The organism is Chitinimonas arctica (genome assembly GCF_007431345.1).
Taxonomy (GTDB): Bacteria; Pseudomonadota; Gammaproteobacteria; order Burkholderiales; family Chitinimonadaceae; genus Chitinimonas; species Chitinimonas arctica.
On the sequence record NZ_CP041730.1, the window covers coordinates 916,911 to 973,588 of the forward strand.

Genomic DNA, 56,678 nt, shown 5'->3' on the forward strand with positions numbered 1-56,678 from the left:
TTCGGCAAAACTTGGCCTCTTCGGCCGCGCCCTCCCCAGCGCCCGTGCCACTGGCCGCGACAGCGGCGGGAGCCGCCGCGCCATAACCGCCGCCTACCGGCACCGAGTTCAGTTCGCCACCCTTGCCGGTGGATTTCTCCGCGGCGGTCGCTGCGAGGGTGCGCAGGTAGTAGGTCGTCTTCAGGCCGCGTATCCAGGCCAGCTTGTAGAGGTCGTCCATCTTCTTGCCGCTGGCGCCGGCCATGTAGATGTTCAGGCTTTGGGCCTGGTCGATCCACTTCTGCCGGCGCGAGGCGCATTCGACCAGCCAGTCCGCTTCCACTTCGAAGGCGGTGGCATAGATGGCTTTCAGGTCGGCCGGAATACGGTCGATGCGCGACAGCGAGCCATCGAAATACTTGATGTCGCCGATCATCACTTCGTCCCACAGGCCGCGTTCCTTCAGGTCGCGCACCAGGTACTCGTTGATCACGGTGAACTCGCCGGACAGGTTCGACTTGACGAAGATGTTCTGGTAATTCGGCTCGATGGACGCAGCCACGCCAACGATATTGGCGATGGTGGCGGTCGGCGCGATGGCCAGACAGTTGGAATTGCGCATGCCGTACTGGGCGATGCGGCTGCGCAGCTCGCTCCAGTCCAGTTGCGCGCTTCTATCCATTTCCACATAGCCGCCGCGCGCTTCGATCAATAGATCGATACTGTCCTGCGGCAGGATGCCGCGGCTCCACAGGCTGCCTGCGTAGCTCGGATAGCGGCCGCGCTCCTGCGCCAGTTCGGTGGAGGCGTAGTAGGCGTGGTAGGCCACCACTTCCATCGAACGGTCGGCGAACTCCACCGCTTCCTGCGAAGCGTAAGGGGTGCGCAAGAGGTGCAGGCAGTCCTGGAAGCCCATGATGCCCATGCCTACCGGACGGTGCTTGAGGTTGGAGTTGCGCGCCTTCTTGACCGGGTAGAAATTGATGTCGATCACGTTGTCCAGCATGCGCATGGCGGTACGCACGGTGCGCTGCACCTTGTCGCCGTCCAGGCTGTAGGCGCCGTCCTCGGACTTGTGCATATGGTTCACCAGGTTCACCGAACCCAGATTGCACACGGCGATCTCGCTTTCGTTGGTGTTCAGCGTGATCTCGGTACACAGGTTGGACGAGTGCACCACGCCCACGTGCTGCTGCGGGCTGCGGATATTGCACGGATCCTTGAAGGTGAACCAGGGATGGCCGGTTTCGAACAGCATGGTCAGCATCTTGCGCCACAGCTGCAGGGCCGGGATCTTCTTGGCGACGCGCATCTCGCCGCGCTCGGCACGGGCTTCGTAGCGCACATAGGCGGTTTCGAAGTCCTTGCCGAACAACTCGTGCAGGTCCGGCACTTCGCTGGGGCTGAACAGGGTCCAGTCGGCGCCTTCCATGACCCGCTTCATGAACAGGTCGGGAATCCAGTTGGCGGTGTTCATATCGTGGGTACGGCGGCGGTCGTCGCCGGTGTTCTTGCGCAGTTCCAGGAACTCTTCGATATCGGCGTGCCAGGTTTCCAGATAGGCGCAGACCGCGCCCTTGCGCTTGCCGCCCTGGTTGACCGCGACGGCGGTATCGTTGACCACCTTCAGGAAGGGAACGATACCCTGCGACTTGCCGTTGGTGCCCTTGATATGCGAGCCCAAGGACCGCACGGGCGTCCAGTCGTTACCCAGGCCGCCGGCGAACTTCGACAGCAGCGCGTTTTCCTTCAGGCCTTCGTAGATGCCGTCCAGGTCATCGGCGATGGTGGTCAGATAGCAACTGGACAGCTGCGAACGCAGGGTACCGGCATTGAACAGCGTCGGCGTGGACGACATGAAGTCGAAGCTCGACAGCACGTTGTAGAACTCGATGGCGCGAGCTTCGCGGTCGATCTCGCGCAGGGCCAGGCCCATGGCCACCCGCATGAAGAAGGCTTGCGGCAGCTCGATGCGCACACCGTCGCTGTGCAGGAAGTAGCGATCGAACAGGGTCTGCAGGCCGAGGTAATCGAACTGGTAGTCGCGTTCGGACTTCAGTGCGGCACCCATGCGGGCCAGGTCGTACTGGGCCAGTTCCGGATCGAGCAGCTCGACCTGGATCCCCTTCTTGATGAACTGCGGGAAATACTCGGCGTAGCGGCCGGCCATATCCTCGTGGGTGACTTCCTCGCCCAGCACTTCGCGACGCAGCGAATGCAGCAGCAGGCGCGCGGTCACCTTGCTGTATGCCGGCTCCTTCTCGATCAGCTGGCGGGCGCTCAGTACCGCCGACTTGCGCACTTCCTCGGCCGGCACGCCGTCGTACAGGTTCTTCAAGGTCTCGCCCAGGATATGGGCGGGATCGGTCACGTCTTCCAGGCCCAGGCAGGCGGATTTGATCAGCGCATCGAGACGGCCGATGTCCAGCTGCTTGATGACGCCTGCGTCATTGATATTGATGCCTTCCGCCGAGACATGGTCGGTCTCGCCCTTGGCCAGCCGTTCCTGATGGCGGCGTTCGCGGTACAGCACATAGGACCGCGCCACGTCGTGCTCGCCTGAGCGCATCAGGGCCAATTCCACCTGGTCCTGGATGTCTTCGATATGGATGGCGCCGCCTTCCGGCTTGCGGCGCATCAGCGCGCCCACCACGCTGTCGGTGATCTTTTGCACATTCGCGCGCACCGAAGCCGACTGGGCCGCCGCGCCGCCATGCACCGCCAGGAATGCCTTGGTCACCGCCACCGAGATCTTCATCGGTTCGAACGGCACCACGGCGCCATTGCGGCGTATGGTCTTGTACTCGGCAACGGGTTGATTGGCGGTCGAGCCTACGCTGTCGTTCCCTTGCGGATGGGACGAGCGCTGGCCGATGACGGTATCGGTGGTGGCATACATGTGAGGAGATCCCCTTTTTTGCTGTTGGTTTGACTGCGCGCTACGCCGGCGAAGGTACGCTGCGCGGGCCACGATTGCAGGTTGAAATGCAGCGGAACGGGCGCCGGAAAAGGACCGGCGCAAGCGAGCCGCCGCACGCACATGGGAAAAAATCTGGCGCCGGCAGGCCCGGCGCATCATGTGCATAAAATTGTGTAGAAAATGTGGAAAACACAATATCTAGTGTTTTTGTACGGCTCTGACCACTAATTCTAGTGTTCCGCCTGCCAGCCCGCAAGCTTTCCGTCGCCCCCTTACGTGGCTGCGGGCTTTGGCAGGCGTGACCGGCGCAGGCCGGGGGAGGCCAGGGTGAAATCCGTCCGCCGCGCATCGCCAGGACACCCCGACCGCCTTGTGGATAAGTCGGTTCGGCTGTCGCGCTTGCCGTGCCGACCGCCCTACGCGATGATGGCCGCATCCTCCAATCTGCCAAGGATCACCATGCGACGCGCCCTCTTTCGGCTGGGACTGATGCTGGCCCTGCCCCTTGCCCACGCCACACCGCCCCAGCCCGATCCGGGCCAGGCTGCCTTGATCGAATTGCGCAACACCATCGGCGACGGCACCTGCCAGAAGGATGCCCAATGCCATACGGTCGCCCTGGGCGCCAAGGCCTGCGGCGGACCGGCCTTCTATCTGCCATGGTCCGACCGCGAGGGCTTGGGCGAACGGGTCAAGGAGCTGGCCGCGACCTACACCCGGCTCAGCAAGGCACAGGCAGAGGCCACCGGCGAAATGTCGGACTGCAGCGTGATCAGCGACCCTGGCGCGGTGTGCCGGCTGAACCGTTGCGTGCTGGAACCGGCCGGTCGCAAGGCAGTATAAAAAAAGCCACGGACAACCCTGTCCGTGGCTTTTCAATCGTCATGGTCCGGCCCCTGCGGGCCGGATAAGACGCTTTAGATACCGGCGTTGGCCGGGGAATTGCGCGATACCGAATTGCCTGGCGGCAGCGGATCGTTGGTTTCCACCAGCACCACGCTGCTACCTTGCGGCACGCCTTCGGCTGCATAGCGGACGGCGCCCAGATAGCGCTTGCCGACGGCAAGGCCCTTCCAGTTCACGCCCACCGAGGCGGTGCCGCCCATATAGGCCTTGGCCGGCAACATGACGCGGAAATCGCCGCCGGTGTCGCCGCTGCCAACTACCCAGCTGGACAGCTTGTAGCTGGTGCTGCCGCCCTTGGGGCGTAGCCGATCACGCAGACGTTGTAGGTGCCGGCCGCCAGGTTCAGCGTCTGTACCAATTCGTCCGAGGTGGAGCTACCGCTGCTGCCGACCGCTACGCCGTTGCTGTTGAGCACCAGCAGGTCGAGGTCGTCCTGGTCGCCGTGACCGGTTTCCGAGTTGTACATGGCAACACGGGTAACCAGGTTGCCGGCCGGCACCACCAGTTGGTGCACCTTCACACCACCGGTCGGATCCGAACCGGCGGCGCATTCAGCCACGCCGTCGCCGGTCACCTTGTTGACGGTGCCGTCGAACACGGTTGCTTCCTTCATGCCACCCTTGACGGCGGTCAGCGCGCCGGCAAAGCCGGTACCCACGGTGAACACCTTGTTGCCGGTCGCCGATTCGCTGGTCAGCAAGGCCGGTGCGGCCAACATGGCGGCGCGGGCCGTCAGCGGGCTGCGCACGGTATGGGTACCGTCGCTCCAGACCAGCGAGCCATACTGCCAGGCTTCCTGCGGTGCCGTGGTACGGGTCAGCTTGACGGTGAAGCTCTTGCTTTCGCCAGGGTTCAGGGTCAGCGAGGCCGGTGTCACGGTGGCGTTGAAGCCGGTGATGGTGGCGCTGCCGTTGTAGGTGGACACCGTGCTGCCGACGTTCTTGACGGTACGGGTGAAGGTGAGCTGGCCCAGCACGCTGCCTGCGGTCAAGGAAGCCAGGTTCAGGTTGTACGGCGCAATGGAGCCATAGGTGCTGCAGATCGATGCCGGCAGGCCGACATTGTTGCCGCACATGTAGCGCACGTAGTCCAGCGTGTTGGCGTCGTACACCAGGCCGGGATCGGCCGCCGAGTTGGGGTTGACGTGCCCGGCGCCTTGCGCCCATGGCAGACGGCCGTTGGACATGCCAGGCTGGCCATCGTCCAGGGTGTTGTAGCCGGTGGTCATCAGGGCCGACTTGATCGCGGCAGGCGACCAGCTTGGGTGCTGCTGGTGCAGCAGGGCCGCCAGGCCAGCCACGTGCGGGCTGGACATGGAGGTGCCTTGCAGGAAGTCCCAAGCGGCCGGCGGTACCACGCTGCCGTCATTGATGGCATTGCGCTCGGCTTCGGTTTGCGGCGGCACGTAGCCGGCCAGGATGTCCACGCCCGGTGCGGTCACATCGGGCTTGAGGGTGTTCAGGTCACCCTTGTTCGGACCGCGCGAGGAGAAGCCGGCCATCGCCGGAGCGGGCACACCGCCGGAGGTGGTGGTGAACACGCCGATGCTGGCCTGGCCCGTGCCGGTAGCGGCATAGGTCTTGATCAGCGCGCCGTCGGCGGCGTTGACGTGGACGGTCGGCACGCTATGGGCAACGGCCAGCTGCGTGGTGGCGCCGCCGGACACATTGACCAGCAACATGCCGGCGCCGCCGGCGGCGTGTACGGCCGCGCTCTTGTCCACCAGCGGATTGGTACCGCGGTCACAGACGACGATCTTGCCGGCCACCTTGGCCGGGTCGAGCACGGCGGTGTTGAAGCACAGGCGGACATCGTTCAGGCTGGCGCCGGGCAGGCCCACGCTGCTGGACAGCACGACGGCGGTCTGCGGCAGTTCGGTGGGGTTCATGGACGCGCCCTTGTAGGTCGCGCCATTGCCCAGCGTGGTCGAACCTTCCAGGTAGCGGTCATGGGTGGAAGCCGCCACCGTGGTCAGCCATGGGCTGATGTGGGCGACCTGGTTGGCCGGGCCGCTGTTGCCGGCCGATGCCGCGACGAACACGCCGGCATTGGCGGCGCCGAAGAAGGCCTGTTCAACCGGGTCCATCACGCTGGTCTGGCTGCCGCTGATCGAGTAGTTGATCACGTTCACGCCGTCTTCGACCGCTTTGTCGATGGCCTTGACGCTGTCGGCGTTGAAGCAGGAGTTCTTCGGGGTACCTGGCAGGGCCGGGTTGTCGTAGCTCCAGCACACCTTGTAGACGGCCACGCGAGCGCGCGGCGCCATGCCGGAGGTCTTGCCCATGGGCACGCCGGCTACCGAGGCGAGTACGCCGTGGTTACCCGCGGCGGTGCTGGCGGTGTGGGTACCGTGGCCACCGTTGTCGCGCGGCGAGCGGTAGTCGCTCCAATGCGGGGTGTAGGTGCCGGCGGCAATCAGGGCGTCATATTGATCGCGGAAGATCTGGGCGCCGATCAGCTTGTTGTTACAGGCACGGAAGCTCGGATCGATTTCGCAGGTACCGCGCCAATTGGACGGTGGCGCACCGTAGACCAGGGTGCCGCTCGGGTCGTTGGTGGGGTTGCCGCTGGCGTCGATGCGATCGGCGAAGGCGGCGTTTTCCGGCCAGACACCGCTGTCGACGATACCGACAACCACGTCTTCGCCGGCGGCGCCGATGCCACCCAGTTGCGACCACAGGCCGACACCAGGCTTGTCCAGACCCAGGAACTTGGGCGTGTAGTTGCTCAGCAACTCACGCGGCTGGTCGGCGGTAATCGCCAGAACGTCGCCGCTCTTCTTCAGCGCGCGCACTTCCGCGTCGGTCAACATGGCGGAGAAGCCGTTGAACACCAGCTTGTATTCATACACCACCGGCGCATTGCCGATGATGGCGGTGACATTGCTCTGCTTCTGGCCCAGATAGTTGATGTAAGCCTGCACATCGGCGGCCTGCACGTCGAGGCGCTTGCCGGGAGCCGGCTGGGTGGCTTTCAGGCCGGCGACACCGCCGGTGTAGGAAGCGACGGGCTTGTCGGCCAGTTGGACGATGTATGGATGGCGGGCGTCATCGGCGAATGCTGTGCTGGCAAGGCCAGACAGCACGGCGAGTACGGCCCATTGAACCGGCGTACGGGTCATATTGGTTAATCCCTAGTGTCTATTTGTTTAATTCGTAGGATTTGCTGCGCGTTCAAGCCGCGCCGCGATCAGACCGAGCGCTTGCGACGGGCGATTGCGGCAACGCCGGCCATGCCCAGCAGCATCATCAGCCACTGTTCCGGTTCAGGCACGGCGGCGACGTTGATGTTGTCGAGCGCGAACTGGGCCTGGTTGCCGCCGAAGGCCACGCAGGAACCGTTGTCGTCGGTCAGGCAGCTCAGGAAGGAGACATCCTTGAAGACCACGCTGGAGGCGCCGAAGTTGAAGTTGGTGAAGGTCCAGCGACCATCGTTGTTCTGGCCAGGCAAGGTGAAGCTGGCGGAGTAGTCATTGTTGTTCAGGTCATGGCCCATCACCAGGATGCGGGCAACCGAGAACGGAATGTCTTGCGCGACGGGCGCGACGAAGCTGGCGGCGAAACTGTTCAGCCGGAAGCCCAGGCTGCTGGAGTGCGTCACTTGCACGCCGCCGTCATTGAGGCCCAGGTAGAAATTGGATGCGTTGCCGATTGGGCAGTCCAGCAGGGAGCAGGTGGATGGCGAGGAAATATCCCCGACATAGCCGTCGCCCAATGCCGTCAAAGTGAATTGACCATCGGTAAAGGTATCGCCGCCGTTATAACCAATCGCCGCGACCGAGTCGAAAGTAATCACGCTGGCTTGTGCTACGGATGCGGTTGCACTGACAGCGACTGCAAGCAGCGCTGTCTTAAACAGTTTTTTCATACCACTCCTTCATATCGATAAAAGGCGCAACAGTGGATTGCACACATTGCGCGGGACACGCCTTTACAAGTAAGGGGGATACCCCGGCCGTGACGCCCGACTGCCTGAAGCCATGGGTAACCCCCGCCAAGTCCACCTGCGACAAGGACTTAACAGGGTTGCCCGGCAACTGTCTGGGCATGGACAGTGCGCCAGAATCGTACTCCAGCTGGAGAAGGAGGCCATGTCCTTCACGAAAATGGACTCAACTTGCTGGTAATAAAACAACAAAGTTGGATTTATGCCTCGTGGCTATTGGATGATCGCCGCCAGTTGGCGCAAGCTCGCGGCTTCGCAAAATGCTGCGGGGCCGGATGATTGAAAGAATACCCGGCAGGGGCTGTCCAATTGGCCCGCTCATTAATTAGTAGATGTTTATATTGGCCCGGTTTATTCCGTCGCCATTCTCAGCCCATAAACATCATGGTTTAATAAATTAGGCTTTCCCGATTTATGCGCACCCGCAATATTGGCTTCACCCTGCTCGAACTCCTGGTTGTCGTCGCCATCATCGGCCTATTGGCAGCCTATGTCGGACCGCGTTACTTCTCCCAGATCGGCAAGTCGGAACAAACCGTGGCGCGCGCCCAGGTCGAGGCGTTCGCCAAGGCGTTGGACGCCTATCGGGTGGACGTGGGCAGCTATCCGGCGACCGAGGCAGGGCTGGCTGCCCTGGTGACGCGGCCGGCCGACGCGGCCAGGTGGAGCGGCCCCTATATGCCCAAGGTGCTGCCGGCCGACCCCTGGGGTCGCCAATATCTGTACCGTGCGCTGTCGGCCACCGAGTACGACCTGGTTTCGTATGGCAAGGACGGCGTGCCTGGCGGCTCCGGTGATGACGCCGACATCGCCAATCGCTAGGCCTCGGGCGGCCGCATGCAGTTCCAGGTAGAGGCCTTATCGGCCGCCAATTTGATCGAGTCGCTGGCCATCGAAGCCAGCGACGAGGCCGACGCGCGCCGCCAGGTGGAAGCACGCCGCGCCAGCGTGCTGACGATCCGCCCACTGGCGGCGCAGCGCACGCTGGGCCGCCGCAGCGCTTTTTCGCTGACCTTGTTCAGCCAGGAACTGCTGGCACTGCTGGAGGCCGGCCTTAGCCTGGTTGAATGCATGGAAGCCTTGCTGGACAAGGAGTCCAACCCTGCCGCCGGCAGCGTATTGGCCGGCATTCTCAACCGGCTGCGGGAGGGCGAGCGTTTTTCCGGCGCGCTGACGCACCAGCCGCAGGTCTTCCCGCCCCTCTATGTCGGCATCGTGCAAGCCGCCGAAGGCACCAGCGAGCTGCCGCAGGCGCTCAGCCGCTATCTCGATTACCAGCTGCGCCTGGAAGAAGTCCGCAACCGGCTGGTCAGCGCCGCCATCTATCCCACCATCCTGATCACGGTGGGCGGCGGCGTGGCGCTGTTCCTGCTGGGCTTTGTCGTCCCCCGCTTCGCCGCCGTCTACCAAGGTACCGGCCGGCCCATGCCCATGCTGTCGCAATTGCTGCTGGACTGGGGCCAGTTCGTGGGCAACAACGCGCTTCTGGTCGCCACCGTGGTGCTGGGCGGGCTGGCTGCGGCCGGCTGGTGGCTGCGCCAACTGGTTCGCAGCGGCGCCTGGATGGGCCTGGTGGCCCGCCTGCCGGGCATCGGCGAGCGCATGCGCATCCTGGAACTGTCGCGCCTTTATCTGACGCTTGGCATGCTGCTGGAAGGCGGCATCCCCATCAGCGGCGCCATCGCCATGGTCAGCGGCGTCGTCTCGCCGGCCAGCCGCGCCGGACTGGCCGCGGCGGCGACAGCGATCCGCGAGGGCGAGATGCTGTCCGACACCTTTGCCCGCAATCAACTGACCACCCCCATTTCGCTGCGCATGCTGCGGGTGGGCGAACGCTCCGGCCAGATGGGCGCCATGCTGACCCGCTCCGCCGATTTCTACGAGAGCGAAACCGCCCGCTGGATCGAGCGCTTCACCAAGACCTTCGAACCCCTGCTGATGACGGCCATCGGCTTGGTGATCGGCGGCATCGTCATCCTGCTGTATATGCCCATCTTCGATTTGGCAGGCACCCTGTGAGCATCCCCGAACTGAACGCGGCCCAGCTGAAACTGGCGTATGGCAAGGCCCAGCGCGAGGGTACGCTGCCCTTGGACGAACTGGGTGCGCTGCTGGGCAGCGAGCCGCGCGATACCCTGCAGGCGCTGGCCCATTGGTTCCACCTGCCCAGCATGGAGACAGCCGATATGCTGGCCTTGCAATCGGCCTTCGATCTGCTGCCGCTGGCGCGTGCGCAAAAGCGCGGCTGTGTATTGCTGCGCCAGGCAGGGCCGGACGGCGGCCGCCTGCATGCCGTGCTGGGCGATCCCTTCGACACCGACCTGCCGATCTGGCTGGAAAGCCTCTGCCGCCAGCCCCCGACCTACCACCTGGCCCTACCCGCCGATATCCACGCCTACCTGGCTCGCCAGGAGGAATCGGTACGCGCGGTGGATCATCTGCTGCTGGACAGCGCGGATTCGCGCGGCAGTGACCGCGCCGCCGAGAAACTGACCTTCCTGACTACCAGCGACGGCAGCAGCCAGGCGGTCAAGCTGGTCAATTCCACCCTGTACGATGCGCTCAAGACAGCTGCCAGCGATATCCACCTGGAATCGCTGCCGGGTGGACTGGCGGTCAAATACCGTATCGACGGCGTGCTGGACGCCATCACCCAGGTACCCGGCCGCACCTTGGCCGAGCAGGTGATCTCGCGCCTCAAGGTGCTGGCGGAACTGGATATCGCGGAGCGGCGGGTGCCGCAGGACGGCAGTTTCCGGGTGGAAGCCGGCAGCCGCGAGATCGACCTGCGCGTCTCCATCATGCCCAGCATCCACGGCGAGGATGCGGTGATCCGTATTCTGGACAAGCAAGCCATGGTGGCCGCCCATGGTTCGCTGACCCTGGAGGCATTGGGCTTTGACGCCGGCTCGCTGGCGGCGCTGCGCAAGCTGGTGAGCGAACCCTATGGCATGGTGCTGGTGACCGGCCCTACCGGTTCCGGCAAGACCACCACCCTGTATGGCGCCATCGCCGAAATCAACCATGGCCGCGACAAGATCATCACGATCGAGGACCCGGTCGAGTACCAGTTACCCGGCATCCTGCAGATACCCGTGAACGAAAAGAAAGGCCTGACTTTCGCCCGCGGCCTCCGCTCCATCCTGCGCCATGACCCCGACAAGATCATGGTGGGCGAGATCCGCGATACGGACACCGCCGAAATCGCCGTGCAATCCGCCTTGACCGGCCACCTGGTGTTGACCACGGTGCACGCCAACAATGTGTTCGACGTTTTCGGCCGCTTTACCCATATGGGCATTGATCCCTATGCCTTTGTCTCGGCGCTGAACGGCATCTGGGCACAGCGCCTGATCCGGCTCAATTGCCCGCATTGCAGCGTGGACGTGGCGGCCGACCCGGCCATGCTGGCATCGATGGGCTTGGGCCTGGCCGATGTCGCCGGCTTTCGCTTGCGCCAGGGCGCGGGCTGCGGCGATTGTCGCGGCACCGGCTACAAGGGTCGCCGCGCCATTGCCGAATTTCTCAGCCTGACCGATGAGCTGCGTGAGCTGATCATCGACAAAAGCCCCATCCGCCAGATCAAGGAACTGGCTCGCCGCAACGGTACCGAGACCTTGTTTGAAGCCGCCATGAAGCAAGCAGCCTGCGGCGATACCACCCTGGAGGAGATACGCCGTGTCACGCTTATGGGCTGAACCCCTCTCGCTGGGCCTGGACCAGGACGGTGTGGCGCTGCTACGCGGTTCCGCCGAGCTGCTGTTCGATGGACCACCCGCCGTTGCCGGCCTGGCCGACACCCTGGCGGCGACCGGCACCACGGTGCGCAACCGATTGCTGGCGCCTACCCTCGGCGTGACCGTGGCCGACCGGCTGGTGCGTTACTGGCTGGTCCAGCCCCCGGCCAATATCGCCAGCCTGGCCGCCTTGCGCGCCGTCACCGCTGCCCGCTTCGAACAGTTATTCGGTGAAACCGCCCAGAACTGGCGAATGGACGCCGACTGGTCCGCCAAGCAAGCCTTCCTGGCCTGCGCGCTCCCGGCCACCCTGTGTGCCGACGTCGAACGTCTGGCCGCAGTGCATGGCTGGCGCCTTGCCACCATGCTGCCCGCCTTTGTGCGGGCTTTGAACCTGGCCGGACGACAGGCTAGTGGCTGGTTCTGCATGGGTGAGGGCCTGGGGCTGAGCTATGCCGCCATCCAGCAAGGCCGCTGGCTGTGCATGCGCAGCATCCGCTTCGCCCAGCCACCCAGCCAGGCCGAGCTACTCGCCAAACTGGAAGGCGAGGCCCGCCTGTTGGCGCTTAGCCATGAGCAGTTGCCGGAGGATATCCGCTGGCAGGGTAGCGCCGCCTGGCTCCCGCGCGACAGCCGCTTCGGTCCGTGGCGTTCCAGCTTCCTTGCCACGCAGGCATCGGGGAGCGCTGCCCACCGCCTGGCGCTATTGGGTAGCAAGACATGAAAAGACTGCAACTCGACTTTTTCGGCCGGCGCCAGCCGCTAACGGCCCAACTGCGGCAGCATCATCCGCTGCTGCTGTTGCTTTGGGCACTGTCCACCGTGGCACTGCTGCTGGGCAGCGCCCGGCTCTGGCAGGTACGGCAGCAACAGGCCGAGCTGGACCAATCGGTGCAAGCGCGGCTACGCCAGGCATTCTTTGCCGCGGCCAAACCGGCCCAGCCGGTCGAAACCGGCCTGACGCCAGCCCAGATCCGCAGCACCAACGAGGCCATCCGCCAGCTCAATCTGCCATGGGCCGCCTGGTTCGCGGCCTTTGAACAAGCAGCCCGCCCCGATGTCGCGCTCCTGTCCATCACGCCCAATGAGCAGAGCCATGCCGTCCATGTCTCGGCCGAAAGCGAAGATATCGCCGGCATGCTGGCCTACGTCGCGGCATTGCAGCAATCCGGCTTCTTTACCGAAGTGTCTCTGCGCAAGCATCGCAGCAATGAAAAGGCGGTCGGCGCACCGGTACTATTCGAATTTACCGCCCAGGCCCGCCTGGGTGGCGAGACGGCGCCATGACCACACTGGAGAGTGAATATGGCTGCTGATCGCTCCCTTGATATCCATGCCTTGCCGGGCCGGCTGCGTATCGCCATCGAAATCAGGCTGCATCGCCAGGGCTGGATAGCCCCCTGCGGCTGGCTGCTGGTGCTGGCGGCCGCCTTGGTCTGGCTACAATTGCCCTTTGCCGAACGGCGTTTGGCCGACCAACATACCGGCGTGCCCCATGGCGGCCAGCCGACCGTAGCAAGCGCTGCCGGGACCATGGCGCCAGACTCCAACGCCGCCCGGCTGGCCCGGCTGTATACCTTGCTGGACCAGGCCGGTGACCGCCAGGCCAACCTGCGCCAGGTATTCGACATCGCCGAGGCGGAAGGTTGGGATATCGCCGAAGCGGATTACACGGTCAGCGCCAAGGACGGCCTGGTGCGCCTGCGCATCCTGCTGCCCTTGCAAGGCAGCTATCCCGAGATCCGCGCCTTGGCCGAAGCGCTGCTGCGCGGCAGACCCAATCTGTCGTTGGACGATATCGGCTTCAAGCGCGACAGCAGCCAGGCCGACTCGCTGCATGCCACGCTCAAACTCAGCCTGTGGTCGCGAGCCGGCCAGGGGCTAGGCCGGGGGCAAAAGCCATGACCAAGCGCCAGCTGATCTTGCTTGGACTGTTCTGCGGGGCGGCCTATCTGGCCATCTGGGGCAATGGCAACCCCGCCGCCGACGCACCGGCCGGACGCCGGGCACCCGATTTCTCGCGTCCGCCGGCCGCCAAACGCACGATGGCCGAACCCGGCCGTATCGCCGCGCTGATCCCGCGCGCGCAGTTGATGCAACCGCCCCAGCCCGGTACGAACCTTTTCCCGGTCCGCCCGGGCGCCACACCGCCGCCGCCGGCCCAGCCCGTGGTTCTTGCGCTGGTGCAGGCCCCGGTGGCACCGCCCTTGCCTTTCCAGTTCATCGGCAAAAAATTCGAGGACGGTGTCTGGGAGCTGTACCTGGACCATGCCGGCCAGACGCTGATCGTGCACCGTGGCGACACCTTGGCCGGCATTTACCGGGTCGATGAGATCCAGCCGGCCAATCTCCTGCTGACCTATCTGCCGCTGAATACCAAGCAAACCCTAGCAATCGGACAAGGCGAAGAATGATGTTCCCCCCGTTTCCCCTCTCCTCGCGCCATTGCGCCCGACTTGCGCTGTTGACCGCGCTGGGCCTGTTATCCGGTTGTGCCGCCCAGCAGGCCCATCGCGACGGCCAAGCCTTGCTGGAACAAGGCCAGCTCAACGCCGGCCTGGATAAGCTCAAGCAAGCCAGTGCGCTGGCGCCAGACGATGTCAATTACCGCATGAGCTATCTGACCAGCCGCGACCGGACCATAGCCAGGCTGCTGGCGCAAGCCGACGCCGCACTGGCGGCGCAGGATCTGCTTGGCGCCGAACAAGGCTATATCCAGATCCTGACCCTGGATGCCTCGCACGCACGAGCCCGGATGGGCATGCAGCATCTCGCCGCCGAGCGGCGCCGGACAACCCTGCTGGAGGAAGCCAACAAGGCCTGGAGCCGGCAGGATGGCGACAGCGCGCAAGAGCGGCTGCGCAGCATCCTGGCCGAACAGCCGCAAAACGCGGCGGCCCAGGCATTGCAGCGGCAGATCGAAGAGAAAAAACGGCGCGGTAGCGACAGCGGCCTAGCCGACGCCTTCAAGAAACCCATCACCCTGCAGTTCAAGGATGCGTCGCTGCGGACGGTGTTCGATATCATCGCCCGCACCTCGGGCCTGAATTTTCTGTTCGACAAGGATGTGCGTACCGAACAGAAGACCTCGATCTTTCTGAAGAACAGTTCGATCGAAGCCGCCATCAATCTGACCCTGCTGACCAATCAGCTGGAGCAAAGGGTGCTGGACGGCAATACCATCCTGATCTACCCGGATACCCAGGCCAAGCGCAAGGACTATCAGCCCATGCTGGTACGCACCTTCTACCTGGCCAATGCCGAAGCCAAGACGGTGGCCAATACGCTCAAGACCATCGTCAAGAGCAAGGATGTGGTGGTCGATGACAAGCTCAATATGATCATCCTGCGCGATAGCCCGGAAGTGGTGCGCCAGGCCGAAAAGCTGGTCGCCCTGCACGATCTGCCCGAACCGGAAGTGATGCTGGAGGTCGAGGTGCTGGAAGTGAAGCGCGGCCGTCTGCTGGAGCTGGGCGTGAACTGGCCCAACCAGCTGGGCCTGGCCCCCTTGCAGGCCGCCGGCAGCAGCCTGACCCTGAGCGATCTGCGCGGCCTCAACAGCCGCCGCATCAGCGCCACCGTCGGCTCGGTCGGCGTCAATGCCAAGAACGAAGACAGCGACGCCAACCTGCTGGCCAACCCGCGCATCCGTACCCACAACCGCGAAAAAGCCAAGATCCTGATCGGCAGCCGCGTGCCGGTGATCACCTCGACCTTGACCACCGGCTTCTCGTCCGAGTCGGTCGCCTATGTCGATGTCGGGCTCAAGCTGGATGTCGAACCGACCATCTACCCCGACGACGAGATCTCCATCAAGACTTCGCTGGAAGTCAGCAGCATTCTCAAGACCGTCGAGACCAAGACGACCCGCGCCTATGAGATCGGCACCCGTACCGCCTCCACCGTGCTGCGCCTGCGCGACGGCGAAAACCAGGTGCTGGCCGGCCTGATCAGCAACGAAGACCGCCGCACCACCGACCAGGTACCGCTGCTGGGCGATATCCCCCTGCTGGGCAGACTGTTCGGCAGCCAGCTGAATGACCACACCAAGACCGAAATCGTCCTGTCCATCACCCCGCGGCTGATACGCAATATCCGCCGCCCCGATGCCGATATCCTGGAGTTCGATTCCGGCACCGACAGCAATTTCCGCCGTTCGCGCCTCGATACGGGCGCGAAAGCCGGCAGTGGTGGCGCCCTGTTGAAGCAAACCAGCGGCAGCCCGCCGGCCGTGGCGACGCCTACCCCGACGCCAGCCGCGGTAGCAGCACCGATACTCCCGGCCACCGTCCCGGCCGAAGCGGCCAAGGCCACCACGCCCGCACCCGCCACGCCGAACGGCAAGATGCAGTGGGACGGACCGGATCGCGCCAGCGTGGGCCAAACGATCGAGCTGCAGGTGGTCTACCAGGGTGAAACCGCCCTCAACGGCATGCCGGTAAGCTTGAGCTACGACCCGCGCGTACTGGAGATCATCAAGGTCAGTGAAGGCGACTTCTTCAAGCACAGCGGCAGCACTGCCTTCAGCAGCGATATCGAGGCAGGCCGGATTAGCATCAACAACCTGCTGTCCAGCGCCACCGGCGCCAAGGGAGGCGGGGTGGTCGCCACCTTGACCGCCAGGATACTCAGCGCCGAGGGAGGGCAGACCCTTTTAAAGGTGAACAGCGCGGCCCCGCAGGCGATCGACGGTCGCAGCCTGGACCCCGCCCTGTCCGACCACACGCTCAAGCTGGAGCCCTGAGATGCGCGCGCCGTGGACCAAGGGGCGCGGCTTCACCCTGATCGAGCTGCTGGTTACCCTGGCCATCCTGGCGGTGCTGGCCGTACTGGTGCTGCCCACCGCGCAAATGGGCGTGCAGCGGGTCAAGGAACAGGAACTGAAGCTGGCACTGCGCGAGATCCGCGCCGGCATCGATGCCTATCGCAAGGCTTTCGACAGCGGCCACGTCCAGCACGACCTGGGCGCCAGCCCCTATCCTCCCTCGCTGGCAATCCTGGTGCAGGGCGTGCCGGACCAGCTGGACCCGGAAGGACGCAAGCTGTTCTTCCTGCGCCGCATTCCGCCCGATCCGTGGTGCCAAGGCGGCGACCCGGCCCGGGCGGAAAGCTGCTGGGGCAAGCGGTCCTATGCCAGCGAAGCGGACGACCCGCAGGAAGGCAATGATGTCTACGATGTGTATTCGCGCAGCGAAGGGACAGGATTGAATGGCGTACCCTACAAGCAGTGGTAAACGCGCGGCGGGCTTTACCCTGATCGAACTATTGGTGGTGCTCGCCATCGTGTCGGTCTTGCTGACCCTGGCGGTACCGCGCTATTTCAGCAGCATCGAAGGCTCCAAGACGGCGGTCTTGAGCGAGAATCTGCAACGGGTGCGCGACGCCATCGACAAGTTCTACGGCGACACCGGCCGCTATCCCGCCAATTTGGACGAAATGGTGGAAAAGCACTATCTGCGCAGCCTGCCGGTCGATCCCGTCACCGATCGCAACGACAGCTGGACCCTGCTGCCGCCCGACCCCGAGCGGGGTAGCGGCATCTACGATATCAAGAGCGGTGCCGAAGGCGCCACGGCCGACGGCCGGGCTTATTCCAGCCTATGAAGTGCAGGCCTGCCCAGCAGGGTTTCAGCTACCTCGCCCTGCTTATCCTGATCGCCGTGCTGGGCGTCACCGGCACGGCCACCGTGCTGCTGGGCGAAATCAGCGAACGACGCCAGGCCGAACAAGCCCTGCTGCTGACCGGCAGCGCCTACCGCAACGCCATCGCCAGCTATTACAACGCCGTCCCGGCGGAAAAGCGCCACTATCCGCGCGCCCTGGCAGACCTGCTGCGCGATCCACGCTTTCCGCTGCGCCGCCACCTTCGCCGCCTCTATCCCGACCCCATCTCCGGCCAGGCGGACTGGCTACTGCTGCGCGGTCCCGATGGCGGCATCATGGGCATTGCCAGCCGCTCCACTGCCCAGCCGATCAAGCTGGACCTGTTCGATGAGGAAGATAGCGCGTTCAAGCAGAAGCGGCATTATTCGGAATGGTTGTTCGTGGCCGATATCGCGCCCAAGACACCGCGCATATTGACCTATTAACCGATCATTGCGGAAAGGTGGGAAACGCTGATTGGTCTTCAGGCTGCTTGAACATCTCACCGATAGAACTGGCCGACAACACTTGGTCGCCCCATTCTTCCCATTGTTCGGATGTTGCATCGCTCAATTGCTTCTCCACCCAGTCTGGCAAAGGACCGAATTTGCGTAGGAGCTGACGGTGTACCGTGTTGGCCTGACCCTGCTCTAGTCCTTTTTCCAGGCCCTCCTGTACATATTGTTGGCCCCAGAGATCCAAGTTCATCTTCAACATCGCTTCCACTCCTTGCAAGTCGCCAGCCTCTTCCAGCTGCGCTGACGGCCACTTGAACTGCGGGAACTTGGCAGGGATCAGTATATTGATGATCCACGCCTTTATCGCGTTCCGCAGCCCGTCATGCTCAGGCCCTGCCAAATAGCGCAGCAGCTTGCGTAAAACACTACGCCAGACTTCCGGGTTCTCGGCATTCTCCAGCCGAAAGATGTCCGCCACCACGTTCTCCAGCCCCATCAAATCTTGCTCCTGATAGGTGCCTTGGTCCAATAGCATATAACGCATGTGTGGCCGGAAATCCGGCAGCCTACCGGGACCCACGTCAATCATCTCATCCACTTCCAGCGGCGCGCTCCAACGCGGCGCGCCGTTGTACATCACGATAGGCAGGACGGGCGGCAGTTTGCTGCTGTCGGTCAATTTATATTGCTTCGGGTTCTTGTAGAGATCCAGGTATAGGTTCAGTACATAGCAGCCCACCCGTAGCGCCATGGTGGGATCGGTCTTGGATTGGAACTCCAGTATCAGGCAGATGTAAAGATCCTGGTCGGCCAGCCGCACCTTCCATATCACATCGGTTATTCTGCGGCGCCTTTTGTCGTCGATAAAACTGCCGTTGATGCGCTCCAGGGAGGAGAAATCCACTTTTTCCACCCATTCATCGCCGACGAAGTCGCGCAACAGATCCTCGACGGCACGGGGATAGGAAAACATGCACTTGTAGGCGGCGTCGTGATCGTCCTTGTCCATAGCGCGAGACTGCCAGGGTATTACCGCGCCGGGTATACGGCCTTCGCCTGAATTCAATAGGAGAGACTAACGCGCGTGCGCAAGTCCACTCCAGACAACTACCCCGCCCCAAACACCCGCTGCCGCAACTTGTGCAACTGGTCGCGCAATTCGGCCGCCTTTTCGAATTCCAGGTTCTTGGCGGCTTCCATCATGGCCTTCTCGATGGTCTTCAGCTGCTTGGACAAGGCTTTCTCGTCCATATCTTCCAGCAATAGCTGCTGCTTGCGCTCGTCCCGCTCGGCGCGGGCGCTGTCCATATCGTAGACACCGTCGATGATGTCCTTGATCCGTTTCACCACCCCGCGCGGGGTAATGCCGTTGGCTTCGTTGAAAGCCAGTTGCTTGGCGCGGCGGCGTTCGGTTTCGTCGATCGCCTTGCGCATCGAATCGGTGATGCGGTCGCCGTAGAGGATGGCGGTGCCGTTCAGATTGCGCGCGGCCCGGCCTATGGTCTGGATCAGCGAACGCTCGCTGCGCAGGAAACCCTCCTTGTCGGCGTCCAGGATGGCGACCAGGGATACCTCCGGAATATCCAGCCCCTCGCGTAGCAGGTTGATGCCGATCAGCACGTCGAACACGCCCAGGCGTAGATCGCGCAGGATCTCCACCCGCTCGACGGTATCGATTTCCGAGTGCAGATAACGCACCTTCACGCCATGTTCGGTCAGGTAATCGGTCAACTGCTCCGACATCCGCTTGGTCAAGGTAGTGACCAGGACCCGTTCGCCGATAAGCGTACGCTTGTGGATCTCGCTCATCAGGTCATCGACCTGGGTGCCTACCGGCCTCACGCTGATGAGGGGATCGACCAGCCCGGTAGGTCGCACCAACTGCTCCACCACCTTGCCCTGATGCTCGGCTTCGTAGGTGGACGGGGTGGCCGAGACAAATACCGTCTGCGGCATCATCTGCTCGAACTCGGCGAACTTGAGTGGGCGGTTATCCATGGCGCTGGGCATGCGAAAACCGTAGTCGACCAGGTTCTCCTTGCGCGCCCGATCGCCCTTGTACATGGCGCCGATCTGGCCGATCAGCACATGGCTTTCGTCCAGGAACATCAAGGAGCCTTCCGGCAGGTAGTTGATCAGGGTAGGCGGCGGCGAACCGGCCGGCTTGCCGGAAAAATGCCGCGAGTAGTTCTCGATCCCCTTGCAAAAACCCATTTCCTGCAACATTTCGAGATCGAACTTGGTGCGCTGGTCCAGCCTTTGCGCCTCGACCAGCTTATGGTCCTGATGAAAGAAGGACAGCCGGCTACGCAACTCGTCCTTGATGGTATCCATGGCCCGCAGCACGGTGGCGCGGGGCGTCACGTAATGGCTGGCGGGGAACACGGTGAAACGGCCCACGCGCTGCTGAATGCGGCCGGTCAAGGGGTCGAACAGATTGATGCTCTCGACCTCGTCGTCGAACATGCCGATGCGCACCGCCAGATCGGCGTTTTCGGCCGGGAACACATCGATCACGTCGCCGCGCACCCGGAATTTACCGCGAGTAAAATCGATCTCGTTACGATCGTATTGCATCTGCACCAGCCGGGTCACCAACTCGGCTTGCGGTACCTTCTCGCCCTCGCGCACATGCAGAATCATCTTGTGGTAGTCGGAGGGGTCGCCGATACCGTAGATCGCCGATACCGTGGCGACGATGATGCAATCGGGCCGTTCCAGCATGGCCTTGGTGGCACTCAAGCGCATCTGCTCGATATGCTCGTTGATCTGCGAATCCTTCTCGATAAACAGATCGCGGCTGGGTACGTAGGCTTCCGGCTGGTAGTAGTCGTAGTAGGAAACAAAGTACTCAACCGCATTTTCCGGAAAAAACTCACGGAACTCGGCGTATAGCTGCGCCGCCAGGGTTTTATTGGGCGCCATCACCAACGCCGGCCGGCCCGATTGGGCGATGACATTGGCCATGGTGTAAGTCTTGCCCGAGCCGGTCACCCCCAGCAGGGTCTGGAAACGCAGACCGTCGTCCAATCCCTCGAGCAATTCCGCGATGGCTTGCGGCTGGTCGCCGGCCGGTGGAAACGGTTGATGCAGGCGGTACGGACTGTTCGGGTAGGTAACGATCATGACGGCCTCCGGATGGGGCGATGATTGTAGCTTGCCAAGGGCGACTCCGGCAGCAATGAACTACACTGGAAGTTGCACTTTCCGGGATCTTGCCAGCATGTCGGATAACTGCCCTCCCATGGCCGAATGGCCCTACGCCAATATCCTGCTGAATCGCTTCGGCGATGCCTTGCTTGCCTTCGACAAGCAATTGGTCTGCCGCTTCGCCAACACCGCCGCCCTTGACATGCTGGGCGGCCAGATTGCCGATACCCAAGGCCAGCATGCCGCCATAATCTATCCGGCCGACCAGACCGACCGTCTGCAGCTGGCATTGGCGGCGGCATTGGGCGGCCAGGTCACCCATGCGCGGGCTTGGCGCGATTTGCCGACGCGCGGCCGCCGCTATCTGGATTCGCGCATCGAACCCTGTCTGAATGACGAGGGCCATATCGTCGGGGCGCTGCACAGCGCGCGAGATATCACCGAAATGGCGCAGACCGAAGAGCACGCCCGCTTGGCCGTGCTGATGTTCGAGCACAGTACCGAAGGCTTGATGGTATTGGGCGCCGACCAGCGCATTCGCCTGGTCAACCCGGCCTTCAGCGCGCTGACCGGCTTCGCCGCCGAAGATGTCCGCGGCGAGCTGCCCCAGCATCTGATGCCGTCCGGTCAGGGCATGGCCAACCCCTACCCCGATATCTGGCATACGCTGGAATACGACCCTGCCTGGCAAGGCGAAGTCACCTACCGGCGCCGCGACGGCCGCTTGCTGCCGACCTGGCAAAGCGTGGTGCGCGTGCGCGACGCGAATGGCCATATCGAGCATTACCTGGCCATGTTTACCGACCTGACCGAACTGCAGCGCTTCGAGCAGCAGATGGAACGGCTGGTCTACTACGATGTGCTCACCGGTCTACCCAACCGCGCCCTGCTGGCCGACCGCATCAGCCAATCCAGCTCGCGCGCCGAACGGATGGGCAATGGCATGGCGGTGCTATTTATCGACCTGGACCGCTTCAAGGCCATCAACGACACCTTGGGCCACCAGGATGGCGACCAGGTATTGCGCAACGTGGCGTATCGCCTGGCGGAACTGGTTGGCACCGAAATCACCGTCAGCCGCTATGGCGCCGACCAATTCGTGCTGCTTTACCCCGAGTTGTCCAGCCCCGCACAGGCAGCCGCCCTGGCGGATCGCCTGCTGACGGCCCTGGCGGAGCCGCACCATATCGGCGGCCAACCGCTGACCGTCACGGCCAGCCTGGGCATCGCCATCTATCCGGATGACGGCAAGCAAAGGGAAACCCTGATCCAGCACGCGGAAACCGCCATGCAGGCGGCCAAGAAAGCCGGCCGACAGGCCTTTCGCTTCTTCACCCAGGATATGAATCAACGCAGTGCGGAATTTCTGTTACTGGACAACCACCTGCGCAAGGCTGTCGCCACCGGCCAGTTCCTGCTGTATTACCAGCCGCAGATCGATATCCGTAGCCGAGCCGTGATCGGCATGGAAGCGCTGATGCGCTGGCGGCATCCCGAACTGGGCCTGGTCCCGCCCAATCGGTTTATCCCGGCCGCCGAGGAAAGCGGCCTGATCGTTCCCATGGGGGCGTGGGCCTTGAAGGAAGCCTGTATGCAAAACAAGATCTGGCAACAGGCCGGATTGCTGTATGCGCCCATCGCGGTCAATGTCTCGGCCCGCCAATTCGCCGAAAACCTGGAGGCGGTCACCCTGGACGCCCTGCGGGCCGCCGACCTGGCACCTGAATATCTGGAATTGGAAGTGACCGAAAGCACCCTGATGGACGACGTCGGCGCGGCCATCCAGACCCTCAATACGGTCAAACGCATGGGTGTGCGGCTGGCCATCGACGACTTCGGTACCGGCTATTCCTCGCTCAGCTACCTGAAGCGTTTTCCACTGGACAAGCTCAAGGTGGACCGTTCCTTCGTCATCGACATCCTCACCGACCCTGACGACGCCGCCATCGCCGGCGCCGTGGTCAGCCTGGCCAAGAACCTGCGCCTGAAGGTGATCGCCGAAGGGGTGGAAACCGCCGAGCAGCTATCCTTCCTGGACCAGTTGGGCTGCGATGAAATGCAAGGCTTCCTGGTCGCCCCGCCCTTGCCGGCCGACCAGGTACCGGACTTCCTGGCCAGGTGGCAGGCGGGGGATATCTGACCATCCCTGCGCTTACCGCTCCCGCAAACTCTCTTGCAGATGTTCCGTCAGCGGCGTCAGGAAGTATTCGATCACCCGCCGCTTGCCGATCTTGATCTCGGCGGTGACCGCCATGCCGGGGCTGAGATTGACCTTTTTGTTGCCCACCTGCACGCTGGAGCGGTGCAGCTCCACCCGGGCGGGATAGATCAAGCCGCGTTTCTCATCCTGCACGGCATCGTTCGAGACGGTCAACACCCGGCCCGGCAGGGTGCCGTACTTGGTGAAGTTAAAGGTCTCGACCTTGACCTCGGCATCCTGGCCGTCATAGACGAAACCGATGTCCTTGTTCTCGATCTGCGCTTCCACCACCAGCCTGTCGTTCTGCGGCACGACCTGCAATAGCGGGTCGGCTTCCTTCACCATGCCGCCGACGGTGTGCACGGCCAATTGCTGGACCACCCCATCGACCGGCGCCGTCAAGGTCAGCAGGTGCTTACGCTGTTCGGCCTTGACCACTTCCTGCTTCAGCGACGTCGCCCTATCTTCCGCCTGGTTCAACTGGTCCAGCGCGTTGCGGCGGGTCTGCGCCAGCAGGCTGGCCCGTTCGCGCAGATTCTGCTCGATGGCGTGCTGCAATTGCTTGGAACGGCTTTGTTCGGCCGCCAGGTCGCGCTGGGTCTCGATCAGCGCCTGTTCCTTTTCCAGCAAGGCATGGCGAGCGATAAAGTTCTTCTCCGCCAGGCCCCGATAGTCCTCCGCCCGTTGCCGCACCAGCGGCAAGGTATCGACCAGCTTGGCCTGCAACTGCTGGCTGGTGGCCAGGTCGGCGCGGCGCTTCTCGGTCTCTTCGTCCAATGCCGCCAGGCGGGCCTGCACCTCGGCGTACTCACCCACCAGCAGACGCTGCTCGTCGGCCAGGCCCTTGGGATCGGCGTTTTTCGGCACCAGTAATTTCGGCAAATGCCCCTTGTCCAATGCTTCGGCCAGGGCCTTGCTGCGGGCGGCCTCCAGTTCGGCCGCACCCAGCTCGCTGCCGAAGCGGGCACGATCGGCACCCGCGCTGGTGGTATCCAGTTCGATCAGGACTTGGCCGGCCTTCACCACCTGGCCATCACGGACCAGGATGCGGTGCACCACCGCCAGTTCAGGCGCCTGGATGGTCTTGGTGCGGTCGTCCGGAATGATCTTGCCCTGCGCCACGGCCACCACATCCACCCGGCCGAAGATGCTCCAGAGCAGCGCGATAAGAAACAAGGCGATCAAGACCTTCGCGCTGGCGCGTGGAATAGGCGATGGCGGCGTCTCCTGCAAGGAGAGGGCGGCAGGCAGGAACTGGGCTTCATAATTCACGCGCGGTACGCCGTCCAACTGCTTGCGAACGGACCAGGCGGCCCGCCAAACGGCGGCGTAGCGCTGCAGCAGCGCCTTGGTGGCTTCGAACTTCATGGCTTATCCCTGCTGCAAGCTGTGCAAATGGGCGTAGTAGCCCTGTGGTTTATCGACCAGGCTGGCATGGGTGCCTTCTTCGACGATCTGGCCCTTGTCCACCGCGATAATGCGGTCGGCCATGCGTACCGTGGATAGGCGGTGGGCGATGACGATCACCGTGCGGCCCTGGCTGATGGCGCGCATATTGTCGCGAATGATCCGCTCCGACTCGTAGTCCAGGGCACTGGTGGCCTCGTCCAGGATCAGGATGCGCGGATTGGTGGCCAACGCCCGCGCAATGGCGATCCGTTGCCGCTGGCCGCCGGACAGGCCGGTGCCGTGCTCGCCTATCATGGTGTCGTAGCCTTCCGGCAGCTCCAGGATAAATTCGTGCGCGCCGGCCAATTTGGCCACGTGGATCACTGCTTCCATCGGCATGCCGGGATCGGCCAGGGCGATGTTGTCGCGCAGGGAGCGGTTGAACAGCAGGTTCTCCTGCAGCACCACGCCGACCTGGCGGCGCAGCCAGACCGGATCGGCCAGTGCCAGGTCCACCCCGTCCACCAGCACCCTCCCCCGTTCCGGCACATACAAGCGCTGCACCAGCTTGGTCAGGGTGCTCTTGCCGGAGCCGGAGCGGCCGACAATGCCGATCACTTCGCCCGGGGCAATGCGCAGCGAGATGCCGCAGAGGATTTCCGGGCCATCCGGCCGGTAGCGGAAACCAACCTGTTCGAACTCGATGGCGCCCTCGATGGCGGGCAATGCCGCCCGGCTGACCTGGCCGACTTCGGTCCGGGTATTGAGGATATCGCCCAGCCTTTGCATGGAAATACCGGTCTGCTGGAAATCCTGCCACAGCTGCGCCAAGCGCATGATGGGCCCCGCCACCCGGCCGGCCAGCATATTGAAGGCAATCAACTGGCCCACGCTCAACTCGCCGTCCATCACCAGGCGGGCGCCCAGCCACAAGGTGGCCACGGTAACCAGCTTACCGATCAGCGAAACCACCTGATTGGCGATATTGCCCAGCTGGCCGACCCGGAAACTGGCGGCCACATAAGCGGCCAGCTGGTTGTCCCAGCGTTCGATCACACGCGGCTCGACCGCCATGGACTTGATGGTTTCCACGCCGCTGACCGCTTCCACCAGAAAGGACTGGTTTTCGGCGCCACGGGCGAACTTGGTATCCAGCCGGGCCCGCAAAAGCGGCGTGATCATAAAGGACAGCAAGGCGTAACAAGGCAGGCTGAGCAGCACGATCAGGGTCAGCCAACCGCTGTAGTAGAACATCACGGCGATAAAAACTACCGAGAACAGCAGGTCCATCAGCAGGGTGATGGCATTGCCGGTGAGGAATTGGCGGATATTCTCCAGTTCGCGCACCCGCGCCACCGAGTCGCCGACCCGGCGGGCCTGGAAATAAGCCAGCGGCAGATTGAGCAGATGGCGAAACAGCTTGGCACCCAACTCCACGTCGATGCGATTGGTGGTGTGCGAGAACAGCCAGCCGCGCAGACCGGTCAGCAGTACCTCGAAAACCGACACCACCAATAAGCCCACGGCAATCACGTCCAGCGTGGAGAAGCCCCGGTGCACCAGCACCTTGTCCATCACCACCTGGAAGAACAGCGGTGTCAGCAGGGCCAGCAATTGCAGCACGAACGAGACCAGCAACACCTCGCCCAGCAGCTTGCGGTATTTGACCACCGCGGGAATAAACCAGGTGAAGTCGAATCGGGCCAGCTCGCCGGCCAGCGACGCGCGCGAGGCGAAACAGAGCAGGCGGCCGCTCCAACGTACCAGCAGCGCGTCGCGGCTAAGCGTCTCGGGACGGCCTACACGCGGGTCCTGGATCAATACCTGATCGTCGCTCAGGCGGGCGATGATGAAATAGCCGCCGTTCACATCCTCTGCCAGGGCCGGCAAGGGCAGCCGATCCAGGCGATCCAGCCGGGCATTGACTGCACGCGCCTTCAAACCCAGTTGCTTGGCCGCCAACAGAATGCGGGTTTCGTCAAAAGGCTGGCCACTGCCGTACTCGTGCGCCAATTGCGCCGGTTCGGCGGCGATGGCATGGAAGCGCGCCAGCATCACCAAGCCAAGCAGGCCACTGTCCAGGACAGCCGAAGCGGATTCGGCGGCGGGTTCAAGCTGGCCCGGTTCGGCCTGTTGGGGTTCGGTCATGGCGGCAACTGTATCAATTCAATGCAATATGAAAACCCGGTGCTGCTGCAGTCCGGGTTGCTGGCTTTACCTGGTCCGGATGTGTCGAACACCCGCTTCAAGAGGCTCAGGCCAAGGGGGCGCGATAATACCAGCAGTCCAGCCGTAGGGGGCGGGCAAACGCGAAGCGCCGCCTTGCCGTGGTATTCAGCATGAAATGCGGCAAATTTCCATTGCGTGGGATAGCCTCGGCCGCCGGGTGACGACGCCGGATCGCTTATCGCTCGCAACGCCCCGAGATGCTTGCCTTGCGCCAGACAGCCGCGATATAGCCGTTGCTGGTAAGCCGTTTCAGCTCTTCGTCGAGGCGCGGTATCAAGTCGGCATGGTTGGCGTTGAGGTAATGGTAGATGGGCACACTCTCCAGCACGCCGACTTCGCGTATGCCGGCGTAGCCCGCATCACTGCCACGCAGGCGGACAAGATGCTCGCACGCGGTCATGCGCGAGGCCACCACGACATCGACCTGCCCCAGCTTCAGCAGCTTGAAGGCGCTATCCAGGGTCGGTTCGAACACCACGTTCATGCCCTGGGTCCGCTTCTCGACCTGCATCACGCCCAATTGCGCACCGACGCGCAACGGTTGCAGCGATGCCCAGCTCGTCGGCTTGACCTCGGCCCTGACGGCAAAGGCCGCGAAGTCGTTTTCCCCCAGCGGGGTGGGTACCATGCGTAGATTGGGAAACTTCTTTTCCGCGCCGGCCACCCGGAACAACTCGCCGTCGTATTGGCCGGCATTGACGACCGCCGCACTGCGCCTGAGCGGGAAGAATTCGACCACCACCTCGATACTCATCCGCTCGTAAGCGCTGGTCAGTATCTCCGCGGTGGCCCGTTGCAGCGGATTGGACTCATGGTCGAGAAAGGTCAGCCGCTTTGTACCGGCGGCCGTTTCTTCGGCCTGCACCGGCGAGGCCGCCGGTCCCAGCAACAAAAGGCCGAGCAAGCACTGACCGATGCGGCATGCCAGCCCACCGGCAACGATAGCCTCTCTCATGGCGCTCTCCTTCCGGCGGTCGAGCCAGCGTACGCACCTCGGCCAGCCGCGCTTACTCGACGACGCGGTAATATATAATTATTGCCGATTTGACGTGGCTTGTTTAGCTACTTTCATTTCAGCATTGCCCGCTCAGCCGGTCGCTACGTGGGCACCATGACGATGCCCTTGCGGCGCAGATACGCCAGCAGCATCGACCAGCTATAGGAATCTTCGGTCACGTCGAATTCCATTCTGAAAGGATGGCCGTTTTCCTCCCACCATTTCGCGCCACCCGGCACCGCCACCAGTTCCTGCAGCGTCCGGATGGTGCCGAACTGCCCGCCGTAGAGGCTGAAGCGGGCCCGGATATCGAAAGGTAGATTGGAGATAAAGCCGAATTTCAACCATGCCAGCTCGCTATCGAGCTGCTTGGCGGCATTGAGACCGCCAGCGGCCGGCATCACGATGCGCCGCATCCCGAACTCCTTGGCCGTAAAGACCTGCTGCGCCAGCATGCGCGCGCCAATGCCGCAGTTCCGCATCCTCTCCTTGATGCAGAGGCCCTGATTCTCCATCCAGGTCCGGCCATGATCGTAATGAATCACCCGCTCGGCCTTGCCCACCATAAAGGGGTGGCTGATGACGAACGAGGCGGTGCTGTCGCCGATGGCCATCTCGATCCGGCTGCCATCCAATGCACCGGTCAACCTGGCCGCCAGCGACGCGTCGATCACTCGGCCTTCGAACATCTGGCTGCCCGAGCACACCAATTCGACATCCTGATTGAAAAGCGATCTGGTCAGATCGTCCCGATTGTCCATGTGGAATCCCGGCTCCCCCGCCTCAGGGCTGACACAGATCATTCTAGGACGCATAGGCGCGACTACACCAAGGTACTGCCGGTAAGCGCCATGAAAAATACCCGCCAGGAGTAGGCCGTGGCCGCCCGGGCAAGGGTTGTACGGCGCTGACGCGCCAACAGCCACGCACCCGGCGCGATGCATGGCAGCGCGCTGGCTGACCCTCCCGAATTACTGCAGGCGGAACACCAGGATGGTCTCGCGCATCTTTGCCGCCAGCGCCAGCAGGGTCTGGGCGGCTTGGTCGGACTGCAACGCAGATGAATTATTTTCTTCCGACATTTGTGCAATCTGTTCGATGTTGACGGCAATCTGGTTGCTGGCGGACATTTGCTCCTTCAAGGCGCAACTGATGACATCGACCGCGGATTCGACCTCGGTCGCATTGGTGGAAATATGATCAATCGCTTCGGCGGCCTGGTTGACCTGCTTGACCCCCTCATCCACCAGCTTCACCGCGCCATGCATACCCGACACCGATTCCGCCGTATACGACTGGATACGGCTGATCATATCGCCTATCTCCTTGGTCGCTCCGCTGGTGCGCTCGGACAGTTTGCGCACCTCATCCGCCACGACCGCGAAGCCGCGTCCCGCCTCGCCGGCCCGCGCCGCTTCGATGGCGGCATTGAGCGCCAACAGATTGGTTTGATTGGCCACCTCGCGGATCACCTCGACAATGCCCGAAATCTGCTGCGACTGGGCGCCCAGCTCGGTAATCACCTCGGCCGTGCCGCGCAGCTCCGCCGCCACACCACGGATATTGCTGGCCGCGATCTGAATCACCTTGGCGCCATCGCGGGCCTGCCCCTCCGCGTCGGTCGCCGACTTTTCCGCCTCGCCGGCGTTGTTGCTGACATGGCTGATGCTTACGGTAAGCTGCTCGACGGCCGCGGCCATCGAGGCGGATGATTCGCTTTGCCGGGCCGAAGCCAAGGAGACTTCGTGAGAGCTCCCAGCCATCTGTCTCGCCGCCACCGCCACCGCATCGGCATTGGCCAACACGCTTCCTATCGTCGCGCGCAACTGCGTCTGCATGGCTTGCAAAGCCGTCAGCATTTTCCCGGCCTCGCTCCGGCCACCCACTGCGATCGGCTTGCATAGGTCCCCTCCGGCGATCGTCTCTACCGCCGCCAACGCCGCCGTCATCGGCCGCAGCACACTGAGCGCGATGCGCCAGGCCATCAGGCTGGCCAGGGCGGCGATCAGCATCACCACGCCGGTCAATAGGTTACGGGTCTGCCTTTGATCGGCGATGCGCTGCTGGATCAGGCGATCGAGTTGCTTCAAGGACGTGCCGACCAAGCTGAACTCGCCGTCGATCGTGCGGGTAAAGGATCCGATATAGTCCGTGGCCGGATAGTCGAGGTCCGCTGCGCTGGCCACCTTGGTATTGGCCAGTTCGATCGCCGCCGAGGCGGATTTGTCCGCCTCGGCAAGCAAGGCGCCCAGTTCCGGCTTGAGCGCCGTGTTTGCCGCAAAGGCCTTCCCCAGCGTGTTGGATAACTGTGCGTTGAGGCTGCTGGCATTGGCGAGCAGACCGTGCATCATTGCCCGGGTATCGGGATCGATCTGCCGGGTCGCCAGAATGCCGGCGCCCTTGCCACGGGCCTGACCCAGCGCTTCCGTTATGGGCGGCGCATCGAAATAGACCGTACGCATCAGATAATAGGTGTCCGCATCCGGGTCCAGCGACAGGCCATAGCTATCCGCTACGCCCTCCAGCAATTTCAGGACCGAAAGACAAAGCGCGGTGTGTTGCTGAAAACTCTGCGCGACGGAAAGCGAACGGTTGCTCACTCCCCCTGACACGGCGCGCCAGTCCGCTTGCACCTGGATCAGCCGTTGGTTGACTCCCTGGCCCGCCGAAAGCAACTGCTTTTCCAGCAAGGCCAGCGTGGCATCGACCTCGGCCTGCTTGGCCTGCCGCTTCTCGGCCATCAGGTTCGCACCCAAAAAAACACCGGACAGCCCGCGATGCATTTGCATCTGCTGCAACAGGAGCAAGGATGTCTTGCCCGGGACATTGCCATCCTGCTCAAGCAGCGATGCTGCAATCGCAACATTGGTGTTATGGACATAAAGATAGAGCGGTGGACCGACCAACAGTAGCCCCAACACACCCAGAATCATGAATTTGTGCCACAACAGCAAATTGTCCAACCATCTAGCAAACATGGTGCGTCTCCAGGAAGTAAAGGAAAACAGCGCAGCTAGGGCTGCGGCTGATCTCGGCTTCCTCCTGCAGCGCCAAGTACATCCTTGCAATAAGCGTCGTTCTGATTATTTGCCGCGAAAACGGTTTGCTTCGCTATCACCGCCCCTACCAAGTCGGCGAAGTACGACAGCGAAATACTCGGCCCACTATTCAGTCTAGAATAATATATTTCCAATCGCCGCAATTCAGGCCTTTCTCGCGGCCTCAGCTTCCGAACGGTCGAATCGTGCGCTACGCCTGGTCCGCCAGACGGAAAACCGGCCACAGCGCGCGTGGGTTGGGATTGTCCACGCTGCGGTGCTCGGTCAACAGGTAAACCCGTGCATCGTCCCGCCATTTCACCAGCACGCCCCGCATCAACTTGCCGGGCGCGACGTCGAACCAATGCTGCGTCCCTTCCTTGTCCACCTGGCAGAAGCGTTCCACCGCCAGCCTGACGGGAACGGGGTGCAATCTTTTCCATTCATCCTCGCCCAGCTGCTGCAGCAGCACATTCGCGCCATTGTGGAGGTGGACATGCCGATCCGCCTGGCGCAGCCCCCATGGCAGCATCGCAATGGCGCCGTCCTTGCGGATCACGGGTAGCTGGGCCCCCTCGATGCGAAACCACACCTGCCGGCCTTGGTATTGGATTGCCTCGCACATACCGTCCCTTCCTCGTTCCATCCCTGTTGGGTGGATTCTAGCGCAAAGAGAACGATCGTTCACCAGGCGCAGCCAAGGGAATCGTGTCCCGACCGCGGTACTGCGGGAGTAGGTACGGCCGATGGGCCAAAAACAGGTAAGCGGGGGGCATCTTCTCGTAAGCAAACTCTGCACTTGTCGTCAGAATCACCCATACGAGCTAGGCCTTGATTCCTGAACCGGAGCACCGCTGCCGGCTTATCGGTTTGGTATTCAGTAGGGGTTAGCAGGCTGGTGAGAAACTGTCGGAGTTCCACTGTGCTGCAGGAAAGCTGTGGAAATACAGGATTTTGTTCAGAAAATAAAAATGCCGCCGACGCTAAAACCAACAATCCTTATTTCACCGTAGTGTTGCTTATGAAACATCTTGGAGATGAAACAAATCAAGCCAAAGATGACATTCGCGCGGTGCTAATGCAATTAGCAACCCATCTATTGGAAACAGCCGGAATGAACCCTCACGAGATCACCGCGCTGAAATTCATGCTTGCAGCAAAGAGCGGAAGCTATTTCAATGAGGAAAACAACTTGAATAAGTATCAAGCGTACGCATTCGAAACAATTTCCAACTCTATACTTCGTGACGCGGGTAGACTTGCACTATGGCACAAAGCGGCGTTGTCCGCGGTCCCCGCGAAGAATCAAGAATGTGCCATGAACCCATCCAATCCCTGTCCAATCGCTAGCGTCACACAGCCATGAAACTATCCTCATCCGCCCTCATAGCAGGAATCCTCCTGTGCTACACCTTGCCGGCAAGCGCCCAGGATATCGATCGCTACGCCGCAGCCGCGAACATGCATATCTGGGTATATGCGGCCGAAGGTATCGCCACGCGGTGCGCTAAAGCGTATCCGGGCATCGCCAAGCAGATCGCGAATGACATCGCCAAGTGGAAGCGCGCCGACAAAGCAGCAATCGATCGTGCAGCTATCTTGTGGCGGCAGATGGAGGCCGCTTCACCGAGGCCAGCGAGCGAAGTGCAAGAGGATGAAATGCAACTTGATCGGCTTTGGTCGCAACTCTCCGAGCAAGGACCGCAAGATCCTCCAAACGTTGGCAAGTTGCGGTGCTCGGCTTACTTCGCCGACCGGGCAGGCGGTGCCCTGCGTGCTCACAGGCCCGAAGTCTATAGCGCGCTGGGAACCAAATAAGGCTTGAAGGGGCTTTTGGAAGCCCCTTCAGGCCAAGCATGGTCCGGGCGCTATCACGTACAGCGCCCATCAGACTATCCAAACTGCTCGCGGCCGAAACACGCCAAGGCAAATGCTTCGAATCTTCGGCGAGCAGCTTGCAATCAGCTCGATACTTTGCTTAGTCGTATTTTTTGCTGCCGTCTGGGTTCAGTCGCGTCCCATCGGGTGTTATATAGGCAGAAAGATCATAATACACATTGGCGAGCTGCTCATTTCTTTTATAAGCCCCTCCGTTCCATAAGAATTCCGCAACGGGGGTGGTGGATATCTTGGAAAACGTTAAAATCGAATTTTCTTTCCAAACACTCCAACCGATACCGGAATGCGTGATCTTGATAGGCCAAAATTGCAGGATGTCCGCTACTGGCCTTGCTCGACTTATCATTGCGGCATCTTCGCTTTGAAGGGTGACAGAAAGCGGGGCTTTAAATGCGGAGCGCTGAGTGGCATAAGTGTCCACATAAAACACGCCACCCTTCTCTCCGTGACCAGCCTCGGGTTGATAAATTATCTTATTTGAATACTTATTATCCTTGTCTACGCGAGTTGCCACGATTCCATTCACACAAAGCGGTATCCGTGCAAGATAAAAATCACCCGCAAAGGTACGTGGCTGCCCCTCCGCCAAGCAGTTGATGGTCAAATCGGGTTGATTTCGCGAATCCAGCATGCTTTGCGATAAATTTCCGCCGGACATGGGATTGGCTAAATATACGCCTTCCGGGAGTTGATTCCCCTTGGGCACTTTCATATACATAAGATAATTCTGTAAGAAAATGCTGACATCTTCGGTGTCGTAGCTGATATATCCCCATTTTTCATTCGTTTGCTCACCCGTTGACGATGAGGTGCGGATATTCATCATGGCGCACGGTGTAGCAATGGTAGCATCGGGGCAGCGACCTGCTTTATAGTAGTTGAATTGAGCCGAATCGATCTTGACCACTTCCCCTGTTTTCAAGATCCTCAGTGGGGCGGGACTAGATGTAGGCGCAGCCCACGCGGCGCTTTGAAACGCCAGCACACACGCAAGCGAAATTGAATAACAGATGCTTTTTTTCATACTTAAGACTCTCTAGTGGGAAGGGGGTCGATATATAGGGTTTGAAGCCCAGTTACAGAGGAGATACAAGTCCTTCTCCGACTTGGCCGCCATCCGCGTTACCATCGCAAGCTGTTTATTCTGTGGTTCCTGTTACACAACAAACAGCCGCCGTAATTTACTTTCACTGCTGTGTGCTCGCTGCTTTAATTCGGACATGCTTTCTGTTTTTTTGACATCCGCTTGCCGCGCCTATTCATTCTTGATGCGAATAAGATTGCACACTCGTTCCAGGCAATATCGACAAAGTACCGCCTCCAAGAAGAAAGGCCACAGTATTCCGATGGACATTCCTAATTTCAATAAATCCACAACTATTTCGAAAGCTTGCGATTGGATTTAAGGAAAAAATCCCGCGATTGGGTAACTGACAGCGAGGAACGCTGCCAGTGGCTATTTCGACCAGATTAGGTAGCATTGAGGAAAAGAAATGGCGCCTCGGCTGCCAAGCTTGGCAAATGGTGAATCGCCAACGCACATCTCAGCCATGACGCAGTCGGGGTACGGCCCGTACCCCGATTTGCTTAATCGTATTTCCTGCTGCCATCTGGATTCAGTAGAATCCCGTCGGGCGTGATATACGCAGAAAAATCATAGTACACATCGGTGTATCGAGGATTTTTCCTATATCCGGTCGAACTCCATGAGAATTCCGCAATCGGGCTGGGCGCGACCCTGGAAAACGTCAAAATCGAATTTACGCGTAATTCCTTTCCGTCCGGGCTTAACCTGAACGGCCAAAATTGCACAGTATCGGGAGCAGCCGTTGCTCGTTGTATCAATGCAGCGTCTTCGCTAACCAGACCGAGTGCAAAAGGGGTCTTATTCAAAAAGCGATTCTGTTGCGTGTGATAGGTATTGACGTAAAACATCCCACCACTCCCCCAGGGCGCAGGCTCGGCTTGATAAATTATCTGATTTGCATATTTATTATCCTTGTCCACGCGGGTCGCCACTATCCCATTTACACACATTGGTATCGTCGTAACCTCCCCATTAAAGCCATATATATAGGGCTTATGATTTCCGCCCAAGCAATCAATGGTTAAATCAGGCTGATTTCGTGAGATTATCTTGCTTTGCGTCAAAACCCTGCCGGAATTGGGATCAAGTACTGAAATACCCTGGGGAAACCGGGGGTTGTATTGGTAAATAAGATAATTTTGCAGGAAGATGCTAACATCTTCGGTGTTGTAGCTTATATATCCCCAATTTTCATCCACCTCCCCTAAGTCGGTCGAGAACCCACGGACTGCAAGCATGGCGCACGGTGTTGCGATGGTTGCATCAGGGCAGCGGCCGGCTTTATAGTAGTTAAATCGAGCCGATTCGATTTTAATAAAATCCGTCCTACTCAACGGCCTTATGGCGTCGGGGCGCGGTGCGGGAGCTGCCCACACGGCGCTTTGAAATGGTAGCGCAATCGCAAAGAATATTGAAAGATAGATACCTTTTTTCATACTTTAAGACTCTCCAGTTGAAATGGGGTCGATATGTTTGGATTTGAAAGTCAAGCCGCAAATTAAAACCAGCTCCTATCCCGACTTGGCGGCCGTCATAAACTGTTCGTTCTGACGTGTCTAATTGCTAAAACAACCTATTAAATTTACATGTCATGTATTGCGATAGCTGCTTGGATTTAGACAAAATTTCTGTTTTTAGCTGTTGAATGGCTTTGATGATCGGTTTGCCACGCCTTTTCAGGCTTGATGTCGAGGGTCGGTAGCGCATCACATGGCGTAACAGGGCCTGTGCCTATCAACCTTCACACCGTTAGGCTGAAGAACGACAAATACCCGCACCGGGTAGGGATGCCTATGTACGCTACCAGACATAAGACAGCACCAGAGGCGTATACCCTTTGCCGCAACGAGAAGGCTACTTGGATAGCCACCACGGATATCAGCTCAGGAGGCTCACCATGATCGACCCGCCCAACCCCAGGGATAACCATCTGCTGGCTGCTCTACCCGAAGCCGAATGGCTGCGCTGGCTGCCGGAGCTGGAAGCGGTCGAAATGTCGCTAGGCCAGGTACTGTACGAATCCGGTAGCAGGATGAGCCATGTGTACTTTCCCACTACCGCCATCGTCTCCATGCTGTACGTGATGGAAAACGGCGCGCCGGCAGAAATCGCGGTGGTCGGGAACGAGGGAGTGGTAGGGGTCTCGCTCTTCATGGGTGGGGAATCCACCCCCAGCCGGGCGGAGGTGCAAAGCGCAGGCTTGGGGTTCAGGCTGCGAGCCCGGATCATGAAGGAAGAATTCGACCGGGCCGGCCCGGTACTGAATCTCTTGCTGCGCTATACCCAGGCGCTGATTACCCAGATATCGCAAACCGCGGTATGTAATCGGCACCACTCGCTCGACAATCAGTTGTGCCGCTCTCTACTGCTCAGCCTGGATCGTCTGCAGGGTGACGAATTGGTGATGACCCAGAAGCTGCTCGCCAACATGCTGGGGGTACGGCGGGAGGGCGTCACCGAGGCCGCACTCAAGCTGCAGAGCGCGGGGTTGATACGCTACGCGCGCGGCCATATTTCGGTACTCGATCGGCTGGGTCTGGAGGCGCGCAGCTGCGAGTGCTACGCGGTGGTCAAAAGAGAGTATGACCGCCTGCTGCCGAATGAATTGGCGATGTAAGGCATCTCGGTGTGTACGGGTTCATCCCGACAAATGCGGGAGCATGTTTGCGGCTTTACAGGCCGCTACCCATTCTTCATTGCTTGGCTCTACCGCGACCTTTACCCGGCTATCGGATGTCGAAACAAGGTAGGCATGCTGACCATTCGCTTCATCATCGATGGCAAGCCCTAGGTAGGCAAAGCCCTGGCAGATTCGTTGACGAATGGTGGCATTGTGCTCACCGACCCCCGCGGTGAATACCAGCATCTCCAGGCCGCCCAATACGGCAACCAGGGCGCCGATCTCCCGCACGATACGGCGTATATACAGTGCCAGCGCAGCACGTGCTTGTGCGTTGCTGTTTTCGACTTCCAGCAGCGCGCGCGGATCGGCGGAGTGGCCCGATACACCGAGCAGCCCGGATTCGTGATAAAGCTGGCGGCCAAGCTCGGCCGGGCTCAGTTTGTCGATTTCCATCAGGTAGAGCAAAGCGCCCGGATCAAGCGCGCCACAGCGCGTTCCCATCATCAGCCCGTCAAGTGCCGAGAAGCCCATGGTGGTCGCCACGCTTCGTAGGTTCTGCATGGCGCACAGGCTGGCACCACTGCCCAGGTGGGCAATGATCGTACGGCCACGCGCCGCATCGCCATAGCGTTCAGCGAGAACGATGGACTGATATTCATAGGAGAGGCCGTGGAATCCGTAGCGGCGCAAGCCGCGCTCCCAAGCCGACCAGGGCAGCGGGAGCATGCGCTCGACATCCGGCAGTGTGTGGTGGAAAGCCGTGTCGAAGCACGCGATCTGAGGTGGCACCGGATCAAGGGACAAGAGGATTTCCATCGCCTCCAGCGCGAAGGGCTGATGCAGCGGCGCAAGGGGAATATAGCTGCGCAGATCGGCCAACACGGCAGCATCGACCAATACGGGCGAGGTATAGCGTGTACCGCCGTGCACAACGCGATGGGCGACGGCAACAAGGCGTTCGTCCGCCAGATATCGCTCGACATGCGAAATGATATGGGTCAGCGCGTGGTGATAGGGTTGTTCACGGCCGAGGATAAGCGCTTGGGAGTAGCCTTGGCTTGTCAGAGTCGCCTCGGGCTCGGTCACGCCATCGACCTTGCCATGCAAACGCGGCGTCCTGGCTATGTCGGTAGCGGCATCGAACAGCGCGAACTTGATGCTGGATGAGCCGCAGTTAAGCACGAGGATGACGCCGCTCACGGCTTGCTCCCGGTATGGCCGTGTGCCAGCAGCGAGGCCACGGCGATGGAGGCAATGCGCGACTCGCGCGAATCCGCGCGGCTGGTCAGGACGATGGGCACGCGTGCCCCCATGACAATACCGGCACTGGCGGCGCCACCGAGATATTCAAGCTGTTTGGCGAGCATATTGCCGCTCTCCAGATCCGGAACGACCAATATGTCCGCCTGGCCGGCCACATCGGATTGAATGCCCTTGATGCGGGCAGCGGCAACGGAAACCGCGTTGTCGAAAGCCAGCGGGCCATCGAGTATGGCGCCGGTGATCTGGCCCCGGTCGGCCATCTTGCATAGCGCGGCCGCATCCAGCGTGGCGGGCATATGCGGATTCACCGTCTCCACGGCAGCCAGTATGGCCACGCGCGGTATCGCCACGCCGATCGCATGGGCCAGATCCACGGCATTGCGCACGATATCCGCCTTTTGGCTAAGGGTCGGTGCGATATTGATGGCGGCATCCGTGATGATAAAGGGCCGAGGGTAGGCCGGGGTCTGCATCAGGAAGCAATGGCTCATGCGTCGCTCGGTCCGCAAGCCCCCGCTATCCGCAACGACCGCCTGCATCAGCTCATCGGTGTGCAAGCTGCCTTTGATCAATATCCTCACTTCGCCCAGCAAAGCCAATTCGACCGCGCGGGCCGCCGCGGCGTGGCTATGCGGCACATCCTCGATAGCGACACCCTCGAGGCTCGCGCCCAGCTCGGCGGCCAGCGCGACAAGCTTTGCCCGCGGCGCCACCAGTACCGGATCGATCAAGCCGGCTGTGCGCGCATCCAGCACGGCCGACAGCGACGGGCTGCTGCAGGGGTGGACTACAGCGGCACGGATGGGGCCCAGCGGCAGGACATGATCCAACAGCTTGTTCAGCCCTTCGTTGCCGACCGTCAATCGCACCTCGGGCAAGGTAGTACGCGGCCTGGATATAGGCTCCGTGGGGGCCAGCACTTCGGCTTCGCCGGAAATCACCACCACGCCGGCTTGGTTGGTACAGCTACAGGCGAGTATCAGCCGCTGTTTTGCCTCATGGCGTGTAATCACTTCGACCCGGACGGTAAGCGTGTCGCCAACTCGTACCGGAGCGTGGAACTTGAGTGTCTGGCCCAGGTAGATGGTGCCGGGACCTGGCAGCCGCGTGCCCAATAGCGCGGAGATCAGCGCACCACCCAGCATACCGTGTGCAATGACGCCGTGGAAACGCGTCGAAGCAGCGAATTCGGCATCGATATGCTGTGGATTCACATCGCCGGACAGTACCGCGAACAGCGTAATGTCCTCGGTGGTCAGGGTGCGTTCCATACTGGCATGGTCACCGATCGCGATTTCGTCGAAGACCCGGTTGTACACCATGCCCAAGGACTCATGGGTGGATGTCTTTGTAGCAGCTTGCGTAGGGGTGTCGTGCATGCTCAAGTCCTATCCCAGAATATGGTAACCGCCGTCGACATAGAGCGTGTCGCCAGTGATCATGCGTGCGCCGCCACTCACCAGAAAGGCGCACAGCGCACCGACGTCGTCGATGTCGACCAGGCGCCGCAGCGGTGCGCGAGCGGCTGCGTTAGCCAGCAGTTCGTCGAAATGGGCAATACCCGAGGCTGCCCGCGTCGCCAGCGGCCCGGGAGAGACGGCACTGACGCGGATGCCCTTGGGCCCCAGCTCAGCGGCAAGGTAGCGTACGCTTGATTCCAGCGCAGCCTTGACCGGGCCCATTAGGCCATAGTCGGGTATCACTTCTTCGGCGCCGAGATAGCTCATCGTCAGCAGGGTGCCGCCATCGGCCATCAAGGGTTCCGCCAGCCGTGCCACGCGCAGGAAGGAATGGCAGGAAATATCCATCGCCCGCGCAAACCCTTCGCGTGAACTGTCCACTACCCGTCCGTGCAAGTCATCCTTGGGCGCAAAGGCGATGGAATGCAATACGAAATCGAGCTTGCCCCAGCGCTCGGCAATGGCGTCGAAGACTGCCGCATCCTGGCCCGGTATCTCCACATCCAGCTGCATGCGGATGCCGGCGCCGATCTCCTCCGCCAGCGGCGCCACATGGGGTTCGGCTTTTTCGTTAAGCCATGTCACCGCCAGCTCGGCGCCAGCCGCCGTGAAGGCCTTGGCACATCCCCAAGCAATACTGTGCTTGTTGGCGATGCCGATGACCAGGCCTTTCTTGCCCTGCAACAGTTGTGTCATGGAAGCTCCTTGGGATCATCACCGCTGTATAGGAACGCATCCACCTGAAGTCATGGTCTTCCCTGCACTTCAACGTGAATTGAAGAATATACGTCAACGCCTTGGCCTGGATTGTTCGATACCGCACAGATTGGACGGTATGCCGCGCCTGAGAGAGGTAGGGCCTGCATCGTCGGTTGATCGTCCGGCGCGGTCGGGGCCTTGCCGCCAAGGCAGACTTGCAGGATTGAATTCGGCAGCCGGCAGACGTGTCGGCAAATTGAAAAGCCGTTCCGAAAAACAGATGCGCGACTGGATGCTGATGGCTTATAAGGCATTTGCGAGCAATACAAAAAAATCGGTTTGCCTACTCCCTCGCTGCAGGAGTCTTACATGCCCCCCATTCCGACCGCCATCTTCCATCGGCTTACCTGCATTCGTTCCCATCCCTCCCCAAAGCAGCCTGACAAACCCGCCCCTTCGCGTTCGCCCGAAAAGCAAAAAATAAAGGAGTACAACCTACAGTATGGTTTGCTCGGCCCCTGGACCGTGGAGACCTTTGCCAATGTCTCACTAAGTCCCAGCACCATTGTGGACGCTTGCCGTAACCGTGCCCCCTTGCTTCCGGCTGCAGCCGGCGGCATCTTTAGTCTAGCGGGGGGTGCGTTTGGCTTGGTCGACGCGAGCTTGAATTGGCGTGCCACGATCAAGATGGCCATTGCCATCAGGAAGACGCAGGTGCAGAAGCGGGATAACAAACCCGATGCCAAGAAATTTGAAGCGAGCAAGACGGCGGAACGCAAGGAAGCCGGCGAACCCACCCCGATAGCGAGCCCTTTGACGGGTGCCTACGCCCACGCCCAGTACCGTGAGGCAAAAATCGGCTTGAAACAGCAGATCAAGGCGGTGCCTACCAGCGCGGTTGAGTGGGCACGCGATGGCGTACTCCAGGTAGGGAATGCGGGACTGTCCATTATCGGCGCAGCCGAGGCCCTCGGTGCCGCCGTACATCTTGCCGCGCCGGCGGCGGGCATCGCGGGAGGCGCCGCGTCGGTGGCAAGTGGGGTAGCCCATATCGTTCAGGGCGGGCTGGCATGGCGCGCGACGAATAATGCGCGGCAAATTGCGAAACTTTTACGCGACAAAATGGAAGGGTGTCTGGATCGCAATCATAAACCTTCATTGGCAGAGCTGGCCGCTGCCCGGGAAGGCTTATTGAAGAAAGATGGTAGTTTGCCCGGAAAAAAAATCCCGGAGGACAATGTCCGCTTTTATAAATATAAAAACCTTGCCCATGATTTCAAACTGAATTCTCGCACGGAATACGAACACATTCAAAATGTATATAAATCTTTTTATGAGCAGTTTAGAATCAACCAAGATGCCGAACGAAGCGCACAGAAAGAGGAACGAAGCCATGCAAAAAAACGAATTCTCTATGGCGCCATTGGCGTTGCGGCAGGCGTGACTACCATCGCCCTGGCCGCGACAGGTGTCGGCTTGATTGCGCTGGCTGCAATCGGCGCGGCGGCGCTACTGGCAGGTGGTTTATGGATAGCGTATAGCACCCGCCGAAATCGCCAGCTATGCGAACAAGCAAGAAAAGCATGGCACGACAATACGGCGCAAAAGAAAACCGCTGATGCACTCCATGATCAATTGCTCGCGACACTGGAAGCGCAAATAAAAACCGATGACCATGCGACAAACAACCATCTCGCGGCGACGTTGCTGGCGCGGCATTTAGGGGGCGGTAAAGAAGCAGCTAAAGCATGGGGCGCTCGGACGAGAGAAGACATCGCAGAGCATAAGCGTGAATTTTCGAAGTGGACCGCAGTAGACAATGGCGTTTTTAATGAAGGCAAAGGTGCGACAATTATTTCGGAGGCAGGGTTAAAAATCAGGCGGAAATTTTCCGTGCTATTTTTATTGCGGACAGGCATGAGTGAGCATGATATTCATGAGCTAAAAGTGTTATTGGCAAACGGACAAAAGGGAACTGCCATCCAAAGGATTAGCCAATTTTTATCGAATGACGGTGGTAGAGCGCTCTGGAAGCCGGAAGCTTCGGAAAGCAGTACGATACCGATTTAAACGCGGAGAAAAATAGCATGATGGAACCAGCCGGAATAACGCAAGCCGATATTTCTCTTAACTCCGGGTGGGTGCGATATTGCTCCACGCTGAGCCCGGATGTGATATCTATTTACAGCGAGGAAGTAAAAAAAGAAAATACCTTTCTGCATGATTACTTTGATGATTCGGAGGCCAAGTTCGATACTTTTCTACGCGACGCGCGGCAAGCCGGGAAAAGTGATGACCAGATAAAAACACTTCTAAAATTACTGCCTGAATTATCACCCGGTACGCATTTAGGCAAGGAGCTGGTTGGATTAGGGTTATTTAGCGAGGTTGGCTACAATGCTTGTTGCAATACGTTGCTGAATTTTATTTGCGAGAAAGATGTCCTTCTGTATGCCTTTACACGACCAGGCCCCTTGCTGGTAAAAAAGGAGATCACCAAGAAGGGTGAGGTGATGTATGTATACGAGCACGAAAAATTCGAATTTATCAGCAAAAAATAATATCAAGAGAGACTAAGGATTGGCGAACTTGATCGGGTGTTGATTCATTTTGCAAAACAGATTGGTCCGGCTGGCTTTGAGCGTTTTCATCATGCCCAACACAATACGGAGGACGTATTGCAAAAAGATCTATTCAGAGAGCCGATCCTGGGAAAGTTGAAAGAAACCGATTGCAATGATCATGCCTGTATCCGGCACGCAGAATTGACAGGGATGCTATTTAATCGCTTCATGTCAAAGGAACAGTTACGGTATTTGGTCGAAAAATATGAATTATGCGACCTCACGGATGGCGCGCTGCATCCCCTGGCTTTTCCTCCGATCAAGCGTTGCCTTTGCGTGCCTCTATGACAGCAGAGGTAAATCGAACCGGCGTCGGCACCAGGTGTTGTAATGAAAAAGCCCCAACTGAAGTCGGGGCTCTAAAAGTGTTGTCGCTACCATGTTGTCATTACCCGACAAAGCAGGTCGAAAACAGTCATGAGAATGACAACATGCAAAATCCAAGTTATTGATTTTGCAGGAATTCTTGGCGGAGAGGGGGGGATTCGAACCCCCTATATAACTCGACGCCACCGTATTATACGGCTTCACGGTGGCGTAATGCTGGCGTTTTGACAAAAACTTCCAAAGCCTTATTCCCAGCAGTTGGATTTGCATCTGGTATCCACCGCCCATATACGCGCGCAATCATAGTCCAATCGCTATGCCCCATTTGTTGGGCTACCCACATTGGCGACTCCCCCGCCGAAAGCATCATAGACGCATAGGTGTGGCGCGTTTGATACGGTCTTCGGTAGCGAATCTTGGCCTGTGTAAGCGCTCTTGTCCAAAAGGATCGAATTTGTTGATCTCCTGTCCATGGCAGCCCTGTATGAGGATTCAAAAAGACACGATTGCTGGGGTGCAATCTAGTATGTTGTTTCTGTTCCTTCAAAGCGGTAAGCGCCGGCTCCAATAGCTTGACATCTCGCTTACCCGCTTTGGTCTTGGGCACTTCCGGATCTTTGGCCGCCAAAGTCTTTGCCCGGCTTACGCGGAAACTTCCCCGCCGCCAATCAATGTCTCCCCATTCCAGTGCAATAAACTCAGACGTTCGTAGTCCGGTCCACAGTGCAAACTGAACTAAATTATGGAATTGACCATCAATGCTTGCCAGAATTATGGCTTGCTCGTCGGGACTGAAAGGATCGACATCATCATCTTCCTTTACAGCTTCTTTGCGCTTGTAGGACCACCCATAAAGCGGATTCATCTCGATCAGCTCATCATCTACAGCTTCCTGCAGGGCAATGCGTAACGGGGAGAGAATGTTGGAAATGCGTTTGTTTCCGCATTCCAAGGAATGACACCACCCCCTAATTGTTGCGCGCTTAAGTGCGTCAAGCTTTAAATTGCCAAAATTCGGAATCAAAATATTGAGCATTATCTTACGGTAGCCATCGAATGTACTAGCCTTTACGTGCTTTCTTTGACGCTCAAGCCACGCATCCAGAAATACTTCCACCGTCAGTATCTGCCCCTTCCGCTCCACATATTTTTCAGCTTTTGAGGATTCGGGAAACGTTGCTAGATAGTTGAAGGTTCCTTTTGAAATTGAGTCCTCGATTGCGGCCTTGTATTTTTCCGCTGCCTTAAGATTAGCGGGGGTGGGCTTAAGCCTAATTCTCTCTCTACAACGTTCTCCACGATAGAAAAACGTGATTTCGATGCTGCTCGCTGAGGCAGCTCGTACACCGCGCCTGATTCCACCCAAGTTTCATACCCTTTCAAATCCATCAGCACCCTTCCATCAGGCGCTTTTATCCATACCTGGTCTTGAAGCCAGACACCCCGTGCAACTTTTTTCCTTATTGCATCGGCTGAATATCCGGACAATTCCGCCAGCTTTTCAATCGTAACGTAGCGAATAACCGCCCTCTCCTTTTAAAATTAGTTGCGCTTCTTTAGTCGGCGTAGATTTTTCGGAGGCTATAGCGTGGTTTTTGGTCGGTCACCGATTCGACGACAACCGAACCTTCAGTAACCAATATACCGAGCTCCTCGCATACGATCTTTGCATCGAGGAGTAGTCCATTTGCCAATTCATCGATGCTTACGCTGCTGCCGACCTGAAGCGCGGCAATCAGCAGAGCCCTGGTGTTTGTTCTGTTCAAAATTTTCTCTCAATTCTGCGAGGTATATTGGCTGGGCTGGCTTATATCGTCACCATTTGCTGTAGGGCCTCAGCGGCAACGACCGCTACCGGTGCCACATCTGCCTTGGCAATGCGGCGCAGCGCAGCGATGGCAATCGCGGTATCGCGCTGAAGTGTCTTCAAGAGAATCTCTGCCATATCGGCCCGGACGGCCAATTGGGCGTTGTGGTACTGCAAGGCAATCAGGGTGTCATCGTCCGACGACCCGCCGGATAGGGTGCTGGCGTCTAAATACATGGGATGGCTTTCTGTTTTGAGGTATCCCGACACCGGCACGCAATTTCGTCCGGGCAGGAAAAAGCCCCCAGCTTTTTGGGCTCTGGGGGCTCGGTGAAGGGAGATGAGCAATCCGCCTACGCCGTAGTCCTTTTCAGGCTGAGCGGCGAATTACGGACGGATTTCGGTCTTTGATGGGGCGTTAGAACGGGATGTCGCAGTCGTCAAAACTATCGCTGCTGGCCGGCCCTGCCGGCGCAGTATTGCTCTTGCCTACCGATAGTTTCTTCAGTGCCTTGTCCTTGAGCGAGGCTTTCATCCGGTCAAGCATCTCGGCCTTGGGTGCCCGGCGCAGAATCTCGGAGGCCAGCATGCGGGTATCCGGGTTGAAGACGCTGTGCAGATCTATCCGGTTGGCGACCTTAATTTCTTGCGCTTGATCGAGGTATTCCTCGGGCGCTAGTTGCAGCAGCAGGCCGATGCGCTTGCCGGCCAGCTCGGCATAGGCTTCCACATCCTTCGGCACCTTGGCGCCGGCCTTGTGATCGTACAGCTCGATTGTCTGCCGCGTGGCCTGGATGCCACGTAGGGATAGGCACGTCATGATGGCGTGCAGTACATTATTGCCTGTGAGCATTTCGCCACTGGCCTTGGCCGTCCACAGCGTAATGCGTGCCTCTTGCTTATCGGTATCCTCGAAATGCAGTTCGATACCTTCGGTACCGGTGCGGCTGGATTTGACCGCAATGGCGTATTTGAAAGCGCCGATATACTCACCCGTGGTTTGGATGCGGCTGGATTTCGCATCGGCCTTTTCGGCAGCCTTGGTGTCGAGATTATAAGAACGGGGCATGCAGATTCCTTGTTGGGGTATTAGGCAGCGGGTGCGTGCGTGGTCGAAATGCCGTAGTAGTCGCATAGGCAGGCATCCACAGCAGCCAGGTCGTTGTCGATCAGTTGGTCGGGGAACATGTCGGGCGGCGCCTTGACCGTGTCGCTGCCGTTGTTGATCGTGCTGAATTGGAAGCGGCGATCCGTCACCACAGTGCGCAGCACAATGGTGAACAAGCCTTCCAGGGTGATTTTGTCGTCCAGCAGCTTGCCGATGGTCTTCATCTTCACCCGGCCGTATTCGTCGTTCTGGGTATGGGCCAGGATGTAGACCCGCACGTCGTCGGGCAGGTTGTTGGCGACGGTGAGGATGTCCCAGGCATGCCGGCCGATCTCGGTGTACTTGTCGAACCCCCTCTCGTTGGATCGCCGCATGAACTCGTTCGCTAGCACATACTGGAAGTCGTCCAACACGATGATTTTGCGGCTGGTCTTCTGCATCAGGTTGATGATGCGAGCGCTGAAGTCGCTGACGAAGATATTGCCGGGTTGTTTCTTCTCTCTGTCCATGCGCGCCCAGCCCGTCGAGCGGAATGGCAAGGGCTTGCGCACGGCCTGGATCAACAGCGTTTGTGCGGGATCAAGGTCGCGCAGGCTATAGGTCTTACCCGTCCCGGATTCGCCCAGGACGATGGTGGCAATACTCATGGGCTTCCTTATCGAATATCGAGGCGCTGACCGCGTGCCAGGTGGGCACCGGGCACGTCGCGGCCGGCTTTGATGGCTTCGGCGATCAGCTTCTTGTCGGGCAGGGCCGGTGGGGGATCGGGTTGGCGCATAAACTCGGACGGGATCTGGCTGGCGGCATCGATCACCACGCTTTCCGGATTGCTGCGGATCGCCACCTTGAAGTAGGGGCTTTCGATCACGCTGATTTGGGTCGCCTGCATCGCGCCCTTGAGATAGTCGCGCAGGTTCTCGGCCCGGCTTTCCATCGCACGGCGGCGTTCAGCCATTTGTTTCTCGGCAGCATTGATCGCTTCGGCATTGGCTTCGAGATTGCGGATAAACATCGCCACATTGGTGGCTTTGATCTCCAGGGCGCCGGCTAGCCCTTCGAGGGTATCGGCAACAATTTCCGGCGGCAGGTCCAGATCAGCCAGCCTTTCGGCGGCGGTGCGGTATTCCTTGGCTAAGACGTATAAAGCGGTCATGCATCTCCTTTTGGATAACTACGGTTCAAGCCAGCCGACCAGGGCGGAGACGCCGACCCAGCCGGCCAGCCAGAGGCAAGCCCAGACGGCGATTTGCCTGGCTTGCGGTGTGGGCTCGGCGGGGTCGGTTTCCAGCCCTTGGCGGCTGGTCGACGGTGGAATCATGGCTAGGCTTTCTGGCGGGCCAGATAGCCCGCAGTGATGTCGGCGCTGTCGCAGTGGGCGCAGTCCTGATAACCGCGCCCCTGGGCGTCGCCCGTGTTGTGACAAGTCGTGCAATTGCGGTACCAGCTTGGTTCGGTTGGTTGGGTCACGCAGCCTGCCGCAGGTCGTATTCATCTTCGTGCAGGCCCAACATCTGTTCGATTTCGAGGATTTGCCTCTCTGTGAGGAGCGGCAGGATATTGACGTCACCCGCCAACACCCATGTGGTTAGATATTCCTCGGCGCGGCCTGGATAAGTCGCGCTGCGGGCCTCCGCAGGGGTGTAGTCGTAGGTGACTTCCAGTTCGACGCCCTTGTAGAAAAGGATTCGGGAATAGGACTGCAAGGTGGACTCCAAAAAAATCGCCGCGCACTGCAAACGCAGCGGCGGCGAAAAACGCCTGTGTGACCAGGCGTCCAAGGCAAAAGGTTGAGGGTCGCCCTCAAGGCCGGGAACTGGCCAGCATTTACTGCCACACAAGGCTTCCGACCGGACGTGGCAGCCCAATTCCCGGGCTTGAAGGCACCCGCCTTTCCGGGTGGTCAGCAGCATATGCACATTCGCGGCTGCGTCGCGTTTCTCCCGCCTAACGGCATCCCATGTGCCATGGTGGAGGGACTTCCATGAAACAAGACAGCCAACCAGTCCACAAGGGGCTGATTGACTCGCTTGTGCGCTTATCGTGTGAAGCGCGGCACCCTCAGCCTTTCGGTGGCTGGGCAACGCGTCCGGTGATCTCGCGCCACCGGCTGGCGCTTTCCACATGTCTGCTACCTCATCTGCGCTAAGGGCGTGATACCCATCTACCCGCCGGCCCGCTCTTGCGCTTCCGGCTGTGCATCGCATCGGTTTGAGACCGTGGCGTGATTTCCTGCTGCGTTGTTAAAGATCGGGCGGCGCTAGGCCTCTGGAGCCGGTGACGTGGCATGCATCGGCTCGATAGAGTGAACTGTAAGCGTACTTACATTTTGATGCAAGTGATTTGTAAGTTAGTGGTATAAGCGGTCTGTAAGTAAATATTGCCATGCCTAGGTACGCTGCCGACTGAGCTGAACGAGCAACAAAAAGCCCGCCAAAAGGGCGGGCTGCTGAGTTAGGAAGTGGGATCGTTGCCCGCCAAGATAGGCGGATGGGGGCTATATGTCGTTTTGCACCTGTACTGCTCGTCCGAGGATGCGCAATGCATCCCCGTTGCCTTTATTGACATGCCAGTCTGGATGTCGAATCTTGTCTGGATTGTCCGAACTGATTCGGACCGAGCCATCGGCTTCCATGAAGATGCGCTTGATATAGAACTGGCCCTGGTAATCGATGGCGTACACATTGCCATTCCGAGCATTGACATCGGCCGTATTGATGGTCACCGAGGCGCAGTCTTGCACTGCGGGCGACATGCTGTCCCCGTCTGCCATGATAGTGACCAACTTGGTTGGGTCAAAGCCCTTACGGTTACACCAGCCCTTACGGAACCGGTTGGGCGTGCCTTTGGTATCTATTTCCCACTGAAGCCGGCCACCGCCGGCAGAAGCTTTTAACGTCAATCTCGCTACTTCCACTTCGTCTTCTTCTAAAGGATCCCCGTCTTCAAAGGTACGGATGGGGCGTGGTTCCGTACTGATATTGCCTTGCCCATGTGGGGAGCGCTCCCCCTTGCCGGTCGCCAGCCAAATCGGGTGCACATTCAAGTGCATGGCGGCCTTCAGCAGGTTCTCCCCTTTGATGGACTTGGTTGCGCCTGTACACCAGCCATTGACTGCAACTGATGAGACGCCGATTCGTCGGGCTAACTCGGACTGGTCCAGCCCTGCGAGTAGCAGGGCTTCGGAAATCCGATCTTTAAGTAGAGTGCTCATATAAGCAAGCTTACCAAGTAATTTCAATTTTGTGCTTATACATACTTTGACTATACGTGTAAATTCACTTATAGTTACGTCATGAAAAAAGCATTCGTCTTCTCTCTCCTTGGTGGCGCCTCTCAAACAGCCCGGACCTTGGGCATCTCACAGCCTGCCGTGACGCAGTGGTCCGAAGACATCCCTGACTCGGCCATCGGGCGCATTGCCCGGCTACGACCTGACGTACTGCGCGGGTGGTGGAAAGCAGAGCGCAAGGTGCGTCAGGTCGCATAAGTCCGCGCACTTACTCTGGGGCCGGCTTTCGCCGCTCCAAGCCATACGCCGCAGTGTAGGGCGTACTCCCCAAACAAAATACGTTCGAGGTAACCCGCGCATGAACATTTAACGGTGCCGCCTTAGGTGAGCGGATTGAGGTGCTGCTGGTACGCAGCAGAAAAGGTAAAGCCCCGCAGGCGTTAGCGCGCCTAGGTGCGGGGCTTCATGTTCGAGCAAGAACGAAGGAAATTATGAATCAACTTAAGCAATTGCACCAGCGTATCGCCGACTGGCTGCGCGAACGCCGTATCGACCGCTTCCGTGCGTTGATGGCAGCCGCCTATACCGCTGGCGACATCGTGGCTGCTCGCCGCGTACAAAGCCGCTTCCTGGGCGAAATCCGGGCGCGCTCGCCTGAACAGCGTCAGCGCATGGCTGCGTTTTGGGCGGAAAGGATCGCACGATGAGCAGCGTTGTTCGCCTGGTCGATTACCGCGCTGCCAAGGCCGTTGTGCCGGTGGAGGAGACTCGCATTCAGCATAGCTTTGTCGCCATCCCGACTGCGGTCGAGGATGCCCTGTTGCGCTCGCCTTTGAGCAAGCAGCAGGAGCGGGTATTCCGCGCCATCCTGCGCAAGACCGTGGGCTACAACAAGGCTTCGGATTTCATCGCCACCACCCAGCTGGCCGAGATGGTCGCCATGGACGAAGGCGACGTTCGGCGTGCCCTGATGACCCTGGAATCCATGGGTTTGATCGTGCGCGGCCAACGTCGTGCGATTGGTACCGAAATCGCGCCAAACCTTGATATATCGGGCTGGAATCTCGTTCGTGGGGAATCGCCACGTTCTATCCAGAAATCCCCACGTTCGTGTGAAATTCCCACGTCTATTCGTGGTGAATTCCCCCCCACAATAGACAACTCCAAAAGACAAGAAGAACCCCCTGTAGTCCCCCAGGCCAAAAAATCGCCCCGAGCCAAGCGGACCGAGCAGACGATGCGTGCCTGGTTGGAGACGACCAAGGCTGCTGGCGAGACGCCGATTCCTGAAGGCGACTCGGTGTTCCAGTACGCCGAGCAGGCTGGCATCCCGAGAGACTTCCTGCGTCTCTGCTGGTGCGAATTCCGTGACCGTCACTCGGACGGCGTGAAGACCTACAAGGACTGGCGTGCTGCCTTCCGGCTGTGCGTTCGTGCTGACTGGTACCGGCTGTGGGCGGAGAACCAGCAGGGTGAGAAGTACCTGACGACCGCCGGCAAGCAAGCGGCTGCCGTGCATGGGGTGGGCGAATGAGCGACATGACCCTTCCCCCGCTGCCGGTGCTGTTCAGCGAACACGCCGAGACCGCGCTGATCGCTGGCCTGCTGATCGACAGCTACGCCCTGGACAACCTTGCCGACCAGCTGCTGCCGCGCCATTTCTTCCTGCCGGAATGCGCCCTGGTCTACTCGGTCATGCTGGGCCTGTTCCACGACAACCGCCCCATCGATGTGGTGACCGTGGCGGAAGTGCTGGAACGGCGCGGCGAACTCGATGACCTGGGCGGTCTGGCTTGGTTTTCCTCGCTGGTGCGCAACTCGGTCGGCTCCGCGAACGTGAAGCACTACGCCGAGATCATCGTCGAGAAGGCGATGATGCGTGGTGGCATCTCGGCCGCGTCCTCGCTGGTTGAACGGCTGGAAGCGGGCGACTGGGAGCATTCGCCGACCGAAGTGCTGCAAAGCGTGGCGGCACAGATCGAATCGCTGGCGGATACCGACGCTAGCGATGCCGACACCCTGACCGCCACCCAGGTAGCCCACAGTGCCGTGCTGGAAATCCAGGCGATTCTGGAGGCTGGTGACAAACCCCGTGGTGTGCAGACTGGTTTGAGCGAACTGGATGCCGCGCTCGGTGGTGGCTTCCGTGCTGGCGATCTGGTGATCCTTGCGGGCCGGCCTGGTATGGGCAAGACCGTGCTGGCGATGAACATCGCAGAGCGCCTTGCCGAACGTGCCCCGGTAGCGGTCTTCAGCATGGAGATGGGCCGCGAACAACTGGGCATGCGCCAGATCGCCAGCCTAGGCAGCGTGAACCTTGGCGGGCTGATGCGCGCTGAGCTGACCGAGGACGAGCAGCACTGCATGGTGGCCGCGTTGGGCAAGATCGACACGCTGAAGCTGGAGATCGATTTCCGGCCTGCGCTGACAGTTGCCCAGGTGCGCGCCAAGTGCCGCAAGTTGCATCGCAAGCACGGCAGTCTCGGCCTCATCGTGGTGGATTACCTGCAATTGATGCAGCACCCCGGCACTGAAAACCGCGTGAACGAGATCACCAAGATCAGCGGCGGCCTCAAGGCCCTGGCGAAGGAGATGCAATGCCCGGTGATCGCGCTATCCCAGCTGTCGCGCAAGGTGGAAGAGCGCATGGACAAGCATCCGCAGATGGCCGATCTGCGCGAGTCCGGTTCCATCGAGCAGGACGCCGACACAATCCTGTTCGCCTATCGCGATGAGTACTACCAGCCGGACTCGCCCTACAAGGGAGTGGCGGAAATCGGTATCGCGAAGCAGCGCATGGGCGAGTCGGGCAAGTGGGTGCGGGCGGTGTTCGAAGGTCATTACAGCCGCTTCCGCAATCTGGCGCCGGGCTGGAGCGCACCGGCGCAACCCAAGCCAGCCGCACGTAAGGGGGGCTTCGCATGAGCGACCGGATGGCATACCGCGTACCGACCGAAGCCGCATTGCGCCCGATCATGCTGCGGGTGTGGCAACAGGTGAAGGGACTGGTTGATGCTGGCGTGGTGGCCCGCCTGCGGGTAGAGGCCGGCGACGCCCGCAGCAGCGAGCAAAACGAAAAGATGTGGGCCATGTTGGCCGACATTGCCCGCCAGGTGGAATGGTACGGCCAGTGGCTAACCGCCGAGGAGTGGAAGCACGTCTTTTCGGCAGCCCTGGAAAAGCAGCGTGTCGTACCTGCCCTGGAGGGCGGCGGCTTCGTCGTCCTGGGCGTGTCAACCCGTCGCCAATCGAAGCGCTGGTTCAGCGATATGTTCGAGCTGATGTACGCCTTTGGGGCCGAGCGCGATGTGCGCTGGTCCGCACCGGTCTGGATGCAGGAGGTCGGCCGATGAGCATCCACAGCAGGAAACTGCGCGGCAGTGCCCAGGGCGAAGACTGCACCTTCCAGATCGCAGGCGTATGCCAGGGGCGCACCGATACCGTGGTGTTGTGCCATCTGCCGGATGAAAGCCATGGCATGGGGCTGAAAGCGGACGACATCAGCGCCGCATTCGGCTGCTGGGAATGCCATGACGCCGTCGACGGCCGGGTACGGCATGCCTTCGCGCCGGGTGAGAAGGACTGGTATCTACGCCGCGCCCAAAGCCGGACCTTGCGCCGCTGGGTAGCGCTTGGACTGGTCAAGGTGGCCGGATGAGTCCGGATTGCCGTCGCTGCGCCGAACTATCGGCCTTCGCCAATTGCGGCGCCATCCTGCGTGGTCGGGTGCATAGGGCGGATGGCACGCCCTATATGCCTGGCTCGCTCACTGGCCCGCCGAATCCGACCGCCTGGGCAGCCCGGTGCGGCGCCTTCACTGAAACGGGCTATGCGGTCAGCCTCCCGAAAATGGGGCCGCAATGGGCATGAACCCGATAATTACAGAAAGCAATATGGATCTAAAGACACTGAGTTTTACTGTACCCGGCGAGCCACAAGGCAAAGGCCGCGGTCGTATCGTGCGCTGGGGTAACAAGGCCGGGATCAAGACCCCGGAGAAGACTGTCGCCTATGAGGGCTTGGTCGCCCACACCGCTTCGCAGGCTATGAATGGCGCTGCGCCCCTGGACGGCGCTGTCGTAGTAACCATGCACATTACCGTCTCGGTACCGCGTTCCTGGTCCAAGCGGCGCCGCGAGCATGCCCTCGCTGGCCGCGTGCTGCCGACCGCCAAGCCCGATATCGACAACGTCGAAAAGGCGATCTTCGACGGGCTGAACGACGTGGCCTGGCGCGATGACGTGCAGGTGGTCGACGTGTGCAAACAGAAGCGCTATGGCGAGCTGCCCGGTGTGGCCGTCTCCATCCAGGCGCTGGAAGTGGAGGCAGCATGATGACTCCGCATAAGGCTGTCCGTAGCAGCCTGGCTAGCCATGCCGCGACTGGCCCGGCCGGCGATGCCGAGCTGAAGCAACTGCGCGCTGCCGCCTGGCACAAGCAAGGTGTCGTCGTGGTGCGATTGGACGATATCCGGGATGACTGGGACCGGCTGCACCTGGCGAACATCGCCACCCAACTTTATGGACAACGCAACAAGGAGGCCCGCTGATGGCAATTTTTAAGAGCGTGCCGCAAGCACTGCATTTCGCCTACACCATCCAGGCTTACGAGATTGGCGCCGAAAGCGCCATGACCAAAGCACTGCGTCGCATCATGATGGATCTGGGTATCTGGGAAGAGCCCGGCGCGACGAACGCCTCGGTAGATTTCAGTGGTCTGGACCGTATCGAGGTGCGTGCGCAATGCGCCATGATTCGCCAGATGGTGGACGACCATCTCCCCTGGGCAGAGCGCTGCGCCATCGTGGCCCGCTATGAGCCGGCCGAGCGCGTCGAAGAAAACGGCAAGCGCCGCTTCCTGTTCTCGCCGGTTCGCTATGAGGCCATCCGGGCGCTATCTGAATACCTGGCACCCTCATTCGGCCGCTACAACCGCGACACCATCGATCTCATCGTCGCGCGAGTGTCAGATCGTCGGGTGGTGGAAGGCAGCTATCGCGAGGTGGCAGCTAAGCTGGGGATGGCGCATACAACCTTCGCGGATGTCTACAAGCGGGTACGTGGGCGGGTGGTGGAGTTGGAGAACCAGGCCATGGAGCGGCTCTACGAGCACTTAACGCCGGATGTGGTATCGCTCGATCTTTCGCTGTCGGGGAGTACAGTATATGTAGTCTGAATTACCCACGCTCCCACCTATCAGCCAAAGATCCGAACGTTTGTCGCTCACGCCTTGAATTTTCTAAATCTTACTAGACACTCAGTTGTGTAGCTCTGCTGTTTGATGTTCAATAGCTTCCTGGATCGTGCTCTGGCACATTTTAGGAGTGTTTTCCGAAGGTAGGCACGTGCTCAGGTAGGCGAGGAAGGGGCGAGGATAAGCGGCTTTGTATTACATTGAGAAATTTCACCTCCGCCCAGGATGGACGAACAGAGTCAAACCATGAAAATTGAGCCCTCCCAGCGAGTGTTGTACGCCCACAATCCGCTTGCAGAGGTTGTGTGCCAAGCTAGATTCGAGAAGCTGCCCGATCTTTCCGAGGAGGAGGTCGAGGAGCTTAAAGCAGCGTTTACGGCTGCTGGCTATCCGACATGTACAGAAGAAATTTCATTTGGCTATATTCGACAACTTACGCCACACGAAGCCGCAGCAAAAGCTCCAGTGCCTCTTCCTGAGACCCACATCTATCGTTTTAATTCACTAGACGGCGTATGGCGGATTTCCTTGTGCTCTGAATTTGTAGCACTCACATGCTATAAGTACTCAGGCTGGAGTGATTATCTACCCCGAATTTTGAACGCCTGCCAAATATTTTTTGAAAGACACCCCGCCGCTTTACCACTAAGACTTGGCTTGCGTTATAAGGACGTGATTGAGCGCGGGCCAATCGGTTTGGAGGACGTTCCGTGGCACGAATTAATCCAACCGTTTCTGCTTGGGCCACTTTCTCCAAATGCATTAGCTGTCGGACAAATTGCATCTGATGAGGAAGTCGAAAATTTTTTATCGCAATCTTTATTAAAGCTGGACGGGGCAATGCTTTTACTTCAAAGTAGTGTGCTAGTGTCGGTAAATGGTCAAGATCGTGCGTTTTTAATTGACGCGGATTTTTATAAAGAAGAGAATTTGGATGTTGATGCATTTAAGAAAATAAGCGCATTGGAGTCTTTGTTGGAATCATTGCACTCATATGCGGGCGCATTGTTTCGTCGAGCAATTACCGAAAGGTTGCATAATGCGCTCCGCCCTAGCACTATTTGACACATGTTCTATGGAAGTGGAAAGTTCCACAGGACATAGCTATGAGCATCGCATGGTGCGGGGCCATCAGGAGCGAGTGTGCGGCCCAAAGACGAATCAATTGTACGGAAGCGCCTACCAATATGGCAGCTTTGGTGATATTCAGCAGGCGGCTATTATTATTGTCGAGAAAGCGTTAAAACTCGAGGCTGCACGAGAGCGGTGGCAGCGACTGGTGATGAACCCGGAAGCGGCTACAGATGTTGACTCACTCACTGAAACGGTTGAGGCTGGTCTGGAGTTTATTGCTGAATTTGGACCACAGAAGCTTGTGCTAACTACGCTTACTTCACAATGCGTGCAGGCAGAGCATTTAGCCGCACTCCTTCGAGCAACCTCCACGTGGAGTTGCGAAGTCATTGGCTGGAATGCAGCATTGCAAGTGGCAAAAGGTGCGGCCGACTTAGCAGGCCTGGATCCAGCGGATGTACTTTTTGGAATGATTTGAGGCTTTATTGTGGCCTTTCAAAATCTCAATGATGTTCAGTTTTCGGCTGATCAAGTAGTGATCGCCATTTCCCACAGTGATTTTGGGGGTGGTCATATTGGCATTGGCTTTCATACAGCGAAAGCGGGTGCGAAAATAATGCATCTGGCTTGGCATCACAGACTAGAAATGCAAGAAATCCCAGATTTTTCTCGCAAATCATGCTGGGCTGCTGATGTTCTTGTTATTCCGCCGTTAGCGTCAAAACAGCTTGTTGCTTTCATTCGCGCGGTAGCCACCAAGTGTCCTAAGATTAGCTATGGTATAAATTTTTTAGCGGCGAGGGGTTCTTTTCAGGCGAATGCGAGTTATAAGCCCCCAAAGGGGAGCGATGGGTTAACGTGCGCAACCTTTGTTATTGAAGTATTGAGGGCTGGCAAGGTGAATTTAATCAATGGGGATACATGGATGCCAACGCCTCAAAATGTAAGTTGGGGAAATAATGTTTGCGCGCTATTGGAAAAATGGGCAGATGCTGAACATGTAGATGCAGTAAAAAGAAACATCAATGGTTTACGGATACGACCATTCGAGGTGGCTGGAGCTGCGCAACTTGGGTATAAAAAATGGCCTGTTGATTTTCAAGGTACTCAACAGCCTGCCAGTGATGCGGAGAACCAACTCCCTCAAATTTGTCCGCCCCCCTCACCGATATAGATCCAACCGACATTCCCGCTAATATTACCGCTGTGATTTACAGGCTCGTACAAATCAGGTATAGTTTTGCTACTTTCCGAAGGAAGTTACGCCTAGGCCCGCTCAGTTCACACTGCGCGGGCTTTTTTGTTTCCGCCTTCGGGGTTTGAAGAGAAGGGGCCGGCGCCATATGACCGAAAGGTTGGATGTCATACGAATATCAAAAGGCATATTGCCCGAGAACACTCTCGGCTATACGATGGGTCGTATGGCCTATCAGGACACGGCTACGCCTCATGACTTCCGTGCCCTGGCCTACACAGTGCTAACGAGGAGGGGTTTGATCACAACATTGTCGAGCGCCAGCTTGCGCATGCTCAACGCAACAAAGTTTGGGCTGCTTACTACCGAGCTGAGCATTTAGGAGACCGCCGGAAGTTGACGCAGTGATCGGCTGATTTTTTGAATGGCGTGTGAGGTGATTAATTCATTCCGTAAATTCCATGCCTACTTCGTCGGAAAAAGGTGTGGGTTTTGATTG

General features: G+C 59.6%; 56 protein-coding genes and 1 pseudogene (2 of these 57 cut by a window edge). 30 read left to right on the top strand and 27 right to left on the bottom strand.

The window, feature by feature from the left end; all coding sequences use genetic code 11:
• On the bottom strand, positions 1–2,878 hold the 5' portion of the coding sequence (locus FNU76_RS04055) for a ribonucleoside-diphosphate reductase subunit alpha (RefSeq protein ID WP_143856516.1). 32 nt of this gene lie to the left of the window's left edge; 2,878 of the gene's 2,910 nt are visible here — the first part of the coding sequence; it begins with the start codon at positions 2,876–2,878; its stop codon lies beyond the left edge, outside the window.
• Between the two features lie 480 nt (positions 2,879–3,358).
• Here FNU76_RS04055 and FNU76_RS04060 point away from each other — a divergent pair, with 480 nt between their 5' ends.
• A complete protein-coding gene (locus tag FNU76_RS04060; protein ID WP_143856517.1) occupies positions 3,359–3,742 on the top strand; it encodes a hypothetical protein in 384 nt (127 codons plus the stop codon).
• A gap of 74 nt (positions 3,743–3,816) precedes the next feature.
• Here FNU76_RS04060 and FNU76_RS24035 read toward each other — a convergent pair whose 3' ends face one another.
• The 3 genes from FNU76_RS24035 to FNU76_RS04070 all read right to left on the bottom strand — a co-directional run bounded on the left by FNU76_RS24035 (position 3,817) and on the right by FNU76_RS04070 (position 7,672).
• Positions 3,817–4,026 (bottom strand): hypothetical protein, encoded by a 210-nt coding sequence (locus tag FNU76_RS24035; protein ID WP_179958341.1) that lies wholly within the window; start codon positions 4,024–4,026, stop codon positions 3,817–3,819.
• A gap of 35 nt (positions 4,027–4,061) precedes the next feature.
• Positions 4,062–6,926: a S8 family peptidase gene (locus FNU76_RS24995; RefSeq protein WP_179958342.1), complete on the bottom strand. Its 2,865-nt coding sequence runs from the start codon at positions 6,924–6,926 to the stop codon at positions 4,062–4,064.
• Positions 6,927–6,994: 68 nt separating this feature from the next.
• Complete coding sequence (locus FNU76_RS04070; RefSeq protein ID WP_143856518.1) at positions 6,995–7,672, bottom strand: NF038120 family PEP-CTERM protein; 678 nt, start codon at positions 7,670–7,672, stop codon at positions 6,995–6,997.
• A 492-nt stretch (positions 7,673–8,164) separates the two neighbouring features.
• Between FNU76_RS04070 and gspG the strand changes: the two genes are divergently transcribed.
• From gspG to FNU76_RS04125, 11 genes are read left to right on the top strand one after another with little or no spacing between them, the layout of a single operon-like run.
• Positions 8,165–8,572 (top strand): type II secretion system major pseudopilin GspG, encoded by a 408-nt coding sequence (gene gspG, locus FNU76_RS04075; RefSeq protein ID WP_143856519.1) that lies wholly within the window; start codon positions 8,165–8,167, stop codon positions 8,570–8,572.
• Between the two features lie 15 nt (positions 8,573–8,587).
• Positions 8,588–9,769 (top strand): type II secretion system F family protein, encoded by a 1,182-nt coding sequence (locus FNU76_RS24370; protein ID WP_143856520.1) that lies wholly within the window; start codon positions 8,588–8,590, stop codon positions 9,767–9,769.
• A complete protein-coding gene (locus tag FNU76_RS24375) occupies positions 9,766–11,448 on the top strand; it encodes a GspE/PulE family protein (RefSeq protein WP_143856521.1) in 1,683 nt (560 codons plus the stop codon). The genes FNU76_RS24370 and FNU76_RS24375 overlap by 4 nt, the downstream gene beginning before the upstream one ends.
• Positions 11,429–12,211 (top strand): hypothetical protein, encoded by a 783-nt coding sequence (locus FNU76_RS04090; RefSeq protein WP_143856522.1) that lies wholly within the window; start codon positions 11,429–11,431, stop codon positions 12,209–12,211. The genes FNU76_RS24375 and FNU76_RS04090 overlap by 20 nt, the downstream gene beginning before the upstream one ends.
• A complete protein-coding gene (locus FNU76_RS04095) occupies positions 12,208–12,774 on the top strand; it encodes a hypothetical protein (RefSeq protein WP_143856523.1) in 567 nt (188 codons plus the stop codon). The genes FNU76_RS04090 and FNU76_RS04095 overlap by 4 nt, the downstream gene beginning before the upstream one ends.
• Before the next feature lie 18 nt (positions 12,775–12,792).
• Complete coding sequence (locus tag FNU76_RS04100; protein ID WP_143856524.1) at positions 12,793–13,392, top strand: hypothetical protein; 600 nt, start codon at positions 12,793–12,795, stop codon at positions 13,390–13,392.
• Entirely contained in the window at positions 13,389–13,901 is a 513-nt protein-coding gene (locus tag FNU76_RS04105) for a hypothetical protein (protein ID WP_143856525.1), read from the top strand. Before FNU76_RS04100 ends, FNU76_RS04105 begins: the two co-directional genes overlap by 4 nt.
• Entirely contained in the window at positions 13,898–16,231 is a 2,334-nt protein-coding gene (locus FNU76_RS04110; protein WP_223879214.1) for a secretin GspD/PilQ domain-containing protein, read from the top strand. The genes FNU76_RS04105 and FNU76_RS04110 overlap by 4 nt, the downstream gene beginning before the upstream one ends.
• A gap of 1 nt (position 16,232) precedes the next feature.
• A complete protein-coding gene (locus FNU76_RS04115) occupies positions 16,233–16,721 on the top strand; it encodes a type II secretion system protein (RefSeq protein ID WP_143856526.1) in 489 nt (162 codons plus the stop codon).
• On the top strand, positions 16,696–17,091 hold the full coding sequence (locus FNU76_RS04120; protein ID WP_143856527.1) for a type II secretion system protein: 396 nt from the start codon (positions 16,696–16,698) through the stop codon (positions 17,089–17,091). The genes FNU76_RS04115 and FNU76_RS04120 overlap by 26 nt, the downstream gene beginning before the upstream one ends.
• Positions 17,088–17,576 carry a type II secretion system protein gene (locus FNU76_RS04125; RefSeq protein ID WP_143856528.1) on the top strand — a complete coding sequence of 163 codons (489 nt, stop codon included), beginning with the start codon at positions 17,088–17,090 and terminating at the stop codon, positions 17,574–17,576. Before FNU76_RS04120 ends, FNU76_RS04125 begins: the two co-directional genes overlap by 4 nt.
• Positions 17,577–17,580: 4 nt before the next feature.
• Here the strand turns inward: FNU76_RS04125 and FNU76_RS04130 are convergent, their stop codons facing one another.
• Entirely contained in the window at positions 17,581–18,597 is a 1,017-nt protein-coding gene (locus FNU76_RS04130; protein WP_143856529.1) for an Rpn family recombination-promoting nuclease/putative transposase, read from the bottom strand.
• Positions 18,598–18,695: 98 nt separating this feature from the next.
• Complete coding sequence (gene uvrB, locus FNU76_RS04135) at positions 18,696–20,714, bottom strand: excinuclease ABC subunit UvrB (RefSeq protein WP_143856530.1); 2,019 nt, start codon at positions 20,712–20,714, stop codon at positions 18,696–18,698.
• A 97-nt stretch (positions 20,715–20,811) separates the two neighbouring features.
• Here uvrB and FNU76_RS04140 point away from each other — a divergent pair, with 97 nt between their 5' ends.
• Positions 20,812–22,878, top strand: coding sequence for a putative bifunctional diguanylate cyclase/phosphodiesterase (locus FNU76_RS04140; RefSeq protein WP_223879215.1), 2,067 nt, complete (start codon positions 20,812–20,814; stop codon positions 22,876–22,878).
• Positions 22,879–22,890: 12 nt separating this feature from the next.
• Here the strand turns inward: FNU76_RS04140 and FNU76_RS04145 are convergent, their stop codons facing one another.
• The 6 genes from FNU76_RS04145 to FNU76_RS04170 form a co-directional block, all read right to left on the bottom strand.
• The gene (locus FNU76_RS04145) at positions 22,891–24,306 is read right to left on the bottom strand and encodes an HlyD family type I secretion periplasmic adaptor subunit (RefSeq protein WP_143856532.1); all 1,416 of its coding nucleotides are present in this window, start codon (positions 24,304–24,306) and stop codon (positions 22,891–22,893) included.
• Between the two features lie 3 nt (positions 24,307–24,309).
• Entirely contained in the window at positions 24,310–26,475 is a 2,166-nt protein-coding gene (locus FNU76_RS04150; protein ID WP_143856533.1) for a type I secretion system permease/ATPase, read from the bottom strand.
• A 256-nt stretch (positions 26,476–26,731) separates the two neighbouring features.
• On the bottom strand, positions 26,732–27,511 hold the full coding sequence (locus tag FNU76_RS04155) for a substrate-binding periplasmic protein (protein ID WP_143856534.1): 780 nt from the start codon (positions 27,509–27,511) through the stop codon (positions 26,732–26,734).
• A gap of 143 nt (positions 27,512–27,654) precedes the next feature.
• Positions 27,655–28,314: a hypothetical protein gene (locus FNU76_RS04160; RefSeq protein WP_143856535.1), complete on the bottom strand. Its 660-nt coding sequence runs from the start codon at positions 28,312–28,314 to the stop codon at positions 27,655–27,657.
• 210 nt (positions 28,315–28,524) lie between these two features.
• A complete protein-coding gene (locus FNU76_RS04165) occupies positions 28,525–30,531 on the bottom strand; it encodes a methyl-accepting chemotaxis protein (protein ID WP_143856536.1) in 2,007 nt (668 codons plus the stop codon).
• A 271-nt stretch (positions 30,532–30,802) separates the two neighbouring features.
• Positions 30,803–31,216, bottom strand: a complete 414-nt coding sequence (locus FNU76_RS04170) for a hypothetical protein (protein ID WP_143856537.1) — start codon at positions 31,214–31,216, stop codon at positions 30,803–30,805.
• A 297-nt stretch (positions 31,217–31,513) separates the two neighbouring features.
• On the opposite strand from FNU76_RS04170, the gene FNU76_RS04175 reads away from it, so the two are divergent.
• Both FNU76_RS04175 and FNU76_RS04180 read left to right on the top strand, forming a co-directional pair.
• Positions 31,514–31,957: a hypothetical protein gene (locus tag FNU76_RS04175; protein ID WP_143856538.1), complete on the top strand. Its 444-nt coding sequence runs from the start codon at positions 31,514–31,516 to the stop codon at positions 31,955–31,957.
• Positions 31,954–32,409, top strand: coding sequence for a hypothetical protein (locus FNU76_RS04180; protein ID WP_143856539.1), 456 nt, complete (start codon positions 31,954–31,956; stop codon positions 32,407–32,409). Before FNU76_RS04175 ends, FNU76_RS04180 begins: the two co-directional genes overlap by 4 nt.
• Before the next feature lie 160 nt (positions 32,410–32,569).
• Here FNU76_RS04180 and FNU76_RS04185 read toward each other — a convergent pair whose 3' ends face one another.
• Entirely contained in the window at positions 32,570–33,514 is a 945-nt protein-coding gene (locus tag FNU76_RS04185) for a hypothetical protein (RefSeq protein WP_143856540.1), read from the bottom strand.
• A gap of 563 nt (positions 33,515–34,077) precedes the next feature.
• Positions 34,078–35,013, bottom strand: coding sequence for a hypothetical protein (locus tag FNU76_RS04190; protein ID WP_143856541.1), 936 nt, complete (start codon positions 35,011–35,013; stop codon positions 34,078–34,080).
• A gap of 461 nt (positions 35,014–35,474) precedes the next feature.
• Here FNU76_RS04190 and FNU76_RS04195 point away from each other — a divergent pair, with 461 nt between their 5' ends.
• Positions 35,475–36,194 carry a Crp/Fnr family transcriptional regulator gene (locus tag FNU76_RS04195; RefSeq protein ID WP_143856542.1) on the top strand — a complete coding sequence of 240 codons (720 nt, stop codon included), beginning with the start codon at positions 35,475–35,477 and terminating at the stop codon, positions 36,192–36,194.
• A gap of 21 nt (positions 36,195–36,215) precedes the next feature.
• Here the strand turns inward: FNU76_RS04195 and FNU76_RS04200 are convergent, their stop codons facing one another.
• The 3 genes from FNU76_RS04200 to fabI are packed head-to-tail and all read right to left on the bottom strand — an operon-like array spanning position 36,216 to position 39,619.
• Complete coding sequence (locus tag FNU76_RS04200; protein ID WP_143856543.1) at positions 36,216–37,400, bottom strand: acetate/propionate family kinase; 1,185 nt, start codon at positions 37,398–37,400, stop codon at positions 36,216–36,218.
• Entirely contained in the window at positions 37,397–38,842 is a 1,446-nt protein-coding gene (locus FNU76_RS04205; protein WP_143856544.1) for a bifunctional enoyl-CoA hydratase/phosphate acetyltransferase, read from the bottom strand. The genes FNU76_RS04200 and FNU76_RS04205 overlap by 4 nt, the downstream gene beginning before the upstream one ends.
• A 9-nt stretch (positions 38,843–38,851) precedes the next feature.
• Entirely contained in the window at positions 38,852–39,619 is a 768-nt protein-coding gene (gene fabI / locus FNU76_RS04210) for an enoyl-ACP reductase FabI (RefSeq protein ID WP_143856545.1), read from the bottom strand.
• A 372-nt stretch (positions 39,620–39,991) separates the two neighbouring features.
• Between fabI and FNU76_RS04215 the strand changes: the two genes are divergently transcribed.
• Complete coding sequence (locus tag FNU76_RS04215; protein WP_143856546.1) at positions 39,992–41,692, top strand: hypothetical protein; 1,701 nt, start codon at positions 39,992–39,994, stop codon at positions 41,690–41,692.
• A 17-nt stretch (positions 41,693–41,709) separates the two neighbouring features.
• A complete protein-coding gene (locus tag FNU76_RS04220; protein WP_143856547.1) occupies positions 41,710–42,183 on the top strand; it encodes a hypothetical protein in 474 nt (157 codons plus the stop codon).
• A 580-nt stretch (positions 42,184–42,763) separates the two neighbouring features.
• Here FNU76_RS04220 and FNU76_RS04225 read toward each other — a convergent pair.
• From FNU76_RS04225 to FNU76_RS04255, 9 genes and pseudogenes are all read right to left on the bottom strand, one after another.
• The gene (locus FNU76_RS04225; RefSeq protein ID WP_143856548.1) at positions 42,764–43,939 is read right to left on the bottom strand and encodes a site-specific integrase; all 1,176 of its coding nucleotides are present in this window, start codon (positions 43,937–43,939) and stop codon (positions 42,764–42,766) included.
• 47 nt (positions 43,940–43,986) lie between these two features.
• A pseudogene (locus FNU76_RS25425) lies at positions 43,987–44,061 on the bottom strand (hypothetical protein); the annotation flags it as partial.
• Positions 44,062–44,380: 319 nt separating this feature from the next.
• On the bottom strand, positions 44,381–44,617 hold the full coding sequence (locus FNU76_RS04230) for a hypothetical protein (protein WP_143856549.1): 237 nt from the start codon (positions 44,615–44,617) through the stop codon (positions 44,381–44,383).
• Positions 44,618–44,798: 181 nt separating this feature from the next.
• Positions 44,799–45,449 carry a hypothetical protein gene (locus FNU76_RS04235; RefSeq protein ID WP_143856550.1) on the bottom strand — a complete coding sequence of 217 codons (651 nt, stop codon included), beginning with the start codon at positions 45,447–45,449 and terminating at the stop codon, positions 44,799–44,801.
• 20 nt (positions 45,450–45,469) lie between these two features.
• Positions 45,470–46,135, bottom strand: coding sequence for an AAA family ATPase (locus tag FNU76_RS04240; protein ID WP_143856551.1), 666 nt, complete (start codon positions 46,133–46,135; stop codon positions 45,470–45,472).
• A gap of 8 nt (positions 46,136–46,143) precedes the next feature.
• Positions 46,144–46,641: a siphovirus Gp157 family protein gene (locus FNU76_RS04245; RefSeq protein ID WP_143856552.1), complete on the bottom strand. Its 498-nt coding sequence runs from the start codon at positions 46,639–46,641 to the stop codon at positions 46,144–46,146.
• An 18-nt stretch (positions 46,642–46,659) separates the two neighbouring features.
• A complete protein-coding gene (locus FNU76_RS24045; protein ID WP_179958345.1) occupies positions 46,660–46,806 on the bottom strand; it encodes a hypothetical protein in 147 nt (48 codons plus the stop codon).
• Between the two features lie 145 nt (positions 46,807–46,951).
• Positions 46,952–47,398, bottom strand: a complete 447-nt coding sequence (locus FNU76_RS04250) for a hypothetical protein (RefSeq protein WP_143856553.1) — start codon at positions 47,396–47,398, stop codon at positions 46,952–46,954.
• Positions 47,399–47,982: 584 nt separating this feature from the next.
• Positions 47,983–48,699 carry a LexA family transcriptional regulator gene (locus tag FNU76_RS04255; protein WP_143856554.1) on the bottom strand — a complete coding sequence of 239 codons (717 nt, stop codon included), beginning with the start codon at positions 48,697–48,699 and terminating at the stop codon, positions 47,983–47,985.
• Positions 48,700–48,780: 81 nt separating this feature from the next.
• Between FNU76_RS04255 and FNU76_RS25165 the strand changes: the two genes are divergently transcribed.
• The 12 genes from FNU76_RS25165 to FNU76_RS04315 all read left to right on the top strand — a co-directional run bounded on the left by FNU76_RS25165 (position 48,781) and on the right by FNU76_RS04315 (position 56,158).
• Positions 48,781–48,975, top strand: a complete 195-nt coding sequence (locus tag FNU76_RS25165; protein ID WP_143856555.1) for a Cro/CI family transcriptional regulator — start codon at positions 48,781–48,783, stop codon at positions 48,973–48,975.
• A gap of 233 nt (positions 48,976–49,208) precedes the next feature.
• The gene (locus FNU76_RS04265; RefSeq protein WP_143856556.1) at positions 49,209–49,424 is read left to right on the top strand and encodes a hypothetical protein; all 216 of its coding nucleotides are present in this window, start codon (positions 49,209–49,211) and stop codon (positions 49,422–49,424) included.
• Positions 49,421–50,251: a replication protein gene (locus FNU76_RS04270; protein ID WP_143856557.1), complete on the top strand. Its 831-nt coding sequence runs from the start codon at positions 49,421–49,423 to the stop codon at positions 50,249–50,251. Before FNU76_RS04265 ends, FNU76_RS04270 begins: the two co-directional genes overlap by 4 nt.
• A 5-nt stretch (positions 50,252–50,256) precedes the next feature.
• Positions 50,257–51,642 carry a replicative DNA helicase gene (gene dnaB, locus FNU76_RS04275; RefSeq protein ID WP_223879216.1) on the top strand — a complete coding sequence of 462 codons (1,386 nt, stop codon included), beginning with the start codon at positions 50,257–50,259 and terminating at the stop codon, positions 51,640–51,642.
• Positions 51,639–52,070, top strand: a complete 432-nt coding sequence (locus tag FNU76_RS04280) for a recombination protein NinB (RefSeq protein ID WP_223879217.1) — start codon at positions 51,639–51,641, stop codon at positions 52,068–52,070. Before dnaB ends, FNU76_RS04280 begins: the two co-directional genes overlap by 4 nt.
• Positions 52,067–52,375 (top strand): nuclease domain-containing protein, encoded by a 309-nt coding sequence (locus FNU76_RS04285; RefSeq protein ID WP_143856559.1) that lies wholly within the window; start codon positions 52,067–52,069, stop codon positions 52,373–52,375. Before FNU76_RS04280 ends, FNU76_RS04285 begins: the two co-directional genes overlap by 4 nt.
• A gap of 235 nt (positions 52,376–52,610) precedes the next feature.
• Entirely contained in the window at positions 52,611–53,051 is a 441-nt protein-coding gene (locus tag FNU76_RS04290) for a RusA family crossover junction endodeoxyribonuclease (protein WP_143856560.1), read from the top strand.
• On the top strand, positions 53,048–53,266 hold the full coding sequence (locus tag FNU76_RS04295; protein WP_143856561.1) for a hypothetical protein: 219 nt from the start codon (positions 53,048–53,050) through the stop codon (positions 53,264–53,266). The genes FNU76_RS04290 and FNU76_RS04295 overlap by 4 nt, the downstream gene beginning before the upstream one ends.
• Complete coding sequence (locus FNU76_RS04300; protein ID WP_143856562.1) at positions 53,266–53,892, top strand: hypothetical protein; 627 nt, start codon at positions 53,266–53,268, stop codon at positions 53,890–53,892. The genes FNU76_RS04295 and FNU76_RS04300 overlap by 1 nt, the downstream gene beginning before the upstream one ends.
• Positions 53,893–54,156: 264 nt before the next feature.
• Positions 54,157–54,975: a TIGR04255 family protein gene (locus tag FNU76_RS04305; protein WP_179958346.1), complete on the top strand. Its 819-nt coding sequence runs from the start codon at positions 54,157–54,159 to the stop codon at positions 54,973–54,975.
• Entirely contained in the window at positions 54,950–55,462 is a 513-nt protein-coding gene (locus FNU76_RS04310) for a hypothetical protein (RefSeq protein WP_143856564.1), read from the top strand. The genes FNU76_RS04305 and FNU76_RS04310 overlap by 26 nt, the downstream gene beginning before the upstream one ends.
• Before the next feature lie 9 nt (positions 55,463–55,471).
• Positions 55,472–56,158, top strand: a complete 687-nt coding sequence (locus FNU76_RS04315; RefSeq protein ID WP_143856565.1) for a hypothetical protein — start codon at positions 55,472–55,474, stop codon at positions 56,156–56,158.
• Positions 56,159–56,624: 466 nt separating this feature from the next.
• On the opposite strand, the gene FNU76_RS04325 is transcribed toward FNU76_RS04315, so the two are convergent.
• Positions 56,625–56,678, bottom strand: the 3' portion of a protein-coding gene (locus tag FNU76_RS04325) for a hypothetical protein (protein ID WP_143856566.1). 729 nt of this gene lie beyond the right edge of the window; only the last 54 of its 783 coding nucleotides appear in the window; its start codon lies beyond the right edge, outside the window; its stop codon occupies positions 56,625–56,627.

Coding starts and splice junctions, on each gene's coding strand:
- gspG (WP_143856519.1), top strand. CDS start 8,165: ATGCGCACCCGCAATATTGGCTTCACCCTGCTCGAACTCCTGGTTGTC.
- FNU76_RS04205 (WP_143856544.1), bottom strand. CDS start 38,842: ATGCACGACACCCCTACGCAAGCTGCTACAAAGACATCCACCCATGAG.
- FNU76_RS04285 (WP_143856559.1), top strand. CDS start 52,067: ATGAGCATCCACAGCAGGAAACTGCGCGGCAGTGCCCAGGGCGAAGAC.
- FNU76_RS24370 (WP_143856520.1), top strand. CDS start 8,588: ATGCAGTTCCAGGTAGAGGCCTTATCGGCCGCCAATTTGATCGAGTCG.
- FNU76_RS04105 (WP_143856525.1), top strand. CDS start 13,389: ATGACCAAGCGCCAGCTGATCTTGCTTGGACTGTTCTGCGGGGCGGCC.
- FNU76_RS04100 (WP_143856524.1), top strand. CDS start 12,793: ATGGCTGCTGATCGCTCCCTTGATATCCATGCCTTGCCGGGCCGGCTG.
- FNU76_RS04140 (WP_223879215.1), top strand. CDS start 20,812: ATGTCGGATAACTGCCCTCCCATGGCCGAATGGCCCTACGCCAATATC.
- FNU76_RS24045 (WP_179958345.1), bottom strand. CDS start 46,806: ATGATTCCACCGTCGACCAGCCGCCAAGGGCTGGAAACCGACCCCGCC.
- FNU76_RS04110 (WP_223879214.1), top strand. CDS start 13,898: ATGATGTTCCCCCCGTTTCCCCTCTCCTCGCGCCATTGCGCCCGACTT.
- FNU76_RS04250 (WP_143856553.1), bottom strand. CDS start 47,398: ATGCTGCTGACCACCCGGAAAGGCGGGTGCCTTCAAGCCCGGGAATTG.
- FNU76_RS04060 (WP_143856517.1), top strand. CDS start 3,359: ATGCGACGCGCCCTCTTTCGGCTGGGACTGATGCTGGCCCTGCCCCTT.
- FNU76_RS04155 (WP_143856534.1), bottom strand. CDS start 27,511: ATGAGAGAGGCTATCGTTGCCGGTGGGCTGGCATGCCGCATCGGTCAG.
- FNU76_RS04220 (WP_143856547.1), top strand. CDS start 41,710: ATGATGGAACCAGCCGGAATAACGCAAGCCGATATTTCTCTTAACTCC.
- FNU76_RS04130 (WP_143856529.1), bottom strand. CDS start 18,597: ATGGACAAGGACGATCACGACGCCGCCTACAAGTGCATGTTTTCCTAT.
- FNU76_RS04070 (WP_143856518.1), bottom strand. CDS start 7,672: ATGAAAAAACTGTTTAAGACAGCGCTGCTTGCAGTCGCTGTCAGTGCA.
- FNU76_RS04230 (WP_143856549.1), bottom strand. CDS start 44,617: ATGTATTTAGACGCCAGCACCCTATCCGGCGGGTCGTCGGACGATGAC.
- FNU76_RS04180 (WP_143856539.1), top strand. CDS start 31,954: ATGAAACTATCCTCATCCGCCCTCATAGCAGGAATCCTCCTGTGCTAC.
- FNU76_RS04125 (WP_143856528.1), top strand. CDS start 17,088: ATGAAGTGCAGGCCTGCCCAGCAGGGTTTCAGCTACCTCGCCCTGCTT.
- FNU76_RS04185 (WP_143856540.1), bottom strand. CDS start 33,514: ATGAAAAAAAGCATCTGTTATTCAATTTCGCTTGCGTGTGTGCTGGCG.
- FNU76_RS04160 (WP_143856535.1), bottom strand. CDS start 28,314: ATGGACAATCGGGACGATCTGACCAGATCGCTTTTCAATCAGGATGTC.
- FNU76_RS04095 (WP_143856523.1), top strand. CDS start 12,208: ATGAAAAGACTGCAACTCGACTTTTTCGGCCGGCGCCAGCCGCTAACG.
- FNU76_RS04190 (WP_143856541.1), bottom strand. CDS start 35,013: ATGAAAAAAGGTATCTATCTTTCAATATTCTTTGCGATTGCGCTACCA.
- FNU76_RS04280 (WP_223879217.1), top strand. CDS start 51,639: ATGAGCGACCGGATGGCATACCGCGTACCGACCGAAGCCGCATTGCGC.
- dnaB (WP_223879216.1), top strand. CDS start 50,257: ATGACCCTTCCCCCGCTGCCGGTGCTGTTCAGCGAACACGCCGAGACC.
- uvrB (WP_143856530.1), bottom strand. CDS start 20,714: ATGATCGTTACCTACCCGAACAGTCCGTACCGCCTGCATCAACCGTTT.
- FNU76_RS04245 (WP_143856552.1), bottom strand. CDS start 46,641: ATGACCGCTTTATACGTCTTAGCCAAGGAATACCGCACCGCCGCCGAA.
- FNU76_RS24995 (WP_179958342.1), bottom strand. CDS start 6,926: ATGACCCGTACGCCGGTTCAATGGGCCGTACTCGCCGTGCTGTCTGGC.
- FNU76_RS04300 (WP_143856562.1), top strand. CDS start 53,266: ATGGCAATTTTTAAGAGCGTGCCGCAAGCACTGCATTTCGCCTACACC.
- FNU76_RS04165 (WP_143856536.1), bottom strand. CDS start 30,531: ATGTTTGCTAGATGGTTGGACAATTTGCTGTTGTGGCACAAATTCATG.
- FNU76_RS25165 (WP_143856555.1), top strand. CDS start 48,781: ATGAAAAAAGCATTCGTCTTCTCTCTCCTTGGTGGCGCCTCTCAAACA.
- FNU76_RS04305 (WP_179958346.1), top strand. CDS start 54,157: ATGAAAATTGAGCCCTCCCAGCGAGTGTTGTACGCCCACAATCCGCTT.
- FNU76_RS04215 (WP_143856546.1), top strand. CDS start 39,992: ATGCCCCCCATTCCGACCGCCATCTTCCATCGGCTTACCTGCATTCGT.
- FNU76_RS04195 (WP_143856542.1), top strand. CDS start 35,475: ATGATCGACCCGCCCAACCCCAGGGATAACCATCTGCTGGCTGCTCTA.
- FNU76_RS04235 (WP_143856550.1), bottom strand. CDS start 45,449: ATGCCCCGTTCTTATAATCTCGACACCAAGGCTGCCGAAAAGGCCGAT.
- FNU76_RS04270 (WP_143856557.1), top strand. CDS start 49,421: ATGAGCAGCGTTGTTCGCCTGGTCGATTACCGCGCTGCCAAGGCCGTT.
- FNU76_RS04150 (WP_143856533.1), bottom strand. CDS start 26,475: ATGACCGAACCCCAACAGGCCGAACCGGGCCAGCTTGAACCCGCCGCC.
- FNU76_RS04120 (WP_143856527.1), top strand. CDS start 16,696: ATGGCGTACCCTACAAGCAGTGGTAAACGCGCGGCGGGCTTTACCCTG.
- FNU76_RS04310 (WP_143856564.1), top strand. CDS start 54,950: ATGCGCTCCGCCCTAGCACTATTTGACACATGTTCTATGGAAGTGGAA.
- FNU76_RS04295 (WP_143856561.1), top strand. CDS start 53,048: ATGATGACTCCGCATAAGGCTGTCCGTAGCAGCCTGGCTAGCCATGCC.
- FNU76_RS04265 (WP_143856556.1), top strand. CDS start 49,209: ATGAATCAACTTAAGCAATTGCACCAGCGTATCGCCGACTGGCTGCGC.
- FNU76_RS04290 (WP_143856560.1), top strand. CDS start 52,611: ATGGATCTAAAGACACTGAGTTTTACTGTACCCGGCGAGCCACAAGGC.
- fabI (WP_143856545.1), bottom strand. CDS start 39,619: ATGACACAACTGTTGCAGGGCAAGAAAGGCCTGGTCATCGGCATCGCC.
- FNU76_RS04115 (WP_143856526.1), top strand. CDS start 16,233: ATGCGCGCGCCGTGGACCAAGGGGCGCGGCTTCACCCTGATCGAGCTG.
- FNU76_RS04170 (WP_143856537.1), bottom strand. CDS start 31,216: ATGTGCGAGGCAATCCAATACCAAGGCCGGCAGGTGTGGTTTCGCATC.
- FNU76_RS04145 (WP_143856532.1), bottom strand. CDS start 24,306: ATGAAGTTCGAAGCCACCAAGGCGCTGCTGCAGCGCTACGCCGCCGTT.
- FNU76_RS24035 (WP_179958341.1), bottom strand. CDS start 4,026: ATGTTGCCGGCCAAGGCCTATATGGGCGGCACCGCCTCGGTGGGCGTG.
- FNU76_RS04240 (WP_143856551.1), bottom strand. CDS start 46,135: ATGAGTATTGCCACCATCGTCCTGGGCGAATCCGGGACGGGTAAGACC.
- FNU76_RS04255 (WP_143856554.1), bottom strand. CDS start 48,699: ATGAGCACTCTACTTAAAGATCGGATTTCCGAAGCCCTGCTACTCGCA.